Genomic DNA, 55939 nt, shown 5'->3' on the forward strand with positions numbered 1-55939 from the left:
GGTGTCCGGACTGTCGCCTCGCCGCGCTTCGCGCGCGCTCCGCGCCTTTACGTCCGGACACCCCCACCCCCACTCCGGCCCCGGCCCCCTCCCGCCGGATCCAGGAGACCGGGCCCGGTGGGTGGGCCCCCGCCCTGCCGTCGGGGGGAGGGTGGGATGGGGTTGGGGTGGGTGGGCCCCCGGCCCGCCGTAGGGCGGTTGGGGTGGGTGGGGAAGGGGGTGAGTGGGTCAGGCGGGCTTGCCTGTGCCACGGACCGAGCGGCCCGCCAGGGCCGTCGTCCGCCTGCCGTCCTCGATCACGAACTCGCCGCCGATCAGCACGTGCGGGATCCCCGTCGGCAGTCGCCGCGGTGTCTCGTACGTCGAGCCCGCCGCCACCGTGTCCGGGTCGAAGAGCACCAGGTCCGCCAGATAGCCCTCGCGGACCAGACCGCGGTCGGCGAGCCGGAGGCGGGCGGCGGGCCGGGAGGTGAGGTGCGCGACACACTCCTCCAGGGAGAGCACGGACTCCTCGCGGACATAGCGCCCCAGGTACTCGGGGAACGTGCCGTACGCGCGCGGGTGCGGCTTGGCGCCCTGGAGGATGCCGTCGGAGCCGCCGGTGTGCACCCGGTGCCGCATGATCGTGCGGACGTTCTCCTCGTGGCCGACGTGCTGGAGGATCGTCGTGCCCAGGCGGTCATCCAGGAGCAGCCGCCGGGCCGTCGGCCAGTCCGGGACGCGGCGGCCGATAAAGCCGGAGAGGCCCGGGTCGGTGGTGCCGGAGATCTCGATGGTGTCCCAGTCGACCGTCACGCCGTGGCAGCCGTCCGAGCCCACCTCCTCCAGGTGGTGCCGGATCCGCTCCGCCGTCTCGTCGTCCCGCAGCCGGGCGAGCAGCGCCTCCGGCCCGCCCTCGTGCGCCCAGCTCGGCAGCACGGCGACCAGCGTCGTACAGCCCGGGGTGTACGGGTAGGTGTCCAGGCTGATGTCCGCGCCGCCCGCCAGGGCCTCGTCCAGGAGCCGGAGCAGGTCGGGCGCGCGGCCCTCGTTGACGCCGAAGTTCATCGTGGCGTGGGCCAGGTGCAGGGCGCAGCCCGCTTCCCCGGTGAGCCGCACCATCTCCGCGTACGCCTCAAGGGCGCCCGCCCCGTAGGAGCGGTGGTGCGGGCAGTAGTAGCCGCCGTACCGGGCCACCACCCGGCACAGTTCGGTGAGTTCGGCGTCGGGGGCGTACATGCCGGGGGTGTAGGTGAGGCCGGAGGACATGCCGACCGCGCCCTGTTCCATGCCCTCGGCGACGAGCTGCCGCATCCGGTCGAGCTCGGCGTCGGTGGCGGGCCGGTCGTCCCAGCCGACGGCGTGCATCCGGACGGTGCCCTGCGGGATGAGGTAGGCCGCGTTGACCGCGATGCCCCGGTCGAGCCGGTCCAGGTACTCGCCGACCGTGCGCCAGTCGAAGTCGACGCGGTCGTCCTCGGGGCCGCCGCCGTTCCAGCCGGCGATGGTCCTGCGCACCTCGGCGAGGGTGCGGTCGTCGACCGGCGCGTACGACAGGCCGTCCTGGCCGAGGACTTCGAGGGTGACGCCCTGCGCGGCCTTGGCGCTGTGGTCCGGGTCGCGGAGCAGCGCGAGGTCGCTGTGGGCGTGCATGTCGATGAAGCCGGGGGACAGGACGAGGCCGTCGGCGTCGAGGGTGCGGCGGCCGGTCGGGCGGCGGACGCCGTCCGGCGCGTCCGCCTTCACGATCGCGGCGACACGGCCGCCGTCGACGGCGACGTCGGCGCGGAACGCGGGGCCGCCGCCGCCGTCGACGACCCGGGCGTCACGGAGTACGAGATCCATCGGGTGCCGCCTCTCAGAAGAACGTGCGGATGTAGTCGACGACGGTGCCGTCCGCCTCGACCAGGGGGATCAGCTGCCACTTGTCGAACGACGTGCACGGGTGGGACAGGCCCATGCCGACCCAGTCGCCGACGTCGAGGGCGGCGCCGTCCTCGGTGCGCAGCCAGCCGTGCTGGTCGGAGAGGCCGGTGACGGCGATGCCGTCGGCGGCGCGGACCTCGCCGGTGCGGGCGTCCCTGACCACCTGAGCCTCGGGCAGGTCCAGGTCGTAGGCGGCGTCCCGCTTGCCCGCGTTGACGAACGCCTGCTCGGCGGTGGGGCGGGAGACGACCTGCGCCCACAGCCGGAACGCGGGCTCCAACGCGCCTTCCTCGGCGACCCGGTTGAACGGGGTGAGCCTGCGGTAGTGCCCGTCGTCGTGCGAGACATAGGCGCCGGAGCGCAGCAACTTCAGGACGGGGAGGGAGAGTTCGGGGATCTCGGCGAAGACGTCGGCGACCGCGTCGAACCAGGCGCTGCCGCCCGCGCTGACCACGATCTCGCCGACGGCCGCGTCGAAGCGGCCCGCCTTGTCGAACTCGGCGGCGAGCGCGACGAGTCGGCGCAGCCAGGCGTGCACCTTGTCGCTGTCCGCCTGCGGCACCTCGCCCTCGTATCCGGCGACGCCGACCAGGCGCAGTGTGCGGGTGGCGGCGACGGCGTCCGCGACGGCCGCGCAGTCCGCCTCGGTACGGGCGCCGGTACGGGCCCCGTCGCCCGCGCCCAGCTCCACGACCACGTCCAACGGGCGGGCGTCGGCGGGGCGTTCGGCCGCCGCCGCGCGCAGCGCCTGGTCCATCAGCTCGACCCCGCGCACCGAGTCGACGTAGCAGACGAAGCGGAAGTCGGGGTCGGCGTCGAGCTCGCCCGCGATCCAGCGCAGCGCGACCGCGTCGACCACCTCGTTGGCGAGGAAGATCCGGGCGACGCCGTGCGCGCGGTAGACCCGGGCCTGGTGCGGGACGGCGGCGGTGATGCCCCAGGCGCCCTGGGCGATCTGCCGGTCGAAGAGCTGCGGGGCCATGGAGGTCTTGCCGTGCGGCGCGAAGGCGAGGCCGTGGCGCTCGGCGTACGTCTCCAGGAGCCGCAGGTTGTGCTCGACGGACTCGGCGGAGAGGGCCAGGACGGGGGTGGTGAAGCCACCGGTGAAGAGGTTGCGGCGCTGGGCGGCGAGCTCGCCGACGGTGAGCCCCGCGGCGTCCGGGGGCAGCGCCTTGAAGCGGTGGTCGACGACCTCGTGGGCCAGGTCCGGCATGGGGTCTCCTCCTCGTTGAGGCTCCGTGGTGCGCACCTAGTCGTTGCACTATGTGCAACGGCCATTGCGCATATCGCTTAATGCTGTCTAACATCCGGGCCAACGCCGGGTCAATGGACCCCGGCCCCGCCAGCCCCCCGATGACGAGGAGCACGAAGGTGACCGCAACCCCGCCGTACGACGACGTGCCGCAGGACACGGCCGCCGTGCCGGGCACCGCGCCCGACGTCGTCTGCCTCGGCGAGTCCATGGTCACCTTCCTGCCCACCCGGCCCGGACGGCTCGCCGACGTGCCCGCCTTCGACCGGGCCATCGGCGGCGCCGAGTCCAACGTGGCCTGCGCCCTCGCCGCCGCCGGGCACCGCGCCCGCTGGGTCGGCCGGGTCGGCCACGACGGCTTCGGCGAGCACCTCACCGAGGCCATCGGCGGCTGGGGCGTCGACGTCACCGCCGTCGTCCGCGACCCCGCGCGCCCCACCGGGATCTACTTCCGCACCGCCACCGACCGGGCCACCGCCGCCCACGAGGTGGTCTACTACCGGGCCGGATCGGCCGCCTCCGCGATGGCCCCGGACAACGTGCCGTACGACACCCTGAGCGACGGCCGGATCCTGCACCTCACCGGCATCACCCCCGCGCTCTCCCCGTCCTGCCTCGCCCTGACCCGGACCCTGCTCGGCCGGACCGGCGGCGGAGACCCGGGTCGCCCGCTCGTCTCCTTCGACGTCAACTTCCGGCCCGGCCTGTGGGCCGACCCCGCCGCGGGCGGCCGGACGCTCCTCGACCTCGCCCGCGGCGCCGACCTCGTCTTCGTCGGCGCCGACGAGGCCGAGGACGCCTGGGGCATCGCCGCCGCCCAGACCGACCCCGGCACCATCCGCGCCGCGCTCCCCGAACCCGCCGTCCTGGTCGTCAAACGCGGCGCCGCCGGAGCCTCCGTGTACGAACGGGCCCCCGGACCCGACGGGGGAGGCGGCGGCGACACCGTGACCCACGTCCCCGCACCCCGCGTCGACGTCGTCGCCCCGGTCGGCGCCGGGGACGCCTTCGCCGCCGGATTCCTCTCCGCCACCCTGCGCGGCCTCGACGCCACCGCCCGCCTCCGGCACGGCCACCTCGCCGCCGCCGCCGCGCTCACCGTCCACGGCGACCTCGCCGCCCCGCCCCGCCGCGCCCACGCCGACCGGCTCACCGCCCTCGGCGCCGACGACTGGGGGAGACTGCACCTCGGCCCCGGTTGGACCGGGGAGGACCAGGAGGTACGCACGCCATGAGCCAGACCGTCGACCGAGCCCTCAGCATCCTGCCGCTGCTCGCGCAGGGCCCCGCCGACCTCGGGCAGGTCGCCGACCGGCTCGGTGTGCACAAGTCCACCGCCCTGCGCCTGCTGCGCACCCTCCACGAACACGGCCTGGTCTACCGCCAGCAGGACCAGCGCTACCGCCTCGGCGCCCGGCTCTTCGCCCTCGCCCAGGAAGCCGTCGAGAACCTCGACATCCGCGAGATCGCCCACCCCCACCTCGCCGCCCTCAACGAGCAGATCGGGCACACCGTCCACCTCGCCGTCCACGAGGAGGGCGAGGTCCTCTACATCGACAAGGTCGAGAGCCGCTATCCCGTCCGGATGTACTCCCGGATCGGCAAGCCGGTCGCCATCACCGTCGCCGCCGTCGCCAAGCTGCTGCTCGCCGACCTCACCGAGCCCGAGCGGCGCGCCATCGCCGCCAAGCTCGACTACCCCCTGTACACGCCCCGTTCGACGCCCAACGCCGCCGCCTTCCTGCGGGAGCTGGCGACCGTACGCGAACAGGGCTGGGCCACCGACCTCGGCGGCCACGAGGAGTCCATCAACTGCGTCGGCGCGCCCATCAGGGGCGCGGACGGCCGGGTCGTCGCCGCCATGTCGGTCTCCGCGCCCAATGTCGTCGTGACGGCGGAGGAACTCCTCACCCTGCTGCCACTGGTGCGTCGCACGGCGGACGACATCAGCCGCGAGTATTCGGGCACCACACCGTCCGTCCACCCCTGAGAACCCTGAGAACCCTGAGAACCACCCACCGGAACAACGAAGGACATCGCATGACCGAGAAGATCGCCCTCACCCCGTCGACCCACACCGCCCCGCCCGCCAAGTTCTCGCACGGCGTGAAGAAGGGCAACATCCTCCAGGTCGCCGGCCAGGTCGGCTTCCTCCCCGCCGTCGAGGGCCAGGCCCCGACCCCGGCCGGTCCCACGCTGCGCGAGCAGATGCTGCAGACCCTCGCCAACGTCAAGGCGATCCTGGAGGAGGGCGGCGCGAGCTGGGACGACGTGATGATGACGCGCGTCTACCTCACCGACGTCGACCACTTCGCCGAGATGAACGAGATCTACAACGCGTACTTCGAGGACGAGGGCCTGAAGGCCCCCGCCTCCGCCCGTACGACGGTCTACGTCGGCCTCCCCAAGGGCCTGCTCATCGAGATCGACGCCCTCGCCGTCCTGAGCTGATCGGTTCCTGAGCTGACCCCCACGCACCAGCTGTCGCACGGCACGGCGTTCACCCCCGGAACGCCGTGCCGCGCTCCCCCCTACCCGAAAACGCGCCCACCCCCATCGAGGTCCCCCGTGACGCACCTCATCCAGCCGCTGTCCGCCCTCGCCGCGGACGCCCCGCCGCCCACACCGCACACCGGCGGCCTGCTCCTCCTGATACCCGGCACCGCGGGCCTGCTGACCGTCGCCGTGCTCGGCATCGGCCTGCTGCTCCTGCTGATCATCAAGGCCCGGCTGCAGCCCTTCGTGGCCCTGCTCGCCGTCTCCATCGCCGTCGGCCTCGCCGCCGGACTCTCGGTCACCGAACTCTTCGGCACCATCCAGAAGTCCGCCGCCACCTCCGTCATCGAGACCGGCATGGGCGGCATCCTCGGCCACGTCGCCATCATCATCGGCCTCGGCACCATGCTCGGCGCGATCCTCGAAGTATCCGGCGGAGCCGAGGTGTTGAGCGGCCGGCTGCTCCAGGTCTTCGGCGAGAAGCGGGCCCCGCTCGCGATGGGCATGACCGGTCTGATCTTCGGCATCCCGGTCTTCTTCGACGTCGGCATCTTCGTCCTCGCGCCGCTCGTGTACGCCGCCGCCAAGCGCTCCGGCAAGTCCGTCCTGCTCTACTGCATGCCGCTGCTCGCGGGCCTGTCGATGACCCACGCCTTCCTGCCGCCGCACCCCGGCCCGGTGGCCGCGGCCGGAATGTTCCACGTCTCGCTCGGCTGGGTGATCCTGATGGGCGTCGTGGTCGGCATCCCCGCCGTGCTCGCGGCCTGGGCGTACGCCGCCTGGATCGGCAAGCGCATCTTCGTCGAGGTCCCGCAGGACATGGTCGAGGCCGCCGAGGAGGCCCGCCGCCAGGTGGCCGCCGAGCGCAAGGGCGGCAGCGAGGCCCCGGTCTCGCTCGGCACCGTGCTGCTCATCATCGGCACCCCGCTGGTGCTGATCCTCGCCGCGACCTTCTCCTCCATCGCGCTCGACGAGTCGACGCTCCGCTCGGTCATCGAGTTCTTCGGCAACCCGTTCGTCGCCCTGACCATCGCGCTGCTGCTCGCCTACTACCTGCTCGGCATCCGGCGCGGCTGGACCCGCAAGTCCCTTGAGCAGGTCTCCACTTCGTCCCTGAAGCCGGTCGGCAACATCCTGCTCGTGGTCGGCGCGGGCGGTGTCTTCGGCGCCGTCCTCAAGGCCAGCGGGGTCGCCCAGGCCCTGTCCGACACCTTCAGCGGCGTCGGCCTGCCGGTGATCGTGCTCGCCTATCTGATCTCCCTGGTGCTGCGCGTCGCCCAGGGTTCGGCCACCGTCGCCATCGTCACCACCGCGGGCATCGTGCTGCCGCTGGTCGAGGGCGGCGACCACTCGCAGGCGTTCCTGGCCCTGATCATCATGGCCATCTCGGCGGGTTCGATCTTCGCCTCGCACGTCAACGACGGCGGCTTCTGGATGGTCTCCCAGTACTTCGGCATCTCCGAGCGGGACACCCTGAAGTCCTGGACGGTCCTCGAATCGGTCCTGTCGGTGGCGGGCTTCGCGGTGGCGGCCCTGCTGAGTCTGCTGGTCTAGCCGTCACGGCAACCGCAGCAAAGGGGGTGCCCCGGTCCGCGTGACGCGGACCGGGGCACCCCCGTGGGGCTGCTGTCACGAGCGGGTCAGGAGCAGTACTGCGCCTGCTTGCCGATCGAGCGGTACATGCAGTCGGAGTTCTCCAGGAGCTGGAGCACCGCGTCACGGTTGCGGCTGGTCTCCCGCTCGATGACCTCGTCGGGCGGGTAGAAGCCGCCGCTCCAGGAATCGGTCGGATACATCTCGAAGGTGTACGCGAAGACCTTGTGGGCGCCCCACAGGTAGTCGTCGATGGACCCGTCGGTGATGTAGAGGTCGCTGGACTGCTCGGGGGTGTAGCGGTTGCTGGCGGCCATGGAGCGGCCGACGGTGGCGAACGCGTCCCGGTCGTCCTGGGTCATGCCGGTGGTGGTGTCGGCGTTGGTCCAGCCGAACGGCCACAGGACCAGTTCGCTGTAGGTGTGGAAGTCGATGGCGGCCTTGATCTGCTGCTTGCCGCCGATGTTCCGGGAGCGGACGAAGTCGGCGACGACCTTCACCTCGGGGGCCGACTCGGGGGCGGCGCCCCGGTAGGTCTCGGAGCTCTTGGAACTGGAGGAGCCGCCGCAGCAGCCCCACTTGTAGTCCCAGTTGCGGTTGAGGTCGGTACCGGCGTACGAGGAACCGGAGTTGGGCTGCCGGTTCTTGCGCCAGCTGCGGTAGGAGCCGCTGGCGATGTCGTACTCGCCGCCGTCCGGGTTGAGGTCCGGGACGATCCAGATCTCCCGGTTGTTGACCATGCTGGTGATCCGGCTGTCGCTGCCGTAGCCGGCGCCGAACTCGCGCAGCAGGTAGAGCGCCATCTCGACGGTCAGGTGCTCGCGGGCGTGCTGGTGGTGGGTGAAGAGGACCTCGGGCTCGTTCTCGTCGGTGCCGACGTTGTCGCTGATCTTGATGGCGACGATGTCCCGGCCCTGGTAGCTCTTGCCGATCACCCGCTTGGACATGATCGACGGGTAGGCGGCGAGCCGCTGGTCGATCTCGGCGGTCATCTCGGCGTAGTTGTGGTACTTGGCGTCGGCGGACGGGAAGTCCAGCGGCCCGGCCGCCGTCTTGGCGGCGGGGCCCCGGTCGGGCGGCGCGGGCAGCGCGGTCGGCCGGTAGCCCAGGCTCCTGAGGTGGGCGAGCTGGCGGGCGTCGGCACTGACGACCACCGAGCGGGCGTCCACCTCGTCGATGGAGACGCCGGTGGCGGTGAGGGCGGAGCGTTCGGCGGCGGTGGCGGGTCCGGCGATCTCGTACTGCCGGATCACCTCCGTGCCGTCGGGGGATGCGGCGGCGGTCGGCACCGGGTCGGCACCGGCGGGGGTCGTGGCGAGCGCGGAGAGCGGCGCGCAGAGCGCCAGGGCCAGGAGGGCCGCCAGTCCGGCGGACCTTCGGGTGCGAAGTCGCATGCTGTCTCCTGGGTGGGGAGTGTGGGGAGTGCGACAGTGGCTCATGCGGTCTTGCCTTGTACGGCATTGCGTGGGGGTGCGTGGGTCGTTCGGGTGGTGACATGGTGGGGGTATGGCATGAACCGGTCAAGCAGTGGAGTTCGGCCACATTCTCCCGCTCCCGGGCCCTGGAAACGGCGCGACGCCGCCGTGGGAACGGCGGCGTCGCGTGGTGATTCCCCCGTGCGGGGTGCGGTGCGCGGTGTTACGGGAGGTTGTGGACGTGCGGGCCGACCGCGTTCGACCAGGCGTTGCCCGCCGTGGCGTCCCAGTTGGTCGACCAGGTCATCGCGCCACGGATGTTCGGGTAGGTCTGCGACGGCTTGAAGCTGCCGCAGCCGGTGCCCTTGGCGAGGCAGTCGAGCGCGTTCTTCACGATCTGCGGGTCGACGTAGCCGCTGCCCGCGCCGCGGGTCGAGGCGGGCACCCCGAGGCCGATCTGCGAGGCGTCGAGACCGCCCTGGAGCTGGATGCAGGCGAGCGCGGTGAGGAAGTCCACCGAGCCCTGGCTGTAGACCTTGCCGTCGCAGCCGAGCATCGAACCGCTGTTGTAGTACTGCATGTTGACGACCGTGAGGATGTCCTTCACGGCGAGCGCGGCCTTGAAGTACTCGGTGCCGGTGTTCTGCATGTCGATGGTCTGCGGCGCCATCGTCAGGACCAGCGAGGAGCCCGCCTTCGCGGACAGCTGGCGCAGCGCCTTGGTGAGGTAGGTGGCGTTGATGCCGTGCTCGAGGTCGATGTCGACGCCGTTGAAGCCGTACTCCTGCATCAGCGCGTACGCGCTGTTGGCGAAGGCGGTCGCGGAGGCGTCGCTGTTGATGGTGACGTTGCCCTTCTCGCCGCCGACCGACAGGATGACCGACTTCCCGGCCGCCTTCTTCGCGGCGACGTCCGCCTTGAAGTCGGCGGTGGAGGCGTAGCCGACCGCCGGGTCGAGGTTGAAGGTGATCTGCCCGGCGGTGGTGGTGGCGTCCGCGAACGAGACCGCGATGATGTCGTACTGCGACTGCACGTCCCGCAGCTTCTGCACGGTGGCGCCGTTGTTGAAGTTCTGCCAGTAGCCGGTGAGCGCGTGCTTCGGGACGGCCGGGCCCGGGCCCGGGTCGGTGACCTGGGCGGTCTTCGCGGATATGACGGCCGACTTCGCGGACTCCCCGGCGGCGTTGGTCGCGGAGACCTGGAACTGGTAGGTCGTGTTCGCGGTCAGACCGGTGACGGTGGCCGACGCGCTGTTGACCGTGGTGGCGAGGGCGCCGTCCTTGTAGACCTTGTAGGCGGTCGCGTTGGAGACCGCGCCCCAGCTCAGCGGGACGGACGAGGAGGTGGGCGTGCCCGCGGCGAGTCCGGCGGGGGTGGCCGGGACCGTGGGCTGCGGGTCGGTGCCGCCGCCCCCGTCGGGGCCGAAGACGCTCACGTCGTCGACGGAGTACGCGGCCGTGCCGTACCACCCGTGCGTGTAGATCTGCACCGAGGTGGTGTTCGCGCCGGTGCTGAAGGTGGTGGTCAGCTGCTTCCAGCCGGCGCTGTCCGGCGTCCAGGTGGAGACGTCGGAGGTGCCGGTGCCGGTGGCGCCGAGGTAGGCGTAGCCGCCCTGCACCCAGGCGCTCAGGGTGTACGTGGAGCTGGGCTTGACGGTCACCGTCTGGGTGCACTTGGCGTTGTCCAGGCCGGCCGGGGTGGCCCGCAGGGCGCCCGCCCCGGTGCGTACCGGCGAGGAGACGACGGCGCCGCTGCCCGCCGAGCAGGACCAGTTGGCGAGGCCGTTCTCGAAGCCCGCGTTCTTGGCGACGTTGATGTCCGCGGCCTGTGCGGTGCCGGCGGCGCCGACGAGCACGAGACCGGCGCTCAGGACGGTCCCGAGCACGGTTCTGGTGGTGCGGTCCACGTGTTGCCTCCGGGGGGAGTGGGGGAGGAGAGGTGGTGGAGCGGGGGCGGGGATGGTGGTGGGGATGGCGGCGGGGATCGCGGAACGGTGGCCACCGAGGATCCGACCTGGGGACAAGTTGGTCCAGACCAATTCGCTTGTCAAGACCTCTGACAGGAAGCGCAGTTCAGAGCCGACCGGAGCGGCCATGAATATGACGGAGCTTGCCGGATTGTGTGTTCACCACTCCGGTGGCCTGGATATGGTGCAGTCGCGGTGACGCCGCGAACGCGGTTGGTGATCAGCCGGCGGTCGACGGCCGACCCGTGCGTGGGGCCAGTACATGGATCTGTGCGTGTGATCAGTGAGGGATCGGGGGAGCCCGACATGCCGACAGCGATTGCGGTCACCAGCGCCGATCTGGTGCTGCCGCCGACCGACCCGCAGACACCCCCCGCCGCCGTGCTGCCGGGCCCCGACACCCGTTCGCTCGACGCCGCCGTCACCGACGCCCGTCAACTGATCGAGCGACACGGCCATGTGGTCGTGGTCTGCCCGGCCACGGCGCCGCCCGCGACCGTCCAGCGGCTGCACGCGGTGCGCTCGCTGCTCGAATCCGACCGGATCGCGATCGTGCGGACCGCGCTCCCGCCGCTCGGCGCCGCCGTCCTCGTACGGCAGTTGCGCCAGCTGTCGGTCTGCGACATCGGCCCCGGCGTGCTCGCCTCCGCCGCCCGGCTGCTCACCCACTACGTCTACGCGGGCGCGGTGCTCGGCTCCGTCGCCAAGCTCGACCACGTGCCCGTCACCCTGACCTCGCACGTCAAGGGCTGGCTGCCCGGCGCCCAGTTCGCGGTCCTCGCGGGCCCCGCGCCCCAGCTCGTACGCCTCGGATCGGGCGACGCCGGGGCCGAAGGGGACACGCTCGCCGGGCCCGAGTTCACCACCGACCTGGTCGTCGCCCGCGGCCCGCTGCACACCGACTGGCCGACCGAGACCCTCGCCCCGCGCTGGCGGGTCCGCGCGGTCCAGGAGGCCGCGCTGCCCGAGTCCGCGGCCCGCTGGTGGGGCACCGGCAAGGTCACCGAGTTCGCCGCGTACCTGCCCGACCTGCCCGTCCTGTACCAACTCGTCGCCTCTGTACGGCGGGAGACCTGCCACTGGTGCCGGATGGAGCTCATCGGCGACCGCTGCGGCTTCTGCGGCGCCCCGCTGCCCACCGGCGAACCGGCCCCGGCCCCGGCCGCCCACCCCTAGTCCCCGTCCGCGTCGGCGTCCGCCGGGCCCGTCACCCGGCCGCCGCCGCCCACGTCTCCCGAGTCCCGTCTCCCGCCCACGTCTCCCGAGTCCCGTCTCCCGCCCCCGCCCCCGCCCCCGCCCGTCCGGCACCGTCCACGATCGAGGTAGTACGGCCATGAACTCCCGCCAGCGCCGCGGCGTGATCCTGCTGCTGCTCTCCGTCCTGTGCGCGCTCGGCGCCTTCGCCGGGGTCCTCTCGGTGATCGACGACGTCAACTCCAAGGTCGGGCCCGAGGTGACCGCGTACCGGGTGAAGGACGACATCCAGCCCTTCACGCCGCTCGGCGCCGCCGACTTCGAGAAGATCACGATGCCCGAGCGGTGGCTGCCCGGCACCGCCGTCACCGATCTGCGCAGGACCGAGGGCAAGATCGCGGTCACCACCCTCAAGGCGGGCTCGCTCCTGCAGAGCGACATGATCGTCGACCGGCCCGCGCTCGCCCCCGGGCAGCAGGAGATCGCGATCATGATCGACGCCGAGACCGGCGTCGCGGGCAAGATCACCCCCGGCTCCACCGTCAACATCTACGCCACCTTCGCGGGTGAACGCGGCGGCACCGCCGCCCAGTCCCGGCTGATCGTGTCGCGCGCCAAGGTCCTCGCCGTCGGCAAGCTCACCCCGATCGAGAACCGCGACGACCGCGCGGGCCGCGGCCCCACCGAGGCCGTCCCGATCACCTTCGCGCTCACCGCCGCCGACACCCAGCGCGTCACCTACGCCGAGTCCTTCGCCGAGCACGTCCGGCTCACCCTCGTCGCCCCCGGCGACGGCACCGCGCCCGACCCGCGCGACCGCACCTACACGCTCGACAAGGACAAGTGAGGCACCGGGATGACCACCAGGATCCTGCCGGCGGTCGGCGACCCGGACGCCGCCCGCGCCGTCGTCACCCTCATCGGCCAGCTCCCCGACGCCGAACCGACCGGCCCGGTCGCCGACTCCACCCAGCTCCTCGACACCCTCGCCCGGCTCGCCGCCGAGTCCCTCGACGAACTCCCCGAGGTCGTCCTGGTCCACGAGCGGATCGGCCCGGTCCCCGCGCTCGAACTCGTCCGCGAGGTCGCCCTCCGCTTCCCCGCCGTCGGCGTCGTGCTCATCACCGCCGACGCCAGCCCGGTGCTGTTCTCCGCCGCCATGGACTCCGGCGCCCGCGGCCTGGTCACCCTGCCGCTCGGGTACGAGGAACTCGCCAGCCGGGTCCAGGCCGCCGCCCAGTGGTCCACCGGTGTCCGCCGCCACCTCGGCGCGGCCGCCGACCTGCCGACCGGACCCGGCGGCACCGTCGTCACCGTCAGCGGCGCCAAGGGCGGCGTCGGCACCACCGTCACCGCCGTCCAGCTCGCCCTCGCCGCCCGCGCGTCCGGTCGTACGGTCGCCCTCGTCGACATGGACCTGCAGGGCGGCGACATCGCCTCGTACCTCGACGTGCAGTTCCGCCGCTCGCTCGCCGACCTCGCCGCCATCAACGACATCACCCCCCGGGTCCTGCAGGACGCCGTCTACGTCCACGAGACCGGGCTCTCGCTGCTCCTCGCGCCCGGCGAGGGCGAACGCGGCGAGGACGTGTCCGACCGGGCCGCCCGGCAGATCGTCAGCGCGCTGCGCGGTCGCCACGAGGTGGTGGTCGTCGACTGCGGCACCCACCTCGACTCGGCGGGCGCCGCCGCGATCGAACTCGCCGACGTCGCCCTGCTCGTCACCACCCCGGACGTGATCGCCGTCCGGGCCGCCAAGCGGGTCGTCCGGATGTGGGACCGGCTGCAGATCCGCAAGCCGGAGGAGACCACGGTCCTGGTCAACCGGCACACCCGGGGCACCGAGATCCAGCCCCCGCTGATCCAGAAGATCACCGGCACCCGGATGGCGGGCGTCGCCGTCCCGGCCGCCTTCAAGGAACTCTCCGCCGTCGTCGACGCGGGCCGCCTGCACGACCTCGACGCCCGCTCCTCGGTCAAGCAGGCGCTGTGGTCGCTCGCGGGCGAACTCGGCCTGGTGCGGGCCCCGTCGGCGCCCGGCGGCTCCGGCAAGGAGCTGGTACGGGGCGGCGGCGCCCCGGTCCCCGCACAGGACGGCCGGGGCGGCCGGGAGCGCGGCGCGCTGGGGCTGCGGCGGCGCGGGGGAGGACGCTAACCATGCGGGCCGCCGGGCGGGTGGCGCGGGTGTGGCGACGGGCGGGGGATCCCCGTCCGGGCCAGGAGCGGGACCGGGGGCAGGTGGCGGTCGAGTTCGTCGGCATGCTGCCGCTGATCCTGCTCACCCTCGCGCTGCTCTGGCAGTGCGTCCTGATCGGCTACACCTACACCCTCGCCGGGAACGCCGCCGACGAGGCGGCCCGCGCCGCCGCCGTCGACGACGACTGCGCGGCGGCGGCCCGGCGGGACCTGGAGGGCGCCTGGGCGTCCCGGGCGGCGATCAGCTGCGGCGGCCCGTCGGGCGGCATGGTCCATGTGACGGTGCGCCTGCCCGTACCCGTGCTGTTCCCGGGGTCCGCGAGCTTCCCGTGGACGGTGGACGGCGAGGCGGGGGCCGTGTGGGAGGGGAAGCGGTGATGAGGACGCCGGGTGTACGGGGTGGGGATCGGGTACGGGTACGGGCGGGGGCGCGGCTGCGGGGGCGGGCTCGGGGGCGGGCCGGGGACCGTGGCCAGGCGGCCGTCGAGTACCTGGGCTTCCTGCCGATCCTGCTCCTGATCGGCCTGGTCGGGGTCCAGCTCGGCATCGTCGGGTACGCCGCCCAGCAGGCGGGCACGGCGGCCCGTGCCGCGGCCCGGGCGGAGAGCGTCGACGACCCGGACGGCGAGGTCCCGGACGGCGAGGCGGCCGGGCGGGCGGCGATGAGCGGCTGGGTCGCGGGCCGCAGCAGCTTCGACGTGGGCGGCGGCCGGGCGACGGTCACCGTCACGGTCCCGTCGCTCATCCCGTTCATGTCCGATGTGCGGATCACCAAGTCGGCGACCATGCCGGTGCCCGAGTAACCGAGTAACCGAGTAACCGAGTAACCGACTAGCCGAGCAGCCGAGCGGCCCGAGGAGAGGGAAAGGAGGGGGAACAGCGATGAGTCTGCGGGCACGTATCCACACCCCGGAGGAGAACGGGGCGGGCGGCGGCGGCCGGGAGGACGGCCATCTGGTCGCCTCGTTCCGCGCGAAGCTCCTGGAGGAGATCGACCTCACCGAGATGTCCGCGCTCGCCGCCGCCGAGCGGCGGGCCCGGCTCGAACGGGTCCTCGGCCACATCATCAGCCGCGAGGGCCCGGTGCTCTCGACGGTCGAACGCGCGCAGCTGATCCGCCGGGTGGTCGACGAGGCCCTCGGCCTCGGCGTGCTCGAACCGCTCCTGGAGGACGCGTCGATCACCGAGATCATGGTCAACGGTCCTGACCAGATCTATGTGGAGCGGGCCGGCCGGGTGGAGCTGCTGCCGCTGCGGTTCGCCTCGCACGACCAGCTGATGCAGACCATCGAGCGGATCGTGTCGACCGTCAACCGCCGGGTCGACGAGTCGAACCCGATGGTGGACGCGCGGCTGCCGTCCGGCGAGCGCGTCAACGTCATCATCCCGCCGCTCGCGCTGACCGGCGCCACCCTCACCATCCGCCGCTTCCCCCGCGCGTACACCCTGCACGAGATGATCGGCCTCGGCTCGCTCGACGAGCAGATGCTGGTGCTGCTCTCCGGGCTCGTCCAGGCGAAGTTCAACATCATCGTCTCCGGCGCCACCGGCACCGGGAAGACGACGCTGCTCAACGCGCTGTCCGGGCTGATCCCGGAGGGCGAGCGGGTGATCACCATCGAGGACTCGGCCGAACTCCAGCTCCAGCAGGCGCATGTGATCCGCCTGGAGGCCCGGCCGCCCAACATCGAGGGGCGCGGCCAGGTCACCATCCGGGACCTGGTGCGCAACTCGCTGCGGATGCGGCCCGACCGGATCGTGGTCGGCGAGGTCCGCGGCGGCGAGACCCTCGACATGCTCCAGGCGATGTCGACGGGCCACGACGGCTCGCTCGCCACCGTGCACGCCAACTCGGCGGAGGACGCGCTGATGCGACTGCAGACCCTCGCCTCGATGTCGGAGGTCAAGGTGCCGTTCGAGGCGCTGCGCGACCAGATCAACAGCGCGGTCGACGTCCTGGTCCAGCTGACCCGGCACCCCGACGGCACCCGCCGGGTGACCGAGATCGCGATCCTCGCGTCGAACGGGCGCGAGCGGTATCTGCTGGCCACGGTGTGCCGGTTCAACGCCCTGCCGGTGTCGCCCGAGGGGCGGGTGCGGGGCGAGTTCACCTACCACCCGCTGCCGCGCCGGGTGGCGGACCGGCTGTACATGGCGGGCCAGCCGCTGCCGCAGGCGTTCGGGGTGGCGGGTTCCGACCTGGAGCTCGCGAGCAGGGAAGCGAGGTAGCGGCCGGTGGGAGAGCGGCGGATGGACCTGAGGAGCCCGGCCGACCGGCCCGGCGGGAGCCGGTACCGGGACCGGTGGTCGCGGAGAAGGAGAGCACGATGAGTCCGGCAGGACTGACCCTTGTCGCGGCGCTGGTCGCCTGCGTCCTCGCGGTGGTCGGCGTCCAGGCGTACGCGCGCGGCGCCGCCCAGCGGGCCGACCTGATCGCCCGCCTCTCGCAGACGGCGGGCGAGGACGACGGCGGCCCGGGCGGCCGCCGCCGCCGCCCCTTCCGGGGCCTGGACCGGCGGCTGCGCCGTACCTCCTTCGGGCGCAGGCTGGAACTGCGGATCTCCGCGACCGGACTCGACGTCACACCGGGCGAGTTCGTGGCGGCGATGGTGGTCCTGGTCGCCGTCCTGTGGACCGTAGGACAGGCCCTGCTCTCCCCGTTCTTCGGGCCGATCTGCGGCTTCGTCGGGGTGTGGGTGGCGGTCGGGTTCCTCAACTGGCAGCGGCAGAAGCGGATCGAGAAGTTCATCAACCAACTCCCCGAACTGTCCCGGATCCTCGCCAACGCCACCCAGGCCGGCCTCGCCCTGCGGATGGCGCTGTCGCTCGCGGCGGACGAGATGGAGGCCCCGGCGGGGGACGAACTGGAGAAGGTGGCACAGCAGTTGGCCATCGGCACGTCGATCGACGACGCGCTCGGCGAACTGGCCGTCCGGCTCCCGTCCCGTGAACTCGTCGTCCTCGTCACCACCCTGGTGCTCGCCAACCGGGCGGGTGGCACGGTGGTGTCCTCGTTGCGCAACCTCACCGAGACCCTGGAGGAGCGCAAGGAGACCCGGCGCGAGGTGCGCACCCAGCTGTCGCAGGTGAGCCTGACGGCGTACGCGGTGCCGGTCATCGGCGTCGGATCGCTGCTGCTCATCGACAACATGCAGCCCGGGGCGCTGGACCGGATGACGGGGTCGGTGCTCGGACAGGTCGCGGTGGTGGCCGCGTTCGCGCTGTACCTGGTCGGGTTCATCGCGATCCGCCGTTTCGCGAAGATCGACGTGTAGGGGCGGTACGACGACCATGGAACTGCTCCTCGCCCTGCTCGCGGGCCTGTCGGTGGCCGGCGCCGCCCAGGCCGTCCGGCTGCTGCGGGCCGACGCCAAACTGCCGCCCGACCTCCAGCTCGCCCTGGAGGTCGGCGCCACCAGGACCGGCGCCGTCGACTCGGTGGTCGACCGGCTCGGGATGCGCTGGTCGCCGTCCGTGCTGCGGCTGATGGGCCCGAAGCGGGTCAACGCGGTGCGCCGCCGGATCGACCTGGCGGGCAACCCGGGCGGCCTGACCATCAACCGGTACGGGGCGCGGCGCGCGGTCTACGGCTTCCTCGGCGGCCTCGGCGGACTGCTGATGATCAGCCGGGGCTCGTTCCTGGTGGCGCTGCTGCTGTTCGCGTTCGGCGCGTTCTGGACGGAGGTCGGCATCTGGTCGGCGGTCCGCATCCGCAAGGACCAGATCGAGCGGACCCTGCCGGACTTCCTCGACGTGCTCGCGGTCGTGGTGTCGGCGGGGCTCGGCTTCCGGCAGGCCCTGGAGCGGGTCTCCGAGAAGTACGAGGGCCCGTGGGCCGACGAACTCCGCATCACGCTCCGCCAGATGGACATGGGTGTCAGCCGCCGCGAGGCGTTCGACGAACTGCGCCGCCGCAACGACTCGGAGCAGGTGGCCCAGTTCGTCACGGCGCTCCAGCAGGGCGAGGAGCTGGGCGCGCCGATCGTGGACACGCTGATCCAGATCGCCAACGACATGCGCCGCACGGACGCGCAGAACGCGCGCCGCAAGGCGGCGAAGGCGGTGCCGAAGGCGACGATGGTGATCACCACGCTGATGGTCCCGGCCACCATGATCCTGCTGGGTGCGGGCCTGTTCCTGGGGACGGGCACCGATCTGGGCTCGATCACGGGCGAATGAGGCGGCGTCGGATGGTCAACGTGGTGGTGGTGAGCGGCAACCCGGTGGTCCGGGCGGGCCTGGTGGTCCTGCTCGGCGCGACGCCGGACATCACGGTGCTGGCGGAGTCCCCTTCGGCCCCGGCGGCCCTCGCCCGGGTCCACCGCCTGGCCCCGGACCTGGTGATCCTGGACGACGACCCGGACGCGGTGCCGCTGCTCTCGGCCCTGGCCCCGGTCCTGTTACTGACGCACGCTCCGGTGCCGGTGGTGCGGGCCGGGTGCGGTCGACTGGTGCACGGGCGGTTCGGGGTGGCGGAGCTGATCGAGATGGTCCATGCGACTGCACATGCTGGCGCCAAGTCAACTGTCGCGAATATACTGCACTTCAGATATCCAGCTTCGCGAGTGCAACGATTCGGTCTGAGTGCGAGGGAGGTGGAGGTGATGGACCTGATCGCGTCCGGCATGACCAACCAGCGGATCGCCGCCACCTGTTCCATCTCCGAGAAGACGGTCAAGAACCACATCAACCGGATCTTCGCGAAGCTGCAGAGCACGACGCGGGGCGAGGCGATCGCGTCGTGGCTGGGCACGAGGACGGCGTCATGACGCCGAAGAGACGTGTCACGCAGGGTGATTGGGCCTACGGACCCTGTGATCCCCGGGGGGTACGGGCGTACCCTGCCCCCGCCGGACCCGGCACGCACACGCAGTCATCCGGAGGGGAACGAGATGAACAACGCGCTGCTCAAGGCCATGACCAAGGCTCAGGTCCACACCTCCACCTGGGCCGAGAAGGGCGCAGACCGCGCCAAGGCCCGCGCCGCCCACCGGAGCGACCGGGGCCAGACGGCGATCGAGTACCTGGGCATCATCGTGGTGGTGGTGGCGATCGTGGTCGCGATCTCGGGCACCAGCATCGGACAGTCGATCAAGACCGCCATCTCGAACAAGATCGCCAAGCTCGCGGGCTAGTGCGCCCCGGGAGGGACCGGGAGGCGGGGCAGGCGTTCCCCGCGTACATCGCGGTCGTGGCAGGACTCCTCTTCCTCGCACTGGTCTATTTCGTGGTCGCCCAGGCCGCGGTGACCCGCAACGGCGGTCAGACCGCGGCCGACGCGGCGGCGCTCGCGGCGGCCCAGGACGCCCGGCGTCAACTGCGCGACGGCTGGCTCCAGGTGATCCTCGAACCGGACCGCTGGGACGGCTTCATCGACGGCACCGACTACGTCGCCGCCTCCGCCTGCACCAGCGCCGACCGGTACGCGGCCGACAACGGTGCCAAGGTGACGGGCGCGTGCGCCCCGTACCGGGCGGGTGGGGCCGAGGTGTTCCGGCTGCACGTCCGCACGGACGCCGGCGTGGGACGATCCCTCGTCCCCGGTACGGAGAACGTGCACGGCGAGGCGACGGCCACGGCCGTCCTCGAACCCCGCTGCTCCTTCGACCCGCCGCCGCCGACCCCGCCCCCGCCGACGCCCACCGGACCCACCCCGACGGACTCGCCGAGCCCGGAGCCGACGCCCAGTCCCGAACCCGAACCGATCACCGGTCTCGTCTGCGACGACGCCGAATGGACGATCGACCCCGAAGACCCGCGGCTGCCCGACGCGGCCGATCTGTTCACCGTCCGACTGGTCGACTGACGAGAACGAAGGATCCTGTTGATGAGTGTGCGGCAGACGACGAAGACCGTCAGAGGAGTGGTCGCGGCGGCGGTCGTGGTGGGACTCGGTCTCGGCCTCGCCGGCTGCGGGGGCGACGACCCGGCCCCGAGCAAGCCGACGAAGGCCACCAGCGCACCGGCGAAGAACGGCGCGGGCGGCAACACGCAGCCCCAGTCGCAGGAGCCCGACCAGGTGCTCGGCACGACCAAGGGGCCCAACGGCTTCGAGATCGTGATCAACTCGGCCGAACGCGACGCCGGTGGATTCATCACGATCAAGGGGACGTTGAAGAACACCGCGAACGATCCGCAGGCCATCCCGGCCGGTGTCCAGGGCGACGAGACCGAGGTGGTGGAGCACGGGGACTCGTTCGGCGGCGCCACGCTGGTGGACCTGAAGGAGAAGAAGCGCTACTACGTCCTGCGCGACACCGAGGGGCGGCCGCTGACCACCACGGGTCTGAACATCGTCGCGGCCGGTGCGACCGCTCCCGTCTTCATGCAGTTCCCCGCCCCGCCCGCCACCACCGGCGAGGTGAGCTTCCAGCTGCCCACCTTCACGCCCACGACCATCAAGCTCTCCTGAGGCGCATCATGACGACCTCGACGACTCCGACGCTCCGCCCCCACCCCCGCACCGCCCTCACCCTCACCTTCGCCCTCCTCCTCATCACCAGCGCCGCCCTCGGCCCCGCCCGCGCCGACGACCCGCCCAACTCCACCTCCAACGGCGCCCCCCCACCCGTCATCGACACCAAATCCCCGGGCCTGATGCTCCCCGAGGGCGCCACGCTCGCGCCCGCCAAGGTGCTCGACATCAAGCAGATCGTCGAGGAGCAGGGCGGCGAGCAGCGCCGTGAGGACACCAACGTCGACGTGACGTTCGCGCTGCAGGCCGAGGTGCTGTTCCCGAAGGACAGCGCCAAGCTGAGCCCCGCCGCCACCGCGCGCATCGCCGCCATCGCCGCCGAGGTGAACAAGCAGGGCTCGCGGCGGGTCCGGGTGTTCGGGTTCACCGATGACCTCGGGACGTACGAGCACGGGCTGAAGCTGTCGAAGGACCGGGCGAACGCCGTGCAGCTGGAGCTGGCGAAGGGGCTCGACCCGGGGACGACCTTCGACATCCGGGGATACAGCGAGGACTACCCGATCGCCGACAACGCGACCGAGGAGGGCCGGAAGAAGAACCGTCGCGTCGAGGTCTCCTTCCCCCGCACCAGCTCTTAGCCGTCGCCGGCAGGACGATCCCCTTCGGAATGCCCCAGTCGGAATGCCCCAGGTGGGATGCCCCAGGTGGGTCGCTCCACGTCACCGCCGACCGAGATGCCGAAGGCCGCCCCTCCGGGGAGGAGGGGCGGCCGGGAAGCGCACCGGGGACCGGGGACGCTACTTGGGGCAGGTGTCCTGCGTGACCTTGCCGCCCGACTCGGCGGCGGTGGCCGGGTCCATGGACAGGCACTTCCCCGTCCAGTTGTTGATGAACGTGTAGCCCGGCCGCGACCCGGTCGCGGTGGCGACCTTGGTCGGGATGACGTTCCACATCTGGTTACCCGAGAACCAGCGGGTCTCGCAGTCCCACCAGAACAACTGGGTCCCGGCGCCCGGCGGGGTGCCGTTGTTGTAGGGGACCGTCAGGCACTTGCCGTTGCTCGCCTTGATCCAGTAATGGCCCTTGCCGTCGTACGAGGGCTTCTCGGCGCCCCACTGGTGGCTGCTGGGCGCAGTCGACTGGCACGCGCGCTGGGTGACCAGGCCGCCGGTCTTGGAACTGTCGAACTCCGGGCCCCGCACCATGCACCGGCCGTACTGGCTGTTGACGTAGGTCTTGTCGGCGTTGACATACCAGATGGCCCGGTCACCTCCCTTGACGGCATAGTCGTCGTTGTGGTCGATGATCGCGTTCACCAGGCCCCAGCCGGGGAAGTCGGTCATGATGATGCCGACCCGGCCGGCACTGCTGTTGAGGTGCTTCATGAGCTGGTAGTTGATGCCCAGGAACTCGGTGGTGACACCGTCCTGGACGGATCGGTACCCCCCGGCGAAGTCGTCCGGGCTCGGACCGGAAGGGGCGCTGTTGGCCGAAGAGTAGGTGACGTACACATCGTTGGCCGATCCGGTGATCGCCTTGTTGACGTTTCCCTTGACGTAGCCCCACTTCTCCGGAACGGACTTGGGCGCCCAGTGGTCGTCCTTGTGGTCGTTGAAGCCCTTGATCCCGTAGTCGTCGCTGTCCACGTTGTCGAAGCTCCCCAGGACCACCTTGCCGCGGACCTGCCCCAGCGTGGGGACGGTCGCCCGGCCGGAACCGCTGGCGGAGGGGGCGTAGAACAGTCCGGGGTACTGCGCCACGTAGCCGGCGAAGATCGACCGGACCTTCTCGGGGGTCACCGAATCCGGATCGTTCGTGCAGTCGGCCAGACCGCCGTTCGCGTAGGGGCACTCGGCCCGCAGGCGCATGACCACGCTCTCGGTCGGGTGTGCGGTGAGGAAGGACCGGGCCTTGGTCAGCACGTCGTCGAAGTTGGCCTGCTGGTAGGCCTTGCCGTGGTGGATCGCGAAGTACTTGTTCTCGGTGACGCGGACCCGGATGTCGATCGCCCGGATGCCCCGGTCCAGCTGCGCCCTGAGCGTGTCGGCGCTGTCGCCGTAGTCCTCCTGCGTCTGCGCGTAGGGGCCGTGGAGGGCGAGCGTGTCGTGCGTGCCGGGCAACGACATCGCCGACAGCGGGGTGTCGCTCGCCATGCCCCACATCCACTCGGCGCGGTCCGGCTGCCCGATGTTGCGGTAGGCCTCCTCGTTGGTCGACCCGGCCGCCCCCGCCGCGGCGGGCGTCAGCAGTGCCGCGCCCAGCGCGAGGCAGACCGTCATCAATCGTGCCAGCGGGCGGGACCGCCGACGCGATCCGGCGCCGTCGGCGTGGGGGGTGGTGCGGGGCATGGAACTCCAGTCCTTCGTGTGCGGGCTGCGGTACCCGGGATGCGGTCCGTGGTACGGGGTCTCACCTGGCCCCGCCGTCGGCCGTACCGGCCGTACCGGCCGTGTCCTGGCGGAGTGGGGGAGAGGGGCGAGAGGGCGCTCCGGTGGATCCGGCGCCCGTGCCCTCGTAGGTGCAGCCAACCCGACGGGGCGGGAGCGGAACACGAAATCTCGCCTGCAAAACTGTGTCCCGCATACTTTTGCGGGTGAGGTGCGGCGCTGGGCGGCGCCACGTCGACCAGGGGATTTGTTCAGCATGGGTACCGGACGACCGGACACCGGCGATTTCGGCGCGCTTCTGCACGGTCTGCGGACCGGGGCGGGGCTGAGCCAGGAGGAGCTCGCGCACGCCGCGGGAGTCAGCGTGCGGGCCCTGTCGTACCTGGAGCGGGGGCGCTCGAGGGGGCCCCAGCGCCGTACGGTGCGGGCACTGGCCGCGGCCCTGGAACTCGACGAGGCGGGCGCCGGGGAGCTGGAGCGCGTCGCGAGCCTGGGCCGCCCCCGCCCGGCCGCCACGACGGACGTTCCGCCCCCTGCCACCGCACCGGACGCCGGGCGCACCGGTGCGCCCGACCTGCTGCCGCGCGCGCCGCGCGGTTTCCACGGGCGGGCGGCGGAGCTCGCCGAGCTGTCCCGGGCCGCCACGGGCGAGGCACCCGTCTGCCTCGTCGTCGGGCCCGCCGGGGTCGGCAAGACGGCGCTCGTCCTGCACTGGGCCCACCGCGGCCGCGCCGGATTCCCCGACGGACTGCTCTACGCCGACCTGCGCGGCTTCGGCGACACGGGCGAGCCGGCCCTCTTGGAGGTGCTGCGCGAGTTCCTGCCCGCGCTCGGCGTGCCGGACGGCCGGATACCGCAGTCGGCCAACGGCGCGGCCGCGCTGTTCCGCTCGCTCGCCGCCGACCGCCGACTGCTCGTGGTGCTGGACAATGCCCGTGACTCCGAGCAGGTCAGGCCGCTGCTGCCCGGTGGTCGCCACTGCGTCACCGTCGTCACCAGCAGGCACCGGCTGACGGGGCTGATCGTCACCGACACCGCCCGTCCCGTCTCCGTGGACGTGCTGGGGCCGCAGGACGCGACGATGCTCCTCGCCGGAGTGCTCGGCGCGGAACGGGTGGGAGCGGAGCCCGCGGCCGCGCGACGGCTGGCCGAGCTCTGCGACGGGCTGCCCCTCGCGCTGCGGGTGGTGGCCGCCCGGCTGGCGGGGCGGCCCGACCGGTCGCTGGAGGCGATGGCCGCCGAGCTGTCGGACGAGACACGTCGGCTGAGTCTGCTGGACGTGGAGGACACCGGTGTGCAAGCGGCGCTGCGGCTGACGCTGCAACAGCTCCCGCCGCAGGTCTCCCGCCAGTTCGCACACCTCGGCTGTCACCCCGGTACGCACGTCGACCGGTACGCGGCCGCTGCTCTTGCGGGTACGGACCTGGCGGCGGCCGAGGCGTCCCTGGAGCGGCTGACCGTCGCCCACCTGGTCACCGAGTCGGCGCCGGGGCGATGGACGATGCACGACCTCGTACGCCTCTACGCACGCAGCCTCTCCGCACACGGCCCCGACGTCGGCCCCGACGCGCTGAAGCGCGTACTCGACCACCACATCGCCACGGCCCTCGCGGCCGTGGCGGCGGCCGAGCCCGGCAACGAGGAGTGCTTCCCGATGCCAGCGGACTACCTGTCGCCCGTCGCCGTACGGGAGTTCGGGGACCGGTCCGCCGCCGTGGCCTGGTACGCGGCCGAGCGGGACGACCTCACGCTGGCGGTGGCCGCGGCGCACGCCGCCGGACTGCACGGCAGGACCTGGCGGATCGTCCTCCTGCTGTGGCCGCTGATCGTGTGGCGCGTGCGGGACGGCTGGGTCCCGCTCCTGGAGACCGCCCTCGAGGCGACGCGGGCCGACGACGACCAGCACGGCGAGTCCCGGGTGCTGAACGTGCTCGGCTGGGTCCTGACCGAGGAAGGACGCGTCCCGGAGGCGCTCACCCACCTGGCGACTGCCTGCGAGCTCGCCTCCCGGTCCGGCGACGCGGTGGCCGAGGCGAACGCCCTGATCGTCCTGGCCGTCGCGCAATCGTCCCTCGGCCACCTGGACGAGGCCGCGGCGGGTTGCGAGCGGGCGGTCGGGCTGGCCCGCGAGGCCGGGGACCGGACCATCGAGAGGCTCGCCCTGCAGCACCTCGCCCGCCACTGGGCCGACGCGGGCAGATGGCGCGAGGCCCTCGACACGGCGACCGTCGCCCTGGGCTCCGACGAGCGCCCGAGCACGGTCGACGTACCCCGGATCCTGCTCCTGATGATCAGGGGAGAGGCATTGCTGGGACTCGGCGACGAGGCCGAAGGCATCGCCCAACTCGACCTGGCGGCCCGAGAGGCGGAGTCCTCCGGCTACGAGGACGGCGCGGTACGCGCGCTCACCGCACTCCTACGGGTGTCGACGGACCCGGAACTCCAGGCCCGCCACGCCACGGCGGTCGCACGTCTCACGACGTGTTCGTGACCCACGGCCCGCCAGGCACTCGAACAGACGGTCGGCTTGTCGTTCATGGTGCGGCCTTCAGGGCATGATCCGAAAGACACGGCCTAAGAGCGCGGCGCGAGTTCGGCCAGCGCCGCCCGGACCGTCGACGTCATCCGGTCCGGGCGGCGGAACACCTCGTACGCCGTGAAGCGCAGCACCCGCCGCACCTCCGGGCAGCTCTGCAGCTCGTTGAAGCGGCGCACATCGCGCTCGTGGGCGGCGCGGGTGCCGTGGAAGGCGAAGCCCTCGATCTCGACGGCGAGATCGGCGGCCCGGAAGAACAGGTCGGGGCGCAGCGGGCGGCCGGACGGGTGCGCAGGGTCGGCTGGACCTCCGCGTGGAGGCCCGCGTCGGACAGCCGCAGCCGGGCGACTGTCTCGGCGGGGGAGCCCGAGCCCGGCACCGCGAGCGGCAGCCAGCGGCGGGCCGCCGGGCCGCCCGCGCGGCGGGGCGCGGCCAGTTCGGCGGCCAGCTCCGCCGCGCGCACCAGCGGCTCCCGGCGCAGTCCGGCGACGCGCCGGTGGGACAGCGCCGATTCCGCCACCACCACGGCCGCCTCCCGGCCGCCCGCGGCCCGTATCAGATCGCCGACCGTGCGCACCGCGGTCGTCACCCGCAGACCGCGCCTGGTCGCACAGTCCCGCTCGGTCAGCGCGCCCGAGCCGTGCACCCGTATCCGGCCATGAACGATCCGGCCGGAACTCGCCCGGCGCGCGGTGAACTCCAGCAGGTCCGCGCCCTCCTGCGCCCCGGGCGCCAGGAGCTCGACGCGGTGCACCGCGGCGGCCGTGCCGTGGCTGCACACCAGCTCGGGCCGCAGCAGCTGGACCGCCGCCGCCCGCACCCGCCAGTCCACCTCCTTCCCCGGGACCGCCCACGCGCCCCGGCAGAGCCGCTGCCAGCCCTCGCCGCGCAGCCGCCGGAGCAGCGTGCCGTGCGGCCGGCCCGCCGCGAGCGCCCACACCGTGAGCAGCACCCCGCCCCTGGCGAGCGTCCTCAACTCGTACATATGCCCAAGGTCCCACGGATGGAGGACACTTCGCGCCCCCTGTGGAAAACCCGACGAAAGACGCCGTAAGGAAAGCGCAAAAGCGACGGTACGGGGCACTTCGGCAGGAGCATCCTGAGATTCGGAGCTCCGCCGAACCCGCACCACCGGCACACTTCACAGCTTTCCGAACGGGCAAGCCATGACCCTCCAGACCGCCACTCCGACCCCCACCCCGACCCCCGACGCCGCCCCCGCCCCGGCGCCCGGCGTGCAACTCGTCAGCGACCTCGTCGCCCGGGTCCCCGAGTTCCGCCCCGTCTTCGACGCGCACGTCTTCCGGCAGGGGGACGTCCAGCCCCACGTGTTCTTCTGGGACGTCGTCCAGGGCACCGTCGGCGCCTTCCTCGGCGAGGCGGACTGCGCCGTCGACTGGCGGCGCACCCTGGAGTTCCTGGAGGAGCAGTCCGGGCGCGGCGAGACATGCGTCGACGACGTGATCGTCACCTCGTTCCTCGGCGACCTGCCGCACCCGCACGAGCCGGGCCACGCCATCGTCGGCCAGCTCGGCCCGGTCCTCGCCGCCCGCTTCCTGCGGCTGCGCCCCACCGGCTGAGCCCGGGGGAGCCGGGCCAGGCCGGGTCGGCCCAGGGGGTACCCGCGGCCGATAATCGACCGCATGTCCCGCACCACCCGCGCCCCCGCCACCGGCGCACCCGCCCCCGCCACCGCCGCGAAGCCGCCCTGGGCCGCCCTCGGCGGCTACGCCGCCACCCGCCTGCTCGGCCTGCTCGTGCTCGCCTGCTGGGCGGCGGCCACCGGCAAGGACGGGCTGCACCGGCTGCGCGGGCGCTGGGACGCCGTCTGGTACACCCGGATCGCCGAGCACGGCTACGGCCACCAGGTCACCCTGCCGCACGGCGAGATCCACTCCGACCTGGCCTTCTTCCCGCTTTTCCCGGCCCTGGAGCGGGCCGTCGCCGCCGTCTCGCCGCTCGACGCGGCGACCGCCGGGCTGCTCGTCTCCTGGACCGCCTCGCTCGCCGCCGCCTGGGGCATCCACGCGGTCGGCGAGCGGGTCGCCGGGCGGCGCGCCGGGGTGGTGCTCGCGGTGCTCTGGGGGGTGTACCCGACCGCGTTCGTGCAGTCGATGGCGTACACCGAGACCCTGTTCACGGCGCTCGCCGCCTGGTCCCTGTACGCGCTCCTGAAGGACCGCTGGCTCCTCGCGGGCGCGCTCGCCGTGCTCGCCGGGCTGACCCGGCCGACCGCCGCCGCGCTGATCGCCGCGATCGGCATCACCGCGATCGTCACCGTCGTACGGGAACGCCGCCTGCGCCTGCGGGTGCTCGCCGGGACGCTGCTCGCGCCGCTCGGCTGGCTCGGCTACGTCGTGTACGTCGGCGTCCGCGAGTCCAGCGCCACCGCCTACTTCGACGTCCAGGCGGCCTGGGGCAACTCCATCGACGGCGGCGTCGCGCTCGCCCGCTTCGTCGCCGGACAGCCCTGGCCCGCCGCGCTCGGCCTGTGCGCGGCGCTCGCGCTGCTCGGCTGGCTGGTGGCGCTGTGCGTGCGGCTGTGGCGGCGGGAGCGGCAGTCGCTGCCGGTGCTCGTGTACACGATCGCGGTGGTGGTGATCTCGCTGGTCGGCGCCGCGTACTTCGGGTCGCGGCCGCGCCTGATGATGCCCGCGTTCGGACTCCTGCTGCCGCCCGCGGTGGCGCTCGCCCGGCTGCGGACCCGTACCGTCGTCGCCGTCCTCGGCGTGCTCGCGCTCGCCTCCGCGGTGTACGGGGCGCTCACGCTCCTGGGTTCGGGCCCGCCGTGACGCCCTCGGTCCCGCCGTCGCCCCCACTGCCGGACGTCACCGAGACCGTCACCCCTGGCCGCAGCCCCCATCCGGTCATCGCCCCGCCCGCCGCCTCCAGGACGTGCCGGCCGCGCAGCCGCGGCATCCCGAGCCGGCCCGGCGGCATGGTGACGACGTCGAGGACCGTCAGCGAGCGGTCCAGATAGGCGACGTCGATCGTGAAGCGCATCCCGAAGGTGTGGACGCTGTTCGCCGGGGTGAGCAGCAGCACCCCCTCGACCCCGTCCCGGCCGAGCAGTCCGCGCCGCCGCGCCCGGTAGGAGGCCGCGACCTCCAACGGCACCGCGCCGCCCGGCGTCCGCAACCAGCCGGGCCCGTCCCGCCAAGTCCTCCCCATGGGCAGGACCCTAGGGCCTGTCTGACAGTTCCCGTCGGGTCCGGCCCGCCCGGCACGCACGCTCGCCGCACGGCCGAAACGCCCAAGTAGCTCCGCTACAAGGGCGCCCCGGCCGCACGCCGATCGCACGCACCGAACGACCCGGCCTGATCCGACGCGAATTGTCAGACAGGCCATAGGGTCACCTCGTGCCCATGCTCGCTCTCGCCCTCGTCCTGGCCGCCGCCCTCTGGGGCGCCGCCGCCGGGACCCTGGTGCCGCGGGCCGCCTACCGGCTCGCCGTCCCGCACGACGCCGACCGGCGGGCCGCGTGCCCGGCGGGGCACCCGTTCACCGGGCCCGGGCGTGGCTGGCTGGGCGGGCCAGGGCGGGCCGACTGCGCGACCACGCCCACGCCGTACACCGCCCCGCTGCTCACCGCGCTCGCCTGCGCCGCCCTCGCGGCCGCCGCGGGACCGCGCCCCGAGCTGCTGGTGTGGCTGCTCGCCGCGCCCGTCGCGACCCTGCTCGCCGTCGTCGACGTACGGGTGCACCGGCTGCCCGACGGGCTGACACTGCCGCTCGCGGCGGCGGTCCCGCTGCTGCTCGGACTCGTCGCGCCGCTGCCGTACGCCGCCGGGTCCTGGCTCCACGCGCTGCTCGGGGCGCTCGCGCTCGGCGGCGGCTATCTGCTGCTGTTCCTGCTGCACCCCGACGGGATGGGCCTCGGCGACGTGAAACTCGCCGTGCCGCTCGGCGCGGCCCTCGGCTGGTACGGGTGGACGGTGCTGTTCCTCGGCGCCTTCGCCGGATTCCTGCTCGGCGCGGTGTACGGGCTCGGCCTGGTCCTCGCCCGGCGGGCCGGACGCGGCGCGGCGATCCCCTTCGGGCCCTTCATGATCACGGGCGCGCTTCTCGGGCTGCTCCTCGGCGCGTTCACCGCGGTGCCCTGACCCCACCGCCCTAGCATCACCCCATATGTCACAAATGCGGACCATCGATGAGTCATCGTCACCGCACGCGCGCGTAGCGGCCGTTTCCGGCACCCCGACCGCGCCCACCCCCCATCCCTGGTACCGAAGACCCGCCCTCATCCCCTGGGCCTGGGCCGCCACCCTCTGCCTGCTCTACGCCACCGTCGCCGTCCGCCGCCACGTCCTCATGCGCACCACCGGCTACGACCTCGGCATCTTCGAACAGGCCGTCCGCGGCTACGCCCACCTCGGCGCCCCCGTCGCCCCCCTGCGCGGCGAGAACTTCAACCTCCTCGGCGACCACTTCCACCCGCTGCTCGCCGTGCTCGCCCCCCTCTACCGGGTCTTCCCCTCACCCCTCACCCTGCTCGTCGCCCAGTCCGCGCTGCTCGCCCTCGCCGCCGTACCCCTCGTGCGCTGGGCGATCCGCGTCGTCGGCCCGCGTGCCGCCCACGCCGTCGCCGCCGGATACGGACTCAGCTGGGGCATCGCCTCCGCCGCCGCCTTCGACTTCCACGAGGTCGCCCTCGCCGTACCCCTGCTCGCCTGGTCCCTCGAAGCACTCGGCCGGCGCCGCTGGCGGGCCGCTGTCGGCTGGGCCGCGCCGCTGCTCCTCGTCAAGGAGGACCTCGGGCTCACGCTGGCCGCCGTCGGCGGCTACATCGCCCTCAAGAACCGCAAACAGGCCGGGGAGGGGGAGGGGGAGAACCGCCGGGGGCGCCGCCTCGGCTGGGCCACCCTCGCCGTCGGACTCCTCGGCTCCGCCCTGGAGATCAAGGTCCTGCTGCCCGCCCTCGACATCACCGGCGGCTACGCCCACGCCGGCCAGCTCGCCGCCCTCGGCCACGCCCCCCTCGACCTGCTGCGCCCCGACACCAAGGCCACCACCCTCATCCTGGTCTTCGCCCCGTCCGCGCTGCTCGCCCTGCGCTCCCCGCTCGCCCTGATCGCCCTGCCCACCCTCGGCTGGCGGATGGCCTCCGAGAACGGCTTCCACTGGGGCACCGCCTTCCACTACAGCGCGATCCTGATGCCGGTGGTGTTCGCCGGACTCCTCGACGTCCTCGACCGGCCGGCCGCTCGGTCGCAAGTGCGGGGCGCGCTCGCCACCGTCCTCGCCGTCACCGCCGTGCTGCTCCCCTCGTTCCCCCTCGCGCAACTCGCCCAACGCGCCACCTGGCACACCACCCCCCACCTCACCGCCGCCCGCGAACTCCTCGCCCGCATCCCCGACGGCGCCACCGTCGCCGCCTCCAACCGGCTCGCCCCCCAGCTCACCGCCCGCTGCACCGTCGTGCTCTTCCCGACCTTCCCCGTCGACGGACGGCTGTACGAGTACCGGCGCACCGACCTCCCGGCACCCACCGCCGAATGGATCGTCCACGACCCCGAAGCCCCCGAAGCCTGGCCCTACCGCCGCGGCCACTGGCCCTACCCCCCGGAACAACAACGCGCCGAGCTCGCCCGCGCCCAGCGCGCCTACGGGTACCAGGTCGTCGCCCGCCGTGACGGCATCACGCTCCTGCGTCGCCACCACCCCGCCACGGCTCCCTGACCAGCGTCTCCCCCCACCCGGCACGTCAACCCCGGACACCGGGGCAGGGGTCCCCCGTGGGAGGTACGGATACGCCGCCACGCCCGGGCACAAACCCGCCACACACCTTCACAACCCTTGTGGCACTTGGCCTCCGGGCCATCCGACCGCGATCCGTCCGCGCGGCTGGCACACAGGACGACTAATGAAGGGTTATGGTGGAAACCCCCCCTCGGGCCGGTCCGTATCCCCCCCACGGACCGGCCCGTTTTTTGTTTTAAAGAAAGGGAGCCCGCACCCGACGGCGCAGGCTCCCCGGTTTAGCGGCCCTTCAGGTCTTCGGAGGGACTCAGCCGCGGCCCGCCCAGATGTTGGTGCCCGCCGTGTCCACCGCGAAGGAGTCGATCTCCTTCAGCTCCGCCTCCGTCAGCGGCGCCGCCGCCAGCGCCGCCACGTTCTCCTCCAGCTGCGCCACGCTCGACGCGCCGATCAGCGCCGACGTCATCCGCGGATCGCGCAGCACCCACGACAGCGCCAGCTGGGCGAGCGACTGGCCGCGGCGCTCCGCGATGTCGGCCAGGCCGCGCAGCCGGCGCAGGACCTCGTCGGAGAGCAGGTTCGGGTCCAGGGACTTGCCCTGGGTGGCCCGGGAACCCTCCGGGATGCCCTTCAGGTACTTGTTGGTGAGCAGGCCCTGCGCCAGCGGCACGAAGGAGATGCAGCCCATGCCCGCCGCCTCCAGGGTGTCGAGCAGGCCGTCCTCCTCCGTCCAGCGGTTGATCATCGAGTAGGACGGCTGGTGGATCAGGGCCGGGACGCCCATCTCCTTGAGCAGCCGCGCGGCCTCGGCGGTCTGCTCGCTCGTGTACGACGAGACACCCACGTACAGCGCCTTGCCCTGCCGCACGGCGGAGGCCAGCGCACCCATCGTCTCCTCGAGCGGGGTGTCCGGATCGAAGCGGTGCGAGTAGAAGATGTCGACGTAGTCGAGGCCCATCCGCTTCAGGGAGGCGTCGAGCGACGACATCAGGTACTTGCGGGAACCCCACTCGCCGTACGGGCCGGGGTGCATCTCGTACCCGGCCTTCGTCGAGATGATCAGCTCGTCCCGGTACGGCGCGAAGTCCTGCGCGAACAGCTTGCCGAAGTTCAGCTCGGCCGAGCCGGGCGGCGGCCCGTAGTTGTTCGCCAGGTCGAAGTGGGTGACGCCCAGGTCGAAGGCGCGGCGCAGGATCCCGCGCTGGGTGTCGAGGGCGCGGTCGTCGCCGAAGTTGTGCCACAGGCCGAGCGAGATCGCCGGGAGCTTCAGGCCGCTGCGGCCGGTGCGCCGGTACTCCATCGCGTCATAGCGGGCCGGGGCGGCGAGATACAGGGGGGAATCAGTCACGTATCTCTGCTTATCACGGACTTGTGACAGTCCCGGGCTGGGAGTGGCTTACCCGACCGCAGTAATGTGGCCGCCTCGGGGGCCGACACTGCATGGAGGGGTTAAGAACAGTGAACCTGCGCGACCTGGTGTACGGGCTCTACGCACGCCGGGTGGAAGGCCGCCTCGACCACGCCGCGGTGCCCAAGCACATCGGCGTCATCCTCGACGGCAACCGGCGCTGGGCCAAGGCTTCAGGTGGTACCCCCGAGCAGGGACACAAGGCCGGCGCCGACAAGATCCAGGAGCTGCTCGGCTGGTGCGCCGAGACCGACGTCGAGGTCGTCACGCTCTGGATGCTCTCCACCGACAACCTGAACCGCCCCGAGGCGCAGCTGGTCCCGCTGCTCGCGATCATCGAGGACGCGGTACGGGCGCTCGCCGCCGACGGCCGCTGGCGGGTGCACCACGTCGGCACCCTGGACCTGCTGCCCGAGCGTACCCAGTCGGTGCTCAAGGAGGCCGAGCAGGCCACCCACGACAACACCGGGATACTCGTGAACGTCGCCGTGGGCTACGGCGGCCGTCAGGAGATCGCCGACGCGGTCCGCTCGCTGCTCCTGGAGCACGCCGAGCGCGGCACCAGCTTCGAGGAGCTGGCCGAGATCGTCGACGTCGAGCACATCTCCGAGCACCTCTACACCCGCGGCCAGCCCGACCCCGACCTGGTCATCCGCACCAGCGGCGAGCAGCGCCTGTCCGGGTTCATGCTCTGGCAGAGCGCGCACTCGGAGTACTACTTCTGCGAGGTGCACTGGCCGGCCTTCCGCAAGGTCGACTTCCTGCGGGCGCTGCGCGACTACGCCGCCCGGCACCGGCGCTTCGGGAACTGACACCCCCGACTCCCCTTCTTCCCGGCCCCTTCTTCCCGGCCCCTCCGGCCCCTTCTTCCCGGCCCTTTCGGCGGTCCCGGAGCGGAACCCCCGCCACCTCCCGCACGGCTGGATCATCCGTCACCCCCTGTTCACGAACACGCCGTCATATGCCCCTGCATGACGGCCCATGTTCGAGGGCATATCCCAGGTGAAGTGAGCGGCACGGAGACCGCCACCCGGGAGGCCCTTTGCACCAGGACGACCGTGCAGGACATGTACGGACGAAGCGGAGGGCCGGTGCTCGGCCCGCGCATCGGTGCCTGAGCCCGGTCCCATTCCGCCACGACACCACCGCCGTGGCGAGCGATCCCGCACCTCGCGTGCTCGCCCGCCCAGGTCCTGTCGCACCCCGACCTCACAGGGGTCCTCGAAGGGGGTCTGTCCTTCCGTGGTGACCAGCACGAAGCGCCGCTTGTCCGACAGGCGCACCTATGTTCTCGACACCAGCGTCCTGCTGGCCGACCCCAACGCGATGTCCCGGTTCGAGGAGCACGAAGTGGTGCTCCCGATCGTCGTCGTGACCGAGCTGGAGGCCAAGCGCCACCATCCCGAGCTGGGTTACTTCGCCCGGCAGGCGCTCCGCCTGCTCGACGACTTCCGGGTTCGCTACGGGCGGCTCGACTCCCCTCTCCCCATCGGGGAGCTGGGCGGGACCCTCCGCGTCGAGCTCAACCACTCGGACCCCGGGGTCCTGCCCGCCGGTTACCGGCTGGGGGACAACGACTCCCGGATCCTCGCCGTCGCCCGCAATCTCCAGGCCGAGGGGTACGACGTCACCGTCGTCTCCAAGGACCTGCCGCTGCGCATCAAGGCGTCGTCGGTCGGTCTGCTGGCCGAGGAGTACCGCGCCGAACTCGCCATCACCGACTCCGGCTGGACCGGCATGTCGGAGCTCGCGCTCTCCGCAGACCAGGTCGACCTGCTGTACGACCAGGAGACGCTGTACGTGCCGGAGGCCGCCGAGCTGCCCGTGCACACCGGGCTGGTGCTCCAGTCCGAGCGCGGCAAGGCGCTCGGCCGGGTCGGGGCCGACGGGTCGGTGCGCCTGGTGCGCGGCGACCGGGAGGCGTTCGGCATCCGGGGCCGCAGCGCCGAGCAGCGGATCGCGCTGGATCTGCTGCTCGATCCGGAGATCGGCATCGTCTCGATGGGCGGCCGGGCGGGCACCGGCAAGTCCGCGCTCGCGCTCTGCGCGGGCCTTGAGGCGGTCCTGGAGCGCCGGCAGCACCAGAAGGTGATGGTCTTCCGGCCGCTGTACGCGGTGGGCGGGCAGGAGCTCGGCTATCTGCCGGGCACCGAGGCCGAGAAGATGAGCCCCTGGGCGCAGGCGGTCTTCGACACCCTGTCGGCCGTCGCGGGCCGTGAGGTCATCGAGGAGGTGCTGAGCCGGGGCATGCTGGAGGTGCTGCCGCTCACCCACATCCGGGGCCGCTCGCTGCACGACGCGTTCGTCATCGTCGACGAGGCCCAGTCCCTGGAGCGGAACGTCCTGTTGACCGTTCTGTCCAGGATCGGGGCGAATTCCCGGGTCGTGCTCACCCATGACGTCGCCCAGCGCGACAACTTGAGGGTGGGCCGGTACGACGGGATCGTCGCCGTGGTGGAGAAGCTGAAGGGGCATCCGCTGTTCGCCCACGTCACGCTGACCCGCTCCGAGCGCTCGCAGATCGCCGCGCTTGTGACCGAAATGCTGGAGGACGGGCAGATCTGATCCGGTTCGCCCCTTTGTGGGCCCCGTAAGGGAGTTGGCGCCGCCCGGCGAAGCGCGAGAGCTTAGCCGGGCGGCGCCGCGCTGTCTCGAACAAACGCCAAATCCCGCACGTACAGCCAGGTGTGAGCTTTCACACGCAACGTGGAATTGCCTTGCGGCGTCGGCGTCCGGCAAAGTCTTGCTTCCGTCAGGCCCCGCATACGGCACACGTGCACCCCCAGCGGTGCTGCACCACACAACTCAACAGCCGTCGTCGTATGCCGCCCACAGCACCACGGGCCCGTGTCTTCTGTGACCCAGCAGTACGGAGACCAGCGTCAGGGGCACGATTTCGCCCGCGTGGTCACCATCTCGGGCGATTGTGGAAGGAAACCGTGTGAGCCGGATCTCGGTCCGGGGATTCGCAGTGGCTTCGGCCACCGCGGTCACCACCGTCGGCGCTGTGGTCGGTGTTGCCTCGGGCAACACGGCGCAGGCTTCGGACGACAACTTCGAGGCCACCGCGGCCGACAGCACGCTGCTCGCGGACATCCCCGCCGGCCATCAGGCGCAGGTCCAGGTCTCCTCCCTCGCGGAGCAGGCCGACGTCCAGGCCGCCGCCGCCGACTCCCTCGCGCGCAAGTCCGCCGAGGAAGCCGCGCGTCTGCAGGCCGCCAAGGACGCCGAGGCCAAGAAGAAGGCCGCCGACAAGGCGGAGGCCGACGCGAAGGCCGAGAAGGAGCGCAAGGAGGCCGAGGCCGAGCGCGCCAGCCGGTCCGCCGTGCGCGACGCCACCAGCTTCTCCGCCCAGGGGTCCTACAGCGTCGCCGACGTCAAGGCGATCGCCCGTCAGATGATCCCGGCGGACCAGTTCCAGTGCTTCAGCAACATCGTGAACCACGAGTCCGGCTGGAACTACCGCGCCACCAACGCCTCGTCCGGCGCCTACGGCCTCGTCCAGGCCCTGCCCGGCTCGAAGATGTCCAGCGCGGGTGCCGACTGGCGCACCAACCCGGCCACCCAGATCAAGTGGGGCCTCAGCTACATGGACGGCCGCTACGGCAGCCCCTGCGGCGCCTGGTCGTTCTGGCAGGCCAACCGCTGGTACTAGGGCCTGTCTGACAGTTCCCGTCGGGTCCGGCCCGCCCGGCACGCACGCTCGCCGCACGGCCGAAACGCCCGAGTAGCTCCGCTACAAGGGCGCCCCGGCCGCACGCACCGAACGCCCCGGCCTGATCCGACGCGAATTGTCAGACAGGCCCTAGGCAGCGCCCAGGACCGGCCCGGTCCACGGCCCGAGCCGCGCCCGGTATCCGTACCGGACCCCGCTCAACCTCGCGAAGCCCCTCGCCGTCCTTCGGTGGGGGGCTTCCGCGTGCGCGGGGTGTAGGTTCGAGGACCCGAGCGGGGGAGTGGGGGAGAGGGAAGAGCATGTCGAGACTGCCAGGCTGGCTGCACCGGGTGGGCGAGAGCCTCAGCCGGGTCGGCGACCGACTTGACGAACGGCGGGCGCGGGCCGAGCGCGACGACCCGCTGGGTCCGCCCTACGCCGTACGCACCGCCGCCGCCTCCGGCCCGCGCCCGGAGCCCCGGCCCGCCGCCCCCGCGACCACGCCCGGAGCCGGACCCGGCACCGGAACCGGACCCGGCACCCCACCCGGAGCCGCGGCCAGGACCGCGCCCGCCGGGCCCGCCGTACCGGAGACCCCGGCCCCGGCCCCCGCCCAGGCCCCGGCCGCCGAGGCCGGGCCCGACGCGGACCCCCGGCACGAGCCCGCCGCCGGCACCGTGCCCGCGCCCCCCTCCTACGCCCCCGCCGTCGCCGCCCGCCCCGACCCGATCGCCGTCATCCCCTGGGGCATGCGGGTCGCCGCCGAGGCGGGCTGGCGGCTGCTCGTCCTCGCCGGGACCGTCTGGGTCCTGATGAAGGTGATCAGCTCCGTGCAGCTGGTCGTCCTCGCCTTCGTCGCCGCCCTGCTCATCACCGCGCTGCTCCAGCCCACCGTCGCCATGCTGCGCCGCCGCGGGCTGCCGCGCGGCCTCGCCACCGCCCTCACCGCCGTCACCGGCTTCGTGATCATGGGTCTGGTCGGCTGGTTCGTGGTGTGGCAGGTGATGGACAACATCGACAGCCTGTCCGACCGGGTCAAGGACGGCATCGAGGAGCTCAAGCGCGGGCTGCTCAACAGCCCGTTCCACGTCACCGAGCAGCAGATCAACCAGATCGCGAAGAACCTCAGCGACACCATCGGCGCCAACACCGAGCAGATCACCTCCGCCGGACTCGCGGGCGTGACCGTGATCGTGGAGGCCATCACCGGCATCCTGCTCGCCATGTTCTCCACCCTCTTCCTGCTCTACGACGGCAAGAAGGTCTGGGAGTGGACGCTGAAGCTGGTGCCCGCGCAGGCCAGGCCCGGCCTCGCGGGCGCGGGCCCGCGCGCCTGGCGGACGCTGACCGCCTATGTCCGCGGCACCGTGCTCGTCGCCCTGATCGACGCCGTCTTCATCGGCCTCGGGCTGTGGATCCTCGATGTGCCGATGGCCGTGCCGCTCGCCGTCTTCATCTTCCTGTTCGCCTTCATCCCGCTGGTCGGCGCCGTCATCTCCGGCGCCCTCGCCTGTGTCGTCGCGCTCGTCACCAACGGCCTGTTCACCGGCCTGATGGTGCTCGTGGTGGTGCTCGCGGTGCAGCAGATCGAGGGCCATGTGCTCCAGCCGTTCATCCTCGGCCGGGCCGTCCGGGTCCACCCGCTGGCCGTGGTCCTCGCGGTCGCCGCGGGCGGCCTCACCGCCGGGATCGGCGGCGCCGTCGTCGCCGTCCCGCTGGTCGCCGTCGCCAACACGGTGGTCGGCTACCTCCGCGCGTACAGCAGTGAACAGGCGCTGCGCGCCGCCCCCGAACCCCGCGGTGCGACCGCCCACGAGATCGCCCCGACCCCGGCACCCGGCAGGATCGAGCCATGATCTCCGAACCCGAACTCGTCGGCGGCGCGGAGTTCTCCGCGCCCGGGACCGCCCTGCACGAGCCCCCGCCGCCGCCCCCGGCCGAGCCGCCGGGCCCGGGGTCGCGGGCCCGCCGCCCCTGGCTGTGGGCGGTCGGCGGCGCCGTCGCCGCCTCGGTCGTCTGGGCCGGTGGCCTCTACGCGTACGACCGGCAGAACGAGACGACAGGACCCGATCTGCGCGGCTACCGGGCCGTCGAACCGTGCCAGGTGGGTGCCTTCCACGGCCTCGCGGCCGCCCTCGGACCGCGCGGCGAGGCCACCAACCCGATGGTCCTCGACGAGTCCGCCCTCTACAGCACCAACTGCCTCGTGCAGCTGGAGGCGAAGCCGGTGCCGTACGAGCTGGAGGTCACCTACCGGCTGCACCGGGTCATCGACCCGCGCCCCGAGTTCGAGGCGCTGATGCGTGACCCGATGATCGGCGGCGGCGACCGGATCGACGGCATCGGCGACACCGCGTTCGTCAACGACGACGACACGGCCATGACCCTCGACGTCGTGGACGGCCAGGCGGAGCTGCGGCTGCGGGTCAGCCCCTCGCTGACCTGGGACGGCAAGGGCGAGCCGCCCGCCCCGCCGAAGCTCGACCCGGCCGCGCTGCGCACCTATCTGGTGGAGGACGCGCGCGAGCTGATGAAGGAACTGAAGAAGCAGAGGTAGGAGAGCGGCGGCGGGTACGGGGAAGGGCCCGGGGTTCAGATGAACCCCGGGCCCTTCCCCGTACAGCGGTACAGCAGTACGGCCGTACGACGGTGTGACCGTACGGCGGGAACTACTCGGCCAGCACGGCCTCGGCGTCCAGCGTCGCGCCGACCGCCTGGATCACCGCGGCGATCTTGACGGCCTCCTGGATCGTCTCGCGGTCGACACCGGCCTTGCGCAGCACCTGCTCGTGCGAGTCGAGGCACTGGCCGCAGCCGTTGATCGCGGAGACGGCGAGCGACCAGAGCTCGAAGTCGACCTTCTCGACGCCCGGGTTGCCGATGACGTTCATCCGCAGTCCGGCGCGCATGGTGCCGTACTCCGGGTCCGAAAGCAGGTGCCGGGTCCGGTAGAAGACGTTGTTCATCGCCATGATCGCGGCGGCGGCCTTGGCGGCCTGGTACGCCTCGGGCTTCAGGTTCTCCCGGGCCTCCGGCTCCAGCTCCTTGAGCACCTTCGGCGAACGCGAGGCGATGGCGCAGGCGAGCACCGTGCCCCACAGCTGCTGCTGCGGGAGCTCGCTGTTGCCGATGACCGAACCGAGGTTCAGCTTCAGGTCCTTGGCGTAGTCCGGGACGGCGGACTTCAGCTCATCGAGGGCCATGCTCACTCACCGGCCAGCAGGGCGCCCGCGTCGAGGGTGTCCTCGCCCTTGTTCCAGTTGCACGGGCACAGCTCGTCGGTCTGCAGGGCGTCGAGGACCCGCAGGACCTCCTTGGGGTTACGGCCCACGGAACCGGCGGTCACCATCGTGAACTGGATCTCGTTGTTCGGGTCCACGACGAACACGGCACGCTGCGCGAAGCCGTCCTCGCCCTCGACGCCGCAGTCGCGCATGAGGTCGTGCTTGGAGTCGGCGAGCATCGGGAAGGGCAGGTCACGCAGGTCGGCGTGGTCCTTGCGCCAGGCGTGGTGGACGAACTCCGAGTCGCCGGAGACGCCGAGGATCTGGGCGTCGCGGTCCTGGAACTCGTCGTTCAGCTTGCCGAACGCGGCGATCTCGGTCGGGCAGACGAAGGTGAAGTCCTTCGGCCAGAAGAACACCACGCGCCACTTGCCCTCGTAGGACTTGTGGTCGATCTGCTCGAACTCCTTGCCGCTCTCCAGCGACACGCAGGCGGTCAGGTCGTAGGTGGGGAACTTGTCACCGACAGTGAGCACGCGCTCTCCTTGCATGGCGGAAGCATCCCTTTTGAGGGCTTCCATGAGGGGTTGGACGTGCTTCAGCATGGCACGGAGTGCATTGATCAGTGAAATAGCTAGAGTGGGTCAGGTTGATCGAAGGCGGTTATCAGTGATGTCAGCACGACGGGTGAAGCAGCCCAGCCTTTCCCAGCTCAGAGCATTCGCGGCGGTCGCGGAGCAGCTCCACTTCCGGGACGCGGCGGCGGCCATAGGGATGAGCCAGCCGGCTCTCTCGGGCGCGGTGTCGGCCCTGGAGGAGGCACTGGGTGTCCAGCTCCTTGAGCGTACGACCCGGAAGGTGCTGCTCTCACCCGCGGGGGAGCGGCTCGCCGTCCGGGCGCGGGCCGTGCTCGACGCGGTGGCCGAGCTGATGGAGGAGGCGGAGGCCGCGCAGGCGCCGTTCACCGGGGTGCTCCGGCTCGGCGTGATCCCCACCGTCGCCCCCTATCTGCTGCCGACCGTGCTGCGGCTCGTCCACACCCGCTACCCCCGGCTCGACCTCCAGGTCCACGAGGAACAGACCTCCTCGCTGCTCGACGGGCTCGCCGCCGGACGGCTCGACCTGCTGCTGCTCGCGGTGCCGCTGGGCGTCCCCGGGGTCACCGAACTGCCCCTGTTCGACGAGGACTTCGTACTCGTCACGCCCGACGGGCATCCGCTCGCGGGGCGCGCCGACATCCCGCGCGAGGCGCTGCGCGAGCTGAAGCTGCTGCTCCTGGACGAGGGGCACTGTCTGCGCGACCAGGCCCTGGACATCTGCCGGGAGGCCGGGCGCACCGCGGGGACGCCGGTGACGACGACCGCGGCGGGCCTGTCGACCCTGGTGCAGCTGGTCGCGGGCGGGCTCGGGGTGACCCTGCTGCCCAGCACCGCGGTGCAGGTGGAGACCGCCCGTAACACCGCCCTGTTCACGGGGGTGTTCGCCGATCCGGCGCCGACCCGCCGGATCGCGCTCGCGATGCGGACGGGAGCGGCCCGCCAGTCCGAGTTCGAGGAGCTGGCGGGCTCGCTGCGGGAGGCGATGCGCCGCCTCCCGGTCCGGATCGTCACGCCCTGACCGATCCTTGTCGGACCCCTGCCGGGACCCGGCCCTTCAGGTCCCGGGTCCCGGCGGGGCCGTACCGCTACTCGGTCCGCAGGCCGTCGGCCCGCATGAGCCGCCACAGCATCGGCAGGCTGAACAGCGTCACCAGGGCGATCAGGGCCGCGCCCACCCCGGCGATCGGCAGGAACGCCCACCAGTCCTCGACCTGCTTGCCGATCAGGCGCAGCAGCGCCACTCCGAGCGCGAGGCCGCCGCCCACCGCGAGCGCGAGGCCGAGCACGATCGGCACCGCCGTCTGCCACAGCACCGACCAGCCGAGGGTCGAGCGGCGGGTGCCGAACGCGACGAGCGCGGAAAGGAGTCGCTTGCGCTCGCGCAGCTGCTCCAGGGTGGTGACGAGCAGCGACACCGCGACGAGCAGCATGGTCAGGGTGGCGCCGACCAGGATGCCGGTGCGCACGCTGGAGTACTGCGAGTCCCGCTCGATGTTCTGCAGGGCCTGCACCCGGGTCAGCGGGTCGAGCTCGGCCACCGTGTTCCGTACGTGCTCGGCGGCGTCCGGCACCGTCGGGTCGAGCTGGACCATGGCGTGCGCCTGCGGCCGGTCGAGCAGCTTGGCGTCGATCGCCTTCGGCGTCGCGAACACGCCGAACTGCATCTGGCCCATGGGGTCGAGGCGCGAGTCGACGGTCCGCGCGTCGGCCGGGATCCGCCAGGTCGCCCTGCCGCCGCGCTTGCCGCCCTCGCCCAGCGCGACGGTGGCGCCCGCCCGCGCGGTCGAGGTGACCCAGGAGTCGTCGGGGCCGCCGTCCTCGCCGTGCGTCAGGGCGATGAAGACGTCGCCGTCGGTGCAGGAGGCGGGCAGGTGAGCCAGTTCCTTCAGGGAGGAGCAGTCGCCGACCACCAGGGAGGTGATGCCGCCGACGTCGGCGCCCTTGGGGGAGGGTTCGATCCGCCACACGTCGGACTCCAGGGTGCCGATGACCCCGGTGACGCCGGGCGTCTTCGACAGCGCGGCGATCGCCTCGCGGGCCGTGTTCCCGTTCTTCGCGGCGACCCGGGTCTCCAGCTGGGCCCGCGCGGTGTCCATGTTGGTGGGCCGCATGAAGTCGTTCTGCATCGCCTGGAACAGCATGGTCAGCGCGATCGCGCCAGCCGCCGCGACGACGATGCCGCTGACCGCGCGGGCGGCCGTGCCGCTGCTCAGCTGGAGCCTGCGGATCGCCAGCTGCCAGGCGACCGGGCCGCCCCGCAGCCGCTTGACCAGGGCCTCCACCAGCCAGGGCAGCAGGGTGGTGAGCCCGACCAGGGCGAGGGTCGCGCCGAGCGCGATGCCCGCCGTGTTGATCTCGGTGGCGGAGACGTCCACGCCGCTGACGGTCGGGATCAGCACGCCCGCGCCGATGACGAGCAGCAGCACCCGCCACAGCAGGCGGCGCGGCTTCGGGGTGGCCGTGCGCACCACGCCGAGCGGTTCGATGGTGACCCCGCGCAGCGCGACCAGGCTGACCACGACGGCGGCGACCGGCACCACGCCGATGATCACGGCGGCGAGCCAGGGCAGCGGGGAGACGTCCGACGGGAAGGCGTTGACGTCCCAGATCTGCACGGTCCCGGCCAGCTGCCGGGCCGCCGCGAAGAACCCGGCGCCGACGGCGAGGCCGAGCAGCGCCCCGGCGAGCGACTCACCGGCCGCGATCCGCCGGGTCATCCCGGAGTCGGCGCCGACCAGGCGCAGGGCGGCGAGCCGCCGGTCGCGCTGTTCGCCGCCGAACCGGACGGCGGTCGCGATGAAGACGAGCACCGGCAGCAGCAGCACCACACAGGCGATGACGACGAGCAGCAGCAGGAACGCGTTCATCGGTTCCTCGGGCACCGACCAGCCGTACTCGGTGGCGCGGCCGTCGTAGTTGTCGGTGGTGAGGGTGCCGGACCCGGCGACGTACCGGAGTTCGGCCGGGCCGATCAGTCCCGGCTGTTCCAGGGTGCCGACGATCCGGTACGGGAGCCGGTCCTTGAGCAGCGCGCCCTCGGGCGAGCCGAGCAGATCGCGCAGCGCCTGGGAGGCGAACATCTCGCCGGGCCCGGGGATCCGGTCGGCGCCGGGCGGCACGGCCGCCTTCGGGCCCTCGGCGCGCAGCACGAGCCCGGTCACGGTGTCGCCGTGGTACGTGGTCTCGTGGCTGGTGTGCAGGAAGGTGTCGGGGCCCGGCTTGTGGACCTCGTAGCTGGCGTCGGGCTGTCGCGCCGACTCCCGCACCTCGCGCTGGAACAGCATGTTCGGCAGCGAGGCGGCGACCAGGAGCAGGGCCACGCCGAGGCCGATGCCGGTGGCGGTGAGGACGGTGCGGAGCAGTCCGGCCCGGCCGCCGGTGACGGCGAACCGGGCGCCGAAGCCGAGGTCGCGCGCCCAGCCGAGGACGCGGGGCGTGGGGCGGGGGCCGGGGCGCGGGTCCGGGTCCGTCGTGGGGCCCGGGGCGCCGTCCCTGGTCAGGGTCGTACCGCTCATGCCGCCCACTCCGCGTCGCGCACGCTGCCGTCCCGCACCACGATCTCGCGGTCGGAGTAGGCGGCGACCCGGGCCTCGTGGGTGACGAGGACGACGGCCGCGCCGGTGTCCCGGGAGGCGTCGGTGAGCAGCGACATCACGCGCTCGCCGTTGAGCGAGTCGAGGGCGCCGGTCGGCTCGTCGGCGAAGATCACCCGCGGCGCGGTGACCAGCGCGCGGGCCACCGCGACCCGCTGGCCCTGGCCGCCGGAGATCTCGCCGGGCCGCTTCGCGGCCACGTCCTCGACCTCGAGCCGGGCCAGCCACTCGCGGGCCCGGGTCTCGGCGGCCTTGCGGCGCTCGCCGTTCAGGCGCAGCGGCAGGGCGACGTTCTCGACGCAGGTCAGTTCGGGCACCAGCTGGCCGAACTGGAAGACGAAGCCGAAGTCGGAGCGGCGCAGCGCGCTGCGCCCGCCGTCGGTCAGGGCGGTGAGCTCACGGCCGTCGTAGTGGATGGTGCCGCTGTCGGGGCGGACGATGCCCGCGAGGCAGTGCAGCAGGGTCGACTTGCCGGACCCGGAGGGGCCCATCACGGCGACGACCTCGCCGGCCCGCAGGCTGAAGTCGGCACCGGCGAGCGCGGGCGTCGGCCCGTACGCCTTGGTGACGGCGGTGGCCTTGAGCAGGGGGGCGGTGGTCATCGGCGGACCTCCTCGGCGAGCCGGTCGAGCCGGGCCGCGGTCAGTTCGAGCCAGCGCAGGTCGGCTTCGAGGTGGAACAGGGCGTGGTCGCAGATCAGCTGGTCGGCGAGGTCGCCGTCCTTCTTGCGCCGGGTCAGCTCGCGCATCAGGCGCAGGTGCTCGGTGCGCTGGGTGTCCAGGATCTCGGCGGCGGGCCGCTCGGTGAGCAGGGCGAGGACGACCTTCGTGTAGAGGGTCGACTGGAGGTACGGCTCCGGCTTCTCGGGTGTCGCCAGCCAGGCGGCGACATCGGTGATGCCCGCCTCGGTGATGGCGTACCGCTTGCGTTCGGGGCCGCCCCCCGCCTCCACGCCGTCGACCTCGACGAGGCCGTTCTTCAGGAGCCGGGACATGGTCGAGTAGACCTGGCCGTAGTGCAGCGGCCGGTCGTGGCCGAAGCGCTCGTCGAAGGCCCGCTTGAGGTCGTAACCGTGGCGTGGGCCGGACTCCAGGAGACCGAGAAGGGTGTGACCGATGGACATGTCGGTCACTGTACACGGGGTGTATACCCCCGTTGTATAGCGGTTCCGGGGTGGCCGGGTGCGCGGAAATCCCAGGTGACACCCCTCGAACGCACAGCCAGGGACGCTCGGGGGGCAACCATCGCCGCCTTCTGAGCGTCGGTTCCGTCGGGGGTGGGTGCTGATTCTCACGCCCGGAAAAGTCCGATCGATCGCCCTTTGTCGTGATGGGCGGTGTTAGCTTTCTGAGCTGATTCGACGACGGACGACGGACGACGCGGGACGAGCGGAGCGAAGAAGAACATGGGTCGGACGGGCAAGAGCCAGGCGGGGAAGCGCGGGCGCATACGCCGCCTCTTCACCTGGAAGAAGATCCTGGGCACCTTCTTCGTGGGCTGCCTGCTCGTGATGGGCGGCTGCTACGTCCTCTACAAGATCGTCCCGGTGCCGGAGGCCAACGCCGACGCGACCCTCCAGAGCAACATCTACAAGTACGCCGACGGCAAGCTCCTCGCCCGCACCGGCAAGATGAACCGCGAGATCGTCGGCCTCGACAAGGTCCCGCTCGACGTCCAGCGGTCCTTCGTCGCCGCCGAGAACAAGACCTTCTACAAGGACAACGGCGTCGACATCAAGGGCACCGCCCGCGCCGCCTGGAACACCCTCACCGGCAAGGGCAAGCAGGGCGGCTCGACGATCACCCAGCAGTACGTCAAGAACTTCTATCTGAGCCAGGACCAGACGGCGACCCGCAAGCTCAAGGAAATGGTCATCGCCATCAAGGTGGACCAGCAGATGGAGAAGAGCGAGATCCTCGCCGGCTACATCAACACGAGCTACTACGGCCGCAACGCCTACGGCATCCAGGCCGCCGCCCAGGCGTACTACGGCGTCGACGCCACCAAGCTCACCGTCGGCCAGGGCGCCTACCTCGCCTCGCTGCTCCAGGCCCCCAGCCAGTACGACTGGGCCAACGCCAGCACCAGCGGCCGCAAGCTCGTCGAGCAGCGCTGGAACTACGTCCTCGACAACATGGTCGGCGAGGGCTGGCTGGACGCCGGGCAGCGCGCCGGGATGAAGTTCCCGGTCCCGCAGAAGCCCAAGGCGCCCAAGGGCCTGAGCGGCCAGAGCGGTTACCTCGTGGAGGCCGCCAACCAGGAGCTGATGCGGCAGGGCGTCAGCGAGGAGGACCTGAAGGCCGGCGGCTGGACGATCACCCTCAACATCGACGAGGACAAGCAGAAGGCCCTGGTCAAGGCGGTCGAGAAGGAGCTTGAGGCCAAGCTCGACCGCAAGGGCGACAAGAAGGACGCCACCGTCCAGGCCGGCGCCACCTCCGTCGACCCGAAGACCGGCGCGGTCGTCGCCATGTACGGCGGCGTCGGCGCCACCGAGCACTGGACCAACAACGCCACCCGGCGCGACTACCAGCCCGCCTCGACCTTCAAGCCGCTGGTCCTCGCCTCCGCCATCGACAACGGCTCCGAGACCCAGGACGGCCGCAAGATCGGCCTCGGCACGATGTACGACGGCAACAGCAAGCGCAAGGTCGTCGGCAGCAGCATCCCGTTCGCGCCGGAGAACGAGGACGACCGGAGCTACGGCCAGGTCACCGTCCAGAAGGCCACCAACAGCTCGATCAACTCGGTCTACGCCCAGATGATCGTGGACGTCACCCCGGCCAAGACCAAGGAGACCGCCCTCAAGCTCGGCATGAAGGACGGCGAGGACTTCGGCGCCACCCCGGCGATGTCCCTCGGCGTGATGGGCGCCTCCACCATGGACATGGCCGGCGCCTACGCCACCCTCGACAACCACGGCGTCAAGGTCACCCCGACCCTGGTGAAGTCCGCCGTGCACAAGGACCGCAAGGCCGAGCCGGTGAAGTCGATCGGCGACCAGGTGATCACCCGCAAGGCCGCCGACACCACCACCAAGGCCATGCAGGGCGTCGTCCGCTCCGGCTCCGGCACCCGGGCCGCCGGTGACTACGCGGCCGCGGGCAAGACCGGCACCTCGGAGAACAACCGCTCCGCCTGGTTCGTCGGCTACACCCCCGAGCTGGTCACCGCCGTCGGCCTGTTCGGCGAGGACGCCAAGGGCCAGCAGGTCACCCTGACCAACACCATCAACGAGGGCCGCGCCAACGGTGGCCGCACCCCGGCCCAGATCTGGGGCGCGTACACCACCTCGGCGCTCGACGGCGGCTCGGACGCGGCCTTCGACCTGGAGACCGACGGCAGCGACGGCGGCTTCGACAGCGGCAGCACGCCGACGCCGACCGCGACCACCGACGGCTCCCCGTCGCCGACCCCGACGCGCAGCCACGAGAACACCACCCCGCCGCAGCCGCCGACGCCGACCGGCACCACCCCGACGCGGCCGACGCCCACCGGCACCACCCCGCCGCCGCCGACGCCGACCCCGACGAAGACCGGCGACCCGACGACCGCGCCGCCGCCGGACGGCAACGGCGAGAACTCCGACGGCCGCTTCAACTGACGGACCCGGACACGGCGAGGGCCGGACCCCCGAAGGGGGGGTCCGGCCCTCGCCGTGTCCGGGCAGGTGTACGGCGCTCAGCGCGTCGCCAGCTCGAACCACACCACCTTGCCGCCCGAGAGCCGCGTCGCACCCCAGCGCCGGGCCAGCCGGTTCACCAGGAACAGCCCGCGCCCGCCCTCGTCGGTGTCCCGCGCCCGCCGCTGCCGGGGCAGCTGCGGCGAGTCGTCGCCCACCTCGCAGCGCAGCACATCGGTACGCAGCAGCCGCAGCGTCACCGGCCGCTCCGCGTACCGCACGGCGTTCGTGACCACCTCGCTGATCAGCAGCTCCACCGAGTCCGTGAGGTCCTCCAGGTCCCAGCGGGCCAGCGCCCGCCGGGCCAGCCGGCGGGCCCGGCCCGGGGCCGCGTCCTCCGGTTCCAGGAACCAGTACGCCACGTCGCTCGGCGCGATCCCGTCGAACCGCGCCGCGAGCAGCGCGATGTCGTCGTCCCGGTCGCCGGGCCCGAGCATGTCGAGCACGTCGTCGCAGAGCGCTTCGAGCGGCGGCGAATGGTCGGGGCCGGTCAGCTGGGCGGTCGCGGCCAGCCGTTCCCGCAGCTGCTCGATCCCGGTCCACACGTCCCGCAGCCGCGACTCCACCAGACCGTCGGTGTAGAGCAGCAGGGTGGCCCCGGCCGGGGCGTCGAGCTCGACCGCCTCGAAGTCCACCCCGCCCACGCCGATCGGCGCGCCCGGCGGCACCCGCAGCACCTCGGCCCGGCCGCCGAGATGCAGCAGTATCGGCGGCGGATGGCCCGCGTTGGCGATCGTGATCCGGTGCGAGACCGGGTCGTACACCGCGTACATGCAGGTGGCCATGCGGTTCTCGCCGAGCCGCTGGGCCTGCTCGTCGAGGTGGTGGAGCACCTCCTGCGGCGGCAGGTCGAGCCCGGCCAGGGTCTGCGCGGTGGTGCGCAGCTGGCCCATGATCGCCGCCGAGGTCATGGAGTGGCCCATGACGTCGCCGACGACGAGCGCGACCCGGCTGCCGGGCAGCGGGATCGCGTCGTACCAGTCGCCGCCGACCCGGGCGGTCTCCGCCGCCGGAAGGTAGCGCGAGGCCAGCCGCACGCCGGTCGGCTGTGGCAGCGAGTCGGGCAGCATGGTGCGCTGGAGCTCGTCCGCGATGTACGCCTCGCGCCCGTACAGCACGGCCTTGTCGATGCCGAGCGCCGTGTGCGTCGCCAGCTGGGCGGCGACGAGCAGGTCGTTCGGCTCGAACCCGGCGCGCTCCGGGCGGCGCAGGAACACCGCGGCGCCGATCACCCGGCGCCGCCCCCGCAGCGGCGCGAGTATGGCCCGCTGCCCGCCGGGCACCGGATGGTCCGGGCCGAGCAGTTCGGGCAGCGCGGCCCGGGCGGCGGGGGAGTCGCCGGGCACCGGCCGTACCCCGCGCAGCACCTCGGCGAGCGCGCTGCCCGAGCGGACCTCGCACAGGTCGGCGGCGGGCGTCGGATCCGGATCCGGTACGAGCACCAGCTCCTCGCCCTCCAGGTCCGTTAACCGCAGCCGGTCGGTGCGCCGCAGCCGCAGCACGAACGGCTCCGCCGGGCGTTCGTCGCCCACCGGCAGCGGATCGCGCAGATAGACCAGGATCGCGTCGGAGAAGGTGGGGACCGTCGCCCGGCACAGGCCGAGGACGATCTCGTCGAGGTCGAGGCCGCGCGCGATCCGCCGGGTCGCGGCGCCCACGAACCGCAGCCGGTCGCCCTCGCGGCGCGCGGCGGCGCCGTCGGGCCCCGGCTGTCCGCCGCTGCCGCCGGGAGCCGGCGCGGGCACGGCGACAGCGGCCGCCGCCGCCCCGTCCTGGCGGGGGCGGGTGCGTTCCTGCGGCCGGTCGGCCATCGCCTTACGGCCTTCGTGGGAGGTGGGATGCTCCGTCACGCCTGGGATTCCGTCCGTCCGGGCCGGTGGTGCGTTGCACGCGCTCTTCTCGCCGATGCCGCGCCTTCGGCGGCCCTAAACCACCGGCGCGCGACCGATCTGGGGGAGTGGGCCAGGACGTCCGCGCACAGCTCCGGCACTGCTCTCCCCCTCATGAAGCAATCATGGATGACGTGTGGTCAGGTCCTGTGCCGTGCCGGGTGTATGACACGCGGTCCGATCGGTCGAGTCGTTGCGGAGGACGATCCTACGTTTGCACCCCGGGGGCGCATCAAGGGTCTCATGGTGCCGTGTGCGCCGGTGTGCGATCCCAGTCGGCGGGGAGCTCGGGAACGGGCCATCCCGGGTCCGGACGCCAGTTCTCCCAGCCGTCCTTGAAGGGCGCTCCCCAGGCCCCGATCAGCTCGACGGCGGCCTGCCCGGCCCGCCGTACCCGCGCGGCCTGCCCGGCGTCCATCAGCCCGGCCCGCTGGGCCTGCGCGAACTCGTCCTCGTCCCGCCACAGCCAGCTGCGGTCGGGGTAGACGGACAGGTCGAGGAAGTGGTCCACCGAGTCGATCCCGCCGGACCAGCGGGTACGGGGCTCCTCCAGGTTCACGTACCAGCTGCGGAACCGCCAGCCCCGCTCCCAGAACAGCCACACCGACCAGGGGTCGTCCGGGGCCGCGAGCTTGAGCACCCCGGTGCCGTGCCAGTGCGCCCGCACCGTGGTGCGGGCGGCGGTGTAGCGGGTGGCCAGCGGCTCCTCGTGGACCGGGGTGCCGTCGGCGAGCACCGGTTTCACGCATTCGGTGCCGGGCGCCATCCAGACCGCGAGCAGCTCAGGCGTGTCCCGCACGACGGTCACCGGGCGGCAGATGTGCACGTCGCCGGTGGCGTTGTCGAGGTAGCGCCAGAGGATCTGATCCCCTGGCGCCCAGTGCTTGGGGCGGCCGGATCCTGTCATGCGCAGATCTTAGGGGCGCGCCCCCTTCCGTGCGGCGGGGAAGGTCACGGAGGGGACGGGTGACCGAAAAGGATGCGTCACGGACGCGGGCGGGTCACTCCCAGGGATGGTCCCCGGGAACGGGTCCGCCTAGGGGTGGGTCATCCGGAGCACGTCCAGGGCCTCGTCGAGCTGCTCCAGGGTCAGATCGCCGCGCTCCACATAGCCGCCGGCCAGGACCACCTCGCGGATCGTGCGCCGTTCGGCCAGCGACTTCTTGGCGACCTTCGCGGCCTCCTCGTACCCGATGTACTTGTTCAGCGGGGTCACGACGGACGGCGACGACTCCGCGTACTCCCTGGCCCGCTCGACGTGGGCCGTGATGCCGTCGACCGTGCGGCCGGCGAGCAGCCGGGTGGCGTTGGCGAGCAGCCGTACGGACTCCAGCAGGTTCTTGGCCATCACCGGGAGCATCACGTTCAGCTCGAAGTTCCCCGCGGCGCCCGCCACGGCGACCGTGGTGTCGTTGCCGGTGACCTGCGCGGCGACCATCAGGACCGCCTCCGGGACCACCGGGTTGACCTTGCCCGGCATGATCGAGGAGCCGGGCTGGAGGTCGGGCAGGCTGATCTCGGCGAGGCCGGTGCGCGGGCCGCTGGCCATCCAGCGGAGATCGTTGGCGATCTTCGTGAGCGAGACGGCGATGGTGCGCAGCTGCCCGGAGGTCTCCACCAGGCCGTCCCGCGCGCCCTGCGCCTCGAAGTGGTCGCGGGCCTCGGTCAGCGGCAGCCCGGTGGCCCGCGCCACCTCGGCGATGACGGCCGCCGAGAAGCCCGGCGGGGTGTTGATGCCGGTGCCCACGGCGGTGCCGCCGAGCGGGAGTTCGGCGAGCCGCGGCAGCGCGGACCGCAGCCGCTCGATCCCGTACCTGACCTGCGCCGCGTAGCCGCCGAACTCCTGGCCCAGGGTGACCGGGGTGGCGTCCATCAGATGGGTGCGCCCCGATTTCACCACCGTCGCGAATTCGGCTGATTTCCGCTCCAGGGACTCGGCCAGTTCGGTGAGGGCCGGGATCAGGTCGTGGGTGACGGCGGCGGTGGCCGCGATGTGGATGGAGGAGGGGAAGACGTCGTTGGACGACTGCGAGGCGTTGACGTGGTCGTTGGGGTGGACGTCCCGGCCGAGCCGCTCGCTCGCGAGGGTCGCGATCACCTCGTTGGCGTTCATGTTGGACGAGGTGCCGGAGCCGGTCTGGAAGACGTCGACCGGGAAGTGCGCGTCCCAGCGGCCCTCGGCGACCTCGGCGGCGGCCTCCTGGATCGCCCCTGCCACGTCCGCGTCGAGCACCCCCAGCTGGGCGTTGACCTGGGCGGCGGCGGCCTTGATACGGGCCAGCGCCTCGATGTGGGAGCGCTCAAGGCGCTGCCCCGACACCGGGAAGTTCTCCACCGCCCGCTGGGTCTGGGCGCGCCACTTGGCGTCGGCGGGCACCCGGACCTCGCCCATGGAGTCGTGCTCGGTCCGGTAGCCGCCGGGGGCGGTGCCGTCGTCGCTCATGTTCCTCAACCTCCGTCAGCTTCCGTAAAAAGATGAGCACTTGTCTTGTTCGATGTATTCCCAAGGCGCTTACCGGTCAGTAGAAACCGTGGGTAACCCCACCTTCCAGGAGGCGCAATGACGCGCACCAGGTCCAGACTCCGCTGGCCGCTCGCGGTGCTCACCGCGGCGGCCGCGGCCCTCGGCAGCATGACGGCAGCGGCCCCCGCCGGCGCGGCCGACACGAGCACCACGGCCGGAAACCCGGCCGGAATCACCTCCACCGTCCCGCTCCCGCCGGAACTGGAGGCGATCCGCGCCGCCGAGGCCACCAAGATCTACGGCAGCCCCGAGGAGCGCCCGCTCGCCCAGCGCAGGACCGGACTGATCTCGCTCGGCGACAGCGAGATCTCCGGCGAGGGCGTCGGCAGCTACGAGTCGCCCACCAACGGCCCGAGCAACTGGTGCCACCGCTCGCCCGACGCCGCCATCCACCGCACCGGGATCCCCGCGGACCTCACGTTCAACGTGGCCTGCTCCGGCGCGTACACCGGCAACATCCGCATCGGCGGCAGCAAGCAGTACGCCGACGAGCTGGTGCAGAGCGACAACCTGGCGATCAAGGCCCGCAACACCCGCATCAAGATGGTGCTGCTCGTCGCCGGAGCCAACGACGACCTCCAGTTCGGCCCGGTCATGACCGACTGCGTCCAGCGCTACCTGCTGCTCCAGGGCGCCTGCGAGCCCACGTACACCCCCGGCTGGCAGGCCCGCGTCGACGGACTCGTCCCCAAGGTCGAGCAGACCGTACGGGACCTGCGCACCGTGATGCGCGACGCCGGGTACGCCGACGCCGACTACAAGCTCGTCCTGATGGGCTACCCGAGCCCCATCGGCCCCGACTTCGGCGACAACCCGAACTTCCCCGGCAAGCTCGCCTGCGGCGGCCTCGGCTACGACTCCGACACCAAGTGGGGCCGCAACACCGCCGTCCCCGCCTTCGAGCGCGGCATGCGCAAGGCGGCGACCGACACCGGCGCCACCTACCTCGACAACTCGCGGCTCTTCCACGGCCACGAGGTCTGCATGGAGGACACCTGGGCCCGCGGCCTCTACATCGACCTCTCCAAGCCCGGCACCCCGGACGAGAACTCCGTCCGCCAGTCCTTCCACCCCAACTACCGCGGCCACGGAGCCTTCGCGTCCTGCCTGACCCAGCTGTACGCCTCCGGTCTGCGCGAGGCGAGCTGCGCCGACGCCGACTCCTCGGGCACCCCGGCCCTCTACCCGCTGGCCTGGGACGACGTCTACCGCCCGCTGAAGAACGCGGCCACCGGCAACTGCCTCGACGTCGACGCGTCCGAGTCCGCCAACGGCACCGCCGTGCTCGGCTGGGACTGCCACGGCGGCCGCAACCAGAACTGGTGGTACGACCCCGCCGGGCGCGCCCTGCGCACCGAGCTCACCCAGGACCGCTGCCTGGACGTGCCCGGCGCGGCCTACCAGGCGGGCAAGGCGCTGATCCTGTGGAACTGCCACGGCGGCGCCAACCAGAAGTTCGTCCGCGACGGCGACACCCTGCGCCCGGCCGCGGCGACCGGCCTGTGCCTGACCCACGGCGCGGCCCGCGAGCCGGTCAGGCTGCAGAACTGCGACGGCTCGGCGAAGCAGCGCTTCACCGTCTGAGCCCGGCCGACTACGCCGAGTTCGAGACGTGAGAGAAGGGGCCCGCACCGCCGAGGCGGTGCGGGTCCTCCGCTTCGGTGGCTACCGGCCCTTGAGGGTCGACTTCGCCAGCTCGTACGCCGGGAGCATCTCCCGGTACTCCTCGGTGTCCATCCCGCCGAGCTCGATCAGGAGCGTGTTCTTCGGCGTCTCGACGGCGAACGTACGCGACTCCTTGGTCTCTTCGAGCAGTTCGCTGTAGACGCTGTAGCTGCCCTCGACGGCGGGGAGCGCACCCGCCTTGATGTCGGTCAGGGCGAGCCCCTTGGAGCCCTTGACGGCCTTCACGAAGGCTTCGAGGGTGGCCTTGGCGGAGCCCTTGGGGGCGGTCCAGACGCGCAGGAAGCCGATGTTGCCCGCGGGCTTGGCGTCGATCTCGCAGACGATGGTGGCCGGGCCCTGCCGGGTCAGCTCGGCGAGGTCGGGGTCGGCGGGCGGGGTGACCGCCTTCGGCTTCCAGTCCTTGGCGAGCGAGAACGAGACCGGCAGCGGGCACGCGGTGCCGGGTCCGCCCAGCGAACCTGCGGGCACGGCGGCCTTCGCGGTCCCGGACCCGGCGGTCTCGGACGGGGTCGCGGCGGCACTCGCGGTGGTTCCCGCGGCGGGCGGCGCGGCGGACGGGTCACCAGGGGCACCGGCGTCCTTCGCGGTGCCGCAGCCGGTGAGCAGCAGTCCGGCCGCCGCGAGGGCGAGGGCGGCGGGGACGGCCGTACGTATCGGAGCTCTCTCTGACATGAGACACATCATCCACACGCCTGTCCTGGTGCGGGCCACCGGGCCCCGCCGGACAATGGTGGGCGGGCCTCGGGGGTGTCCGGCGGATCAGGGTCGGACAGGCCCTAGGGGGAGATCCGCCACCCGGATGGAGGACGGCATGATCCGCAGCTTCACGAGGACCGGCGGCCGGAGGGCCGGGCGGCTCGCCCGGCTCGGCGCGCTGGGCGTGAGCACGGTCGCCGTGGTCACCCTCGGCGCCGCCGCCCCGGCGAGCGCCGCCGCGGCCGACGACGGCGACGGTTTCGAGTTCACCCTGTACGCCAAGGAGGTCCCGGCCCCGGGCACCTCCGCGTCCCCGTCGGACTCCTCGTCGGAGTCGGCGTCCCCCTCGGAGTCGGCGTCGGAGTCGGCGTCGACGTCGAGCGAGTCCGCCGCGCCACCGGCCCCGAAGGTCGGCGACACCTTCACCTTCGCGGACGACCTGTACCGCACCAAGGGCGGCGACCCGGTCGGCCGCGACGGCGTGACCTGCTCGGTGGTCCGGGTCTCGGGCGACTCGGCCGACGCGGCCTGCGTCGGCACCTTCGTCCTGGACGGCGGCCCCGGCGGCCAGCTCGCCGCCCAGGGCCTCACCACGATGGACACCACCGAACCGCAGGCCGCCGCCTTCGACGTGGCCGTCACCGGCGGCACCGGCGACTTCAAGAACGCCCACGGCTACATCCGGGTGACCCCGGACGGCGACTACGAGCGCATGGAGTTCCACATCACGACCCGGTAGGGCGTGAGTGGCCGTCAGGACAGCTTGCCGCCGTAGTCCGGCAGCTTGAAGGTGCGCTCCGCGTGCCCGCCGACCAGGTCGGTGGTGTTGTTGCCGATGTTCGCGACGATCGTGTAGCCCTTGGCCTCGATCTCGGCGCGCTTGGCCGTCTTGTACGTGCTGACCTCGGCGAACAGATCGGGCAGGGAGCGCACGTAAAGACCGTCGACCGGGTATCCGGCCTGCTTCAGGTTCCAGTCGGTGAGCGAGAAGATGATGCCGGGGCGGGCGGTCACGAAGAAGACCGCCGTGCCGCGCGCCTTGGCGTCCCGCACCAGCTGGCGGATCTCCGGGATGGCCGGGGTCGGCAGCTCCCAGAAGGGGTGGAAGTCGGTCTCCAGGGAGCTGTTGTCGATGTCGAGGACGATCGCCTGCTTTTCGCCGTGGGCGTCCTCGGCACGCTCCTTCAGGTACGGCCCGGCCTGGGCGGCCACGGCCGCCACGTCCTTGCGCCAGGTCGTGTAGTCGACGTCCTTGATGGCGGCGGTGGAGGTGTGGTGGCTGTCCGGGTCGGCGGCGGAGGCGGTGGGCGCGGCGCCGAGGACGAGCACGGCGGCGGTGACACCGGCGGCGGCGACCGCCTTGGCGCGCGGGGCGCGCGGGGCGCGCGAGGTGGGGATGGAAGGCATGTGGGGGCTCCCGAGTGGTCGACCTGCGAGACGCGTGAGTCGCGTGAGTCGCGTGAGACGCGTGAGATGCGAAACGGTTGACATGCTCGCGGCCCATACTGACCAGTAGGGAACGGGAAGGCTACCGCTCGGTAGCGGATTTCTGTGCGGATCGAGCAGGGCGGGCCGCCCCGTACTCCCGTACGGGAAAAGGGCGGCGCCCCCCGATCCGTACCGGACCGAGGGGCGCCGCCGTACCGCCGTGCCCTGGGCGCGGGGACTCAGCCGAGGCCGGGGCCGCGCACCGGGATGTGGGTGAACGTCGGCTCGGGCGCCGGGTTCTGGAAGAAGTCGTTGCCCTTGTCGTCGACGACGATGAACGCCGGGAAGTCCTCGACCTCGATCTTCCAGACCGCCTCCATGCCGAGCTCCTCGTACTCGACGACCTCGACCTTCTTGATGCAGTCCTGCGCCAGCCGGGCCGCCGGGCCGCCGATCGAACCCAGGTAGAAACCGCCGTGCGCGTCGCACGCCGAGGTCACCTG

50 protein-coding genes (1 of these 50 only partly in view) are annotated in these 55939 nt (G+C 72.3%); 31 read left to right on the forward strand and 19 right to left on the reverse strand.

The annotated features are described in order from the left end of the window. Positions 1–228: 228 nt before the first annotated feature. Entirely contained in the window at positions 229–1824 is a 1596-nt protein-coding gene (locus ACIPXM_RS04250) for an amidohydrolase family protein (protein WP_401651728.1), read from the reverse strand. Positions 1825–1837: 13 nt separating this feature from the next. Continuing rightward, the gene (locus ACIPXM_RS04255) at positions 1838–3118 is read right to left on the reverse strand and encodes an alanine racemase (protein WP_401651730.1); all 1281 of its coding nucleotides are present in this window, start codon (positions 3116–3118) and stop codon (positions 1838–1840) included. A gap of 140 nt (positions 3119–3258) precedes the next feature. Between ACIPXM_RS04255 and ACIPXM_RS04260 the strand changes: the two genes are divergently transcribed. From ACIPXM_RS04260 to ACIPXM_RS04275, 4 genes are all read left to right on the forward strand, one after another. After that, positions 3259–4392: a sugar kinase gene (locus ACIPXM_RS04260; protein ID WP_401651732.1), complete on the forward strand. Its 1134-nt coding sequence runs from the start codon at positions 3259–3261 to the stop codon at positions 4390–4392. Next, positions 4389–5147, forward strand: a complete 759-nt coding sequence (locus ACIPXM_RS04265; RefSeq protein ID WP_401651734.1) for an IclR family transcriptional regulator — start codon at positions 4389–4391, stop codon at positions 5145–5147. Before ACIPXM_RS04260 ends, ACIPXM_RS04265 begins: the two co-directional genes overlap by 4 nt. A gap of 50 nt (positions 5148–5197) precedes the next feature. Continuing rightward, the gene (locus tag ACIPXM_RS04270) at positions 5198–5608 is read left to right on the forward strand and encodes a RidA family protein (RefSeq protein WP_401651736.1); all 411 of its coding nucleotides are present in this window, start codon (positions 5198–5200) and stop codon (positions 5606–5608) included. A 117-nt stretch (positions 5609–5725) separates the two neighbouring features. Next, positions 5726–7207, forward strand: a complete 1482-nt coding sequence (locus ACIPXM_RS04275) for a GntP family permease (RefSeq protein ID WP_401651738.1) — start codon at positions 5726–5728, stop codon at positions 7205–7207. Positions 7208–7293: 86 nt separating this feature from the next. Here the strand turns inward: ACIPXM_RS04275 and ACIPXM_RS04280 are convergent, their stop codons facing one another. Further along, positions 7294–8640, reverse strand: a complete 1347-nt coding sequence (locus ACIPXM_RS04280) for a M14 family metallopeptidase (protein WP_401651740.1) — start codon at positions 8638–8640, stop codon at positions 7294–7296. 244 nt (positions 8641–8884) lie between these two features. After that, positions 8885–10567, reverse strand: coding sequence for a chitinase (locus ACIPXM_RS04285; RefSeq protein WP_401651742.1), 1683 nt, complete (start codon positions 10565–10567; stop codon positions 8885–8887). A 366-nt stretch (positions 10568–10933) separates the two neighbouring features. Here ACIPXM_RS04285 and ACIPXM_RS04290 point away from each other — a divergent pair, with 366 nt between their 5' ends. From ACIPXM_RS04290 to ACIPXM_RS04350, 13 genes are all read left to right on the forward strand, one after another. Further along, complete coding sequence (locus tag ACIPXM_RS04290) at positions 10934–11803, forward strand: hypothetical protein (protein WP_401651744.1); 870 nt, start codon at positions 10934–10936, stop codon at positions 11801–11803. 157 nt (positions 11804–11960) lie between these two features. Beyond that, complete coding sequence (gene cpaB / locus ACIPXM_RS04295; RefSeq protein ID WP_401651745.1) at positions 11961–12668, forward strand: Flp pilus assembly protein CpaB; 708 nt, start codon at positions 11961–11963, stop codon at positions 12666–12668. Between the two features lie 9 nt (positions 12669–12677). Next, positions 12678–13976, forward strand: a complete 1299-nt coding sequence (locus ACIPXM_RS04300; RefSeq protein ID WP_401651747.1) for a CpaE family protein — start codon at positions 12678–12680, stop codon at positions 13974–13976. A 2-nt stretch (positions 13977–13978) separates the two neighbouring features. Further along, positions 13979–14395: a TadE/TadG family type IV pilus assembly protein gene (locus tag ACIPXM_RS04305; protein WP_401651749.1), complete on the forward strand. Its 417-nt coding sequence runs from the start codon at positions 13979–13981 to the stop codon at positions 14393–14395. Beyond that, positions 14395–14820 carry a TadE/TadG family type IV pilus assembly protein gene (locus tag ACIPXM_RS04310; protein WP_401651751.1) on the forward strand — a complete coding sequence of 142 codons (426 nt, stop codon included), beginning with the start codon at positions 14395–14397 and terminating at the stop codon, positions 14818–14820. Before ACIPXM_RS04305 ends, ACIPXM_RS04310 begins: the two co-directional genes overlap by 1 nt. 79 nt (positions 14821–14899) lie before the next feature. Next, positions 14900–16246 carry a CpaF family protein gene (locus ACIPXM_RS04315; protein WP_401651752.1) on the forward strand — a complete coding sequence of 449 codons (1347 nt, stop codon included), beginning with the start codon at positions 14900–14902 and terminating at the stop codon, positions 16244–16246. A gap of 98 nt (positions 16247–16344) precedes the next feature. Beyond that, positions 16345–17292, forward strand: coding sequence for a type II secretion system F family protein (locus ACIPXM_RS04320; RefSeq protein WP_401651754.1), 948 nt, complete (start codon positions 16345–16347; stop codon positions 17290–17292). A 16-nt stretch (positions 17293–17308) separates the two neighbouring features. Further along, entirely contained in the window at positions 17309–18196 is an 888-nt protein-coding gene (locus ACIPXM_RS04325; protein ID WP_401651756.1) for a DUF5936 domain-containing protein, read from the forward strand. An 11-nt stretch (positions 18197–18207) separates the two neighbouring features. Then, positions 18208–18786, forward strand: a complete 579-nt coding sequence (locus ACIPXM_RS04330; protein ID WP_401651758.1) for a response regulator transcription factor — start codon at positions 18208–18210, stop codon at positions 18784–18786. A 123-nt stretch (positions 18787–18909) separates the two neighbouring features. Next, entirely contained in the window at positions 18910–19152 is a 243-nt protein-coding gene (locus ACIPXM_RS04335) for a Flp family type IVb pilin (RefSeq protein ID WP_401651760.1), read from the forward strand. Positions 19153–19208: 56 nt separating this feature from the next. Continuing rightward, positions 19209–19823, forward strand: a complete 615-nt coding sequence (locus ACIPXM_RS04340) for a hypothetical protein (RefSeq protein ID WP_401651762.1) — start codon at positions 19209–19211, stop codon at positions 19821–19823. A 21-nt stretch (positions 19824–19844) separates the two neighbouring features. After that, positions 19845–20429, forward strand: coding sequence for a hypothetical protein (locus ACIPXM_RS04345; RefSeq protein WP_401651763.1), 585 nt, complete (start codon positions 19845–19847; stop codon positions 20427–20429). A gap of 8 nt (positions 20430–20437) precedes the next feature. Beyond that, a complete protein-coding gene (locus ACIPXM_RS04350; RefSeq protein WP_401651765.1) occupies positions 20438–21070 on the forward strand; it encodes an OmpA family protein in 633 nt (210 codons plus the stop codon). Positions 21071–21229: 159 nt separating this feature from the next. Here the strand turns inward: ACIPXM_RS04350 and ACIPXM_RS04355 are convergent, their stop codons facing one another. Continuing rightward, entirely contained in the window at positions 21230–22780 is a 1551-nt protein-coding gene (locus ACIPXM_RS04355) for a phosphatidylinositol-specific phospholipase C domain-containing protein (protein WP_401651767.1), read from the reverse strand. Positions 22781–23075: 295 nt separating this feature from the next. Between ACIPXM_RS04355 and ACIPXM_RS04360 the strand changes: the two genes are divergently transcribed. After that, positions 23076–25310, forward strand: a complete 2235-nt coding sequence (locus ACIPXM_RS04360; protein WP_401651769.1) for an ATP-binding protein — start codon at positions 23076–23078, stop codon at positions 25308–25310. A gap of 130 nt (positions 25311–25440) precedes the next feature. Here ACIPXM_RS04360 and ACIPXM_RS04365 read toward each other — a convergent pair whose 3' ends face one another. Further along, positions 25441–26340, reverse strand: coding sequence for a hypothetical protein (locus tag ACIPXM_RS04365; RefSeq protein WP_401651771.1), 900 nt, complete (start codon positions 26338–26340; stop codon positions 25441–25443). A 181-nt stretch (positions 26341–26521) separates the two neighbouring features. Between ACIPXM_RS04365 and ACIPXM_RS04370 the strand changes: the two genes are divergently transcribed. Together ACIPXM_RS04370 and ACIPXM_RS04375 are read left to right on the forward strand one after the other, a co-directional pair. Beyond that, the gene (locus tag ACIPXM_RS04370) at positions 26522–26935 is read left to right on the forward strand and encodes a hypothetical protein (RefSeq protein ID WP_401651772.1); all 414 of its coding nucleotides are present in this window, start codon (positions 26522–26524) and stop codon (positions 26933–26935) included. Positions 26936–26998: 63 nt separating this feature from the next. Further along, complete coding sequence (locus tag ACIPXM_RS04375; RefSeq protein ID WP_401651774.1) at positions 26999–28147, forward strand: glycosyltransferase family 39 protein; 1149 nt, start codon at positions 26999–27001, stop codon at positions 28145–28147. Here ACIPXM_RS04375 and ACIPXM_RS04380 read toward each other — a convergent pair. Beyond that, positions 28119–28526: a DUF192 domain-containing protein gene (locus ACIPXM_RS04380; RefSeq protein ID WP_401651776.1), complete on the reverse strand. Its 408-nt coding sequence runs from the start codon at positions 28524–28526 to the stop codon at positions 28119–28121. The genes ACIPXM_RS04375 and ACIPXM_RS04380 overlap by 29 nt on opposite strands. Positions 28527–28720: 194 nt before the next feature. Between ACIPXM_RS04380 and ACIPXM_RS04385 the strand changes: the two genes are divergently transcribed. After that, entirely contained in the window at positions 28721–29458 is a 738-nt protein-coding gene (locus ACIPXM_RS04385; RefSeq protein ID WP_401652497.1) for a prepilin peptidase, read from the forward strand. A gap of 34 nt (positions 29459–29492) precedes the next feature. Beyond that, positions 29493–31034, forward strand: coding sequence for a DUF2079 domain-containing protein (locus ACIPXM_RS04390; protein WP_401651778.1), 1542 nt, complete (start codon positions 29493–29495; stop codon positions 31032–31034). Positions 31035–31362: 328 nt separating this feature from the next. Here the strand turns inward: ACIPXM_RS04390 and mgrA are convergent, their stop codons facing one another. Beyond that, entirely contained in the window at positions 31363–32400 is a 1038-nt protein-coding gene (gene mgrA / locus ACIPXM_RS04395) for an L-glyceraldehyde 3-phosphate reductase (RefSeq protein ID WP_401651779.1), read from the reverse strand. Positions 32401–32510: 110 nt separating this feature from the next. On the opposite strand from mgrA, the gene ACIPXM_RS04400 reads away from it, so the two are divergent. From ACIPXM_RS04400 to ACIPXM_RS04420, 5 genes are all read left to right on the forward strand, one after another. Next, complete coding sequence (locus ACIPXM_RS04400) at positions 32511–33272, forward strand: isoprenyl transferase (RefSeq protein ID WP_401651781.1); 762 nt, start codon at positions 32511–32513, stop codon at positions 33270–33272. A gap of 430 nt (positions 33273–33702) precedes the next feature. After that, positions 33703–35025 carry a PhoH family protein gene (locus tag ACIPXM_RS04405; protein WP_401651783.1) on the forward strand — a complete coding sequence of 441 codons (1323 nt, stop codon included), beginning with the start codon at positions 33703–33705 and terminating at the stop codon, positions 35023–35025. A gap of 376 nt (positions 35026–35401) precedes the next feature. After that, positions 35402–36115 carry a transglycosylase SLT domain-containing protein gene (locus tag ACIPXM_RS04410; RefSeq protein ID WP_401651785.1) on the forward strand — a complete coding sequence of 238 codons (714 nt, stop codon included), beginning with the start codon at positions 35402–35404 and terminating at the stop codon, positions 36113–36115. A 320-nt stretch (positions 36116–36435) separates the two neighbouring features. Continuing rightward, entirely contained in the window at positions 36436–37971 is a 1536-nt protein-coding gene (locus ACIPXM_RS04415) for an AI-2E family transporter (protein WP_401651787.1), read from the forward strand. Then, positions 37968–38672, forward strand: coding sequence for a hypothetical protein (locus ACIPXM_RS04420; RefSeq protein WP_401651789.1), 705 nt, complete (start codon positions 37968–37970; stop codon positions 38670–38672). The genes ACIPXM_RS04415 and ACIPXM_RS04420 overlap by 4 nt, the downstream gene beginning before the upstream one ends. Positions 38673–38784: 112 nt before the next feature. On the opposite strand, the gene ACIPXM_RS04425 is transcribed toward ACIPXM_RS04420, so the two are convergent. After that, a complete protein-coding gene (locus ACIPXM_RS04425) occupies positions 38785–39318 on the reverse strand; it encodes an alkyl hydroperoxide reductase (protein ID WP_401651791.1) in 534 nt (177 codons plus the stop codon). Positions 39319–39320: 2 nt separating this feature from the next. Next, positions 39321–39875, reverse strand: a complete 555-nt coding sequence (locus tag ACIPXM_RS04430) for a peroxiredoxin (RefSeq protein WP_401651792.1) — start codon at positions 39873–39875, stop codon at positions 39321–39323. Between the two features lie 136 nt (positions 39876–40011). Between ACIPXM_RS04430 and ACIPXM_RS04435 the strand changes: the two genes are divergently transcribed. Beyond that, positions 40012–40956, forward strand: a complete 945-nt coding sequence (locus ACIPXM_RS04435; protein ID WP_401651794.1) for a hydrogen peroxide-inducible genes activator — start codon at positions 40012–40014, stop codon at positions 40954–40956. A 67-nt stretch (positions 40957–41023) separates the two neighbouring features. Here the strand turns inward: ACIPXM_RS04435 and ACIPXM_RS04440 are convergent, their stop codons facing one another. The 3 genes from ACIPXM_RS04440 to ACIPXM_RS04450 are packed head-to-tail and all read right to left on the reverse strand — an operon-like array spanning position 41024 to position 44654. Continuing rightward, positions 41024–43453, reverse strand: a complete 2430-nt coding sequence (locus tag ACIPXM_RS04440; protein WP_401651796.1) for an FtsX-like permease family protein — start codon at positions 43451–43453, stop codon at positions 41024–41026. Further along, positions 43450–44133: an ABC transporter ATP-binding protein gene (locus tag ACIPXM_RS04445; protein ID WP_401651798.1), complete on the reverse strand. Its 684-nt coding sequence runs from the start codon at positions 44131–44133 to the stop codon at positions 43450–43452. Before ACIPXM_RS04445 ends, ACIPXM_RS04440 begins: the two co-directional genes overlap by 4 nt. Further along, the gene (locus ACIPXM_RS04450; RefSeq protein WP_401651799.1) at positions 44130–44654 is read right to left on the reverse strand and encodes a PadR family transcriptional regulator; all 525 of its coding nucleotides are present in this window, start codon (positions 44652–44654) and stop codon (positions 44130–44132) included. The genes ACIPXM_RS04445 and ACIPXM_RS04450 overlap by 4 nt, the downstream gene beginning before the upstream one ends. Before the next feature lie 282 nt (positions 44655–44936). On the opposite strand from ACIPXM_RS04450, the gene ACIPXM_RS04455 reads away from it, so the two are divergent. Next, the gene (locus ACIPXM_RS04455; RefSeq protein WP_401651801.1) at positions 44937–47135 is read left to right on the forward strand and encodes a transglycosylase domain-containing protein; all 2199 of its coding nucleotides are present in this window, start codon (positions 44937–44939) and stop codon (positions 47133–47135) included. Between the two features lie 77 nt (positions 47136–47212). Here the strand turns inward: ACIPXM_RS04455 and ACIPXM_RS04460 are convergent, their stop codons facing one another. The 3 genes from ACIPXM_RS04460 to ACIPXM_RS04470 form a co-directional block, all read right to left on the reverse strand. Next, complete coding sequence (locus ACIPXM_RS04460) at positions 47213–49063, reverse strand: SpoIIE family protein phosphatase (protein ID WP_401651803.1); 1851 nt, start codon at positions 49061–49063, stop codon at positions 47213–47215. Positions 49064–49343: 280 nt separating this feature from the next. Next, positions 49344–50009, reverse strand: a complete 666-nt coding sequence (locus tag ACIPXM_RS04465) for a DUF402 domain-containing protein (RefSeq protein ID WP_401651805.1) — start codon at positions 50007–50009, stop codon at positions 49344–49346. Positions 50010–50138: 129 nt separating this feature from the next. Further along, positions 50139–51545: a class II fumarate hydratase gene (locus ACIPXM_RS04470; RefSeq protein WP_401651807.1), complete on the reverse strand. Its 1407-nt coding sequence runs from the start codon at positions 51543–51545 to the stop codon at positions 50139–50141. 117 nt (positions 51546–51662) lie between these two features. Here ACIPXM_RS04470 and ACIPXM_RS04475 point away from each other — a divergent pair, with 117 nt between their 5' ends. Then, positions 51663–53210, forward strand: coding sequence for a ricin-type beta-trefoil lectin domain protein (locus tag ACIPXM_RS04475; RefSeq protein ID WP_401651809.1), 1548 nt, complete (start codon positions 51663–51665; stop codon positions 53208–53210). An 81-nt stretch (positions 53211–53291) separates the two neighbouring features. Here ACIPXM_RS04475 and ACIPXM_RS04480 read toward each other — a convergent pair whose 3' ends face one another. Further along, positions 53292–53984, reverse strand: a complete 693-nt coding sequence (locus tag ACIPXM_RS04480; protein ID WP_401651811.1) for a lipoprotein — start codon at positions 53982–53984, stop codon at positions 53292–53294. A gap of 139 nt (positions 53985–54123) precedes the next feature. Between ACIPXM_RS04480 and ACIPXM_RS04485 the strand changes: the two genes are divergently transcribed. Further along, positions 54124–54747 (forward strand): hypothetical protein, encoded by a 624-nt coding sequence (locus tag ACIPXM_RS04485; RefSeq protein ID WP_401651813.1) that lies wholly within the window; start codon positions 54124–54126, stop codon positions 54745–54747. A gap of 14 nt (positions 54748–54761) precedes the next feature. Here the strand turns inward: ACIPXM_RS04485 and ACIPXM_RS04490 are convergent, their stop codons facing one another. Then, the gene (locus tag ACIPXM_RS04490; protein WP_401651815.1) at positions 54762–55415 is read right to left on the reverse strand and encodes an HAD family acid phosphatase; all 654 of its coding nucleotides are present in this window, start codon (positions 55413–55415) and stop codon (positions 54762–54764) included. Positions 55416–55675: 260 nt separating this feature from the next. Beyond that, on the reverse strand, positions 55676–55939 hold the end of the coding sequence (locus tag ACIPXM_RS04495; protein WP_401651816.1) for a fumarate hydratase. The gene runs 1404 nt beyond the window's last position; the window shows 264 of its 1668 coding nt (coding positions 1405–1668); its start codon lies beyond the right edge, outside the window — the gene reads right to left on this strand; the stop codon is at positions 55676–55678.

Origin of the sequence: Streptomyces sp. NPDC090025, from assembly GCF_044748125.1 — a bacterium.
Lineage (GTDB): Bacteria > Actinomycetota > Actinomycetes > Streptomycetales > Streptomycetaceae > Streptomyces.

What these genes read in the sequence shown, in the direction of transcription:
- ACIPXM_RS04250 (WP_401651728.1), bottom strand. Translation starts at nt 1,824, where the DNA reads ATGGATCTCGTACTCCGTGACGCCCGGGTCGTCGACGGCGGCGGCGGC.
- ACIPXM_RS04255 (WP_401651730.1), bottom strand. Translation starts at nt 3,118, where the DNA reads ATGCCGGACCTGGCCCACGAGGTCGTCGACCACCGCTTCAAGGCGCTG.
- ACIPXM_RS04260 (WP_401651732.1), top strand. Translation starts at nt 3,259, where the DNA reads ATGACGAGGAGCACGAAGGTGACCGCAACCCCGCCGTACGACGACGTG.
- ACIPXM_RS04265 (WP_401651734.1), top strand. Translation starts at nt 4,389, where the DNA reads ATGAGCCAGACCGTCGACCGAGCCCTCAGCATCCTGCCGCTGCTCGCG.
- ACIPXM_RS04270 (WP_401651736.1), top strand. Translation starts at nt 5,198, where the DNA reads ATGACCGAGAAGATCGCCCTCACCCCGTCGACCCACACCGCCCCGCCC.
- ACIPXM_RS04280 (WP_401651740.1), bottom strand. Translation starts at nt 8,640, where the DNA reads ATGCGACTTCGCACCCGAAGGTCCGCCGGACTGGCGGCCCTCCTGGCC.
- ACIPXM_RS04290 (WP_401651744.1), top strand. Translation starts at nt 10,934, where the DNA reads ATGCCGACAGCGATTGCGGTCACCAGCGCCGATCTGGTGCTGCCGCCG.
- cpaB (WP_401651745.1), top strand. Translation starts at nt 11,961, where the DNA reads ATGAACTCCCGCCAGCGCCGCGGCGTGATCCTGCTGCTGCTCTCCGTC.
- ACIPXM_RS04300 (WP_401651747.1), top strand. Translation starts at nt 12,678, where the DNA reads ATGACCACCAGGATCCTGCCGGCGGTCGGCGACCCGGACGCCGCCCGC.
- ACIPXM_RS04305 (WP_401651749.1), top strand. Translation starts at nt 13,979, where the DNA reads ATGCGGGCCGCCGGGCGGGTGGCGCGGGTGTGGCGACGGGCGGGGGAT.
- ACIPXM_RS04310 (WP_401651751.1), top strand. Translation starts at nt 14,395, where the DNA reads ATGAGGACGCCGGGTGTACGGGGTGGGGATCGGGTACGGGTACGGGCG.
- ACIPXM_RS04315 (WP_401651752.1), top strand. Translation starts at nt 14,900, where the DNA reads ATGAGTCTGCGGGCACGTATCCACACCCCGGAGGAGAACGGGGCGGGC.
- ACIPXM_RS04320 (WP_401651754.1), top strand. Translation starts at nt 16,345, where the DNA reads ATGAGTCCGGCAGGACTGACCCTTGTCGCGGCGCTGGTCGCCTGCGTC.
- ACIPXM_RS04325 (WP_401651756.1), top strand. Translation starts at nt 17,309, where the DNA reads ATGGAACTGCTCCTCGCCCTGCTCGCGGGCCTGTCGGTGGCCGGCGCC.
- ACIPXM_RS04330 (WP_401651758.1), top strand. Translation starts at nt 18,208, where the DNA reads ATGGTCAACGTGGTGGTGGTGAGCGGCAACCCGGTGGTCCGGGCGGGC.
- ACIPXM_RS04335 (WP_401651760.1), top strand. Translation starts at nt 18,910, where the DNA reads ATGAACAACGCGCTGCTCAAGGCCATGACCAAGGCTCAGGTCCACACC.
- ACIPXM_RS04345 (WP_401651763.1), top strand. Translation starts at nt 19,845, where the DNA reads ATGAGTGTGCGGCAGACGACGAAGACCGTCAGAGGAGTGGTCGCGGCG.
- ACIPXM_RS04350 (WP_401651765.1), top strand. Translation starts at nt 20,438, where the DNA reads ATGACGACCTCGACGACTCCGACGCTCCGCCCCCACCCCCGCACCGCC.
- ACIPXM_RS04355 (WP_401651767.1), bottom strand. Translation starts at nt 22,780, where the DNA reads ATGCCCCGCACCACCCCCCACGCCGACGGCGCCGGATCGCGTCGGCGG.
- ACIPXM_RS04360 (WP_401651769.1), top strand. Translation starts at nt 23,076, where the DNA reads ATGGGTACCGGACGACCGGACACCGGCGATTTCGGCGCGCTTCTGCAC.
- ACIPXM_RS04365 (WP_401651771.1), bottom strand. Translation starts at nt 26,340, where the DNA reads ATGTACGAGTTGAGGACGCTCGCCAGGGGCGGGGTGCTGCTCACGGTG.
- ACIPXM_RS04370 (WP_401651772.1), top strand. Translation starts at nt 26,522, where the DNA reads ATGACCCTCCAGACCGCCACTCCGACCCCCACCCCGACCCCCGACGCC.
- ACIPXM_RS04375 (WP_401651774.1), top strand. Translation starts at nt 26,999, where the DNA reads ATGTCCCGCACCACCCGCGCCCCCGCCACCGGCGCACCCGCCCCCGCC.
- ACIPXM_RS04380 (WP_401651776.1), bottom strand. Translation starts at nt 28,526, where the DNA reads ATGGGGAGGACTTGGCGGGACGGGCCCGGCTGGTTGCGGACGCCGGGC.
- ACIPXM_RS04385 (WP_401652497.1), top strand. Translation starts at nt 28,721, where the DNA reads ATGCTCGCTCTCGCCCTCGTCCTGGCCGCCGCCCTCTGGGGCGCCGCC.
- ACIPXM_RS04390 (WP_401651778.1), top strand. Translation starts at nt 29,493, where the DNA reads ATGCGGACCATCGATGAGTCATCGTCACCGCACGCGCGCGTAGCGGCC.
- ACIPXM_RS04415 (WP_401651787.1), top strand. Translation starts at nt 36,436, where the DNA reads ATGTCGAGACTGCCAGGCTGGCTGCACCGGGTGGGCGAGAGCCTCAGC.
- ACIPXM_RS04420 (WP_401651789.1), top strand. Translation starts at nt 37,968, where the DNA reads ATGATCTCCGAACCCGAACTCGTCGGCGGCGCGGAGTTCTCCGCGCCC.
- ACIPXM_RS04425 (WP_401651791.1), bottom strand. Translation starts at nt 39,318, where the DNA reads ATGGCCCTCGATGAGCTGAAGTCCGCCGTCCCGGACTACGCCAAGGAC.
- ACIPXM_RS04435 (WP_401651794.1), top strand. Translation starts at nt 40,012, where the DNA reads ATGTCAGCACGACGGGTGAAGCAGCCCAGCCTTTCCCAGCTCAGAGCA.
- ACIPXM_RS04440 (WP_401651796.1), bottom strand. Translation starts at nt 43,453, where the DNA reads ATGAGCGGTACGACCCTGACCAGGGACGGCGCCCCGGGCCCCACGACG.
- ACIPXM_RS04445 (WP_401651798.1), bottom strand. Translation starts at nt 44,133, where the DNA reads ATGACCACCGCCCCCCTGCTCAAGGCCACCGCCGTCACCAAGGCGTAC.
- ACIPXM_RS04450 (WP_401651799.1), bottom strand. Translation starts at nt 44,654, where the DNA reads ATGTCCATCGGTCACACCCTTCTCGGTCTCCTGGAGTCCGGCCCACGC.
- ACIPXM_RS04455 (WP_401651801.1), top strand. Translation starts at nt 44,937, where the DNA reads ATGGGTCGGACGGGCAAGAGCCAGGCGGGGAAGCGCGGGCGCATACGC.
- ACIPXM_RS04465 (WP_401651805.1), bottom strand. Translation starts at nt 50,009, where the DNA reads ATGACAGGATCCGGCCGCCCCAAGCACTGGGCGCCAGGGGATCAGATC.
- ACIPXM_RS04470 (WP_401651807.1), bottom strand. Translation starts at nt 51,545, where the DNA reads ATGAGCGACGACGGCACCGCCCCCGGCGGCTACCGGACCGAGCACGAC.
- ACIPXM_RS04475 (WP_401651809.1), top strand. Translation starts at nt 51,663, where the DNA reads ATGACGCGCACCAGGTCCAGACTCCGCTGGCCGCTCGCGGTGCTCACC.
- ACIPXM_RS04480 (WP_401651811.1), bottom strand. Translation starts at nt 53,984, where the DNA reads ATGTCAGAGAGAGCTCCGATACGTACGGCCGTCCCCGCCGCCCTCGCC.
- ACIPXM_RS04485 (WP_401651813.1), top strand. Translation starts at nt 54,124, where the DNA reads ATGATCCGCAGCTTCACGAGGACCGGCGGCCGGAGGGCCGGGCGGCTC.
- ACIPXM_RS04490 (WP_401651815.1), bottom strand. Translation starts at nt 55,415, where the DNA reads ATGCCTTCCATCCCCACCTCGCGCGCCCCGCGCGCCCCGCGCGCCAAG.